Raw genomic sequence first — 56,170 nt, 5'->3', positions numbered from 1 at the left:
CCACACGCCCGTCGCGTTGATCACGACATGGCCGCGCACCTCGGTGGTGCGCCCGTCCTCGCTGTCGCGCACCTTCACCCCGACCACGCGATCGGCCTCCCGCAGGAAGTCCACGACCTGGGTGGAGGTGCGGATCACCGCGCCGTAGTGGGCGGCGGTACGCGCCACCGTCATGGTGTGGCGGGCGTCGTCGACCACGGTGTCGTAATAGGTGACGCCACCGATCAGCGCGTCGCGGCGGACGCCGGGAGCCAGGCGCAGCGCCCCGGAACGGGTCACATGATGTTGTCCCGGAACGGATTTCGCGCCACCCATGGTGTCGTAGAGCACCAGGCCGGACGCCACGTACGGGCGTTCCCAGCCGCGGTGGGTCAACGGATAGAGGAAGCGCAGCGGCTTGACCAGATGCGGCGCCAGCGTCTTCAGGCTGAGCTCACGCTCACGCAGCGCCTCCCGGACCAGGCCGAATTCCAGCTGTTCGAGATAACGCAGGCCGCCGTGGAACATCTTCGACGACCGGCTCGAGGTACCCGAGGCCAGATCTCGGGCCTCCACCAGGGCGACGTTCAGACCGCGGGTCGCGGCATCGAGGGCGATACCCGCCCCGACCACCCCGCCGCCGATCACGATGACGTCGAAATGATTGGCGCCCAGACTTTCCCAGGTCGCCTCGCGCTGCTCGGGGCCCAGCTCGCCGGTGTGCTGCCCGTGTGATTTCTCGTTCATCGCTCGACTTCCTCCGCACTGTAGGGTGGGATCGTCCTGCGTTACCCGTCGGTAATCGCTACCACCCTAGTCCACCTCCGGGCCCGCGGCGATGTGATGCGCGGCGCGTGGGAGGTTTAGTAGCCTGCACGGATGCGACGCTTCGTGGCCGCCATCGACCAGGGGACAACCTCGAGTCGGTGCATCGTCTTCGACCGCTCCGGCCGCATCGCCGGACTCGCCCAGCGCGAGCACGAACAGCTGTTCCCACGCCCGGGCTGGGTCGAGCACGATGCCGAAACCATCTGGCGCAACACCGAATTCGTCATCGGCGCCGCACTGGAAGACGCCGGCGCGAGCGCGGCCGATATCGCGGCGGCCGGAATCACCAATCAGCGGGAGACCACCCTGGTCTGGGATCGCACGACCGGTGCTCCGATACATCCGGCCATCGTCTGGCAGGACACCCGGACCGCGGCGCTGTGCGAGGACCTGGCCGGCACGGTCGGCACGAGTCGCTACGCCGACCGGACCGGCCTGCCGTTGAGCACGTATTTCTCCGGTCCCAAACTGCGTTGGATCCTCGACAACGTCGAGGGCGCGCGGGCCCGGGCGGAAGCGGGCGATCTGTGCTTCGGCACCATGGACAGCTGGATCCTGTGGAAGCTCACCGGCCACCACCTCACCGACGTCACCAACGCCTCGCGCACGATGTTGATGAATCTCGAAACGCTGCAATGGGATTCGCAGATCTGCGCGGAATTCCAGGTTCCGGTCTCGATGCTGCCACAGATCCGCAGTTCCTCGGAGGTCTACGCCGAGATCAGCACGGGTCCGCTGTCGGGAGTTCCGGTGGCCGGCATTCTCGGCGATCAACAGGCCGCCACCTTCGGCCAGGCCTGCCTGTCCCCAGGCGAGGCCAAGAACACCTACGGCACCGGCAACTTCATGCTGCTCAACACCGGCACCACGCCGGTGTTCAGCAAACACGGCCTGCTCACCACGGTGTGCTATCGGCTCGGCGACCAGCCCGCGGTGTACGCACTGGAGGGGTCGATCGCGGTGACCGGCTCGCTGGTGCAGTGGTTGCGCGACAACCTCGGCATCGTCGACTCCGCGGCTGCGATCGAACCGCTCGCCCGCAGCGTCGACGACAACGGCGGAACCTATATCGTGCCCGCGTTCTCCGGCCTCTTCGCCCCGCGCTGGCGCCCGGACGCACGGGGCGTCATCACCGGCCTGACCCGCTTCGTCACCAAGGCGCATCTGGCCCGAGCGGTGTTGGAGGCCACCGCCTTTCAGACCCGGGAGGTGATCGACGCGATGCGCGCCGATGCCGAGGCGGAGAATCTGGGCCTCGAACTGACCACCCTGAAGGTGGACGGCGGCATGGTGGCCAACGAACTGCTCATGCAGTTCCAGGCCGATATTCTCGACGTGCCGGTCGTCCGACCGGTGATCACCGAGACCACCGCGCTCGGTGCGGCCTATGCCGCCGGACTGGCCGTCGGCTACTGGTCCGGCACCGACGACATCCGCGCCAACTGGGCCGAGGACAAGGTGTGGCGACCGAGCATGCCCGACGACGAGCGCGAACGCCTCTACGCCGAATGGAACAAGGCCGTCGAACGCACCTACGGCTGGGCCGACTAGGCCCCGGGTCGGGCCGCCCGAGCCAGCCGGTCCACCGCTTCGCGCAGCACCTCCGCGTCGGAGGTGGTGAAGCACAAGCGCAACGACCCGCGATACGGCTCACTGACCGCGAACGCGGAACCGGGCACGTAGGCGACGCCGTGATCGATCGCCCGGGGCAGCAGTTCGACGGTATCGGTGCCGTCGGTGAAATCGACCCAGACGAACATGCCGCCCGCCGCGTCCGTGCTCACCACCCGGTCGCCGAAGCGGTGCCGCACCGCATCGACCAGCGCGGTGGCGCGCTCGCCGTAGATGCCGCGCACCTTGTCCAGGTGCGAGTTCAGCCAGGGCTCGTCGGCCAGCAGATCCGTGGCGATCTGCTGGGTCAGCGCGGAACCGCACAGATCGGCGCCCTGTTTCAGCAGCTCCACCCCACGGCAGACCGCATTCGGCGCCACCATCCAGCCCACGCGCAGGGTCGGGGCCAGAATCTTCGACGCACTCGACAGCCGGATCACGTTGGGTGAGTAGGACGCGACCGGTTCCGGCGCGGGACTGTCGAACGACAGTTCGCCGTACGGATCGTCCTCGACCACCCAGAAGCCGTACCGTTCCGCGAGCGCCGCCAACTCGCGTCGGCGCTGCGGGCTCAGCGTCACCCCGCGCGGATTGTGGAAGTTGCTCACCGTGTGCACCAGGGCCGGGCGTTCGCCGCGCGCCAGCAACTCGGCGAGCGCGTCGACGCGCATTCCGTCACGATCCAGCGGAATCGCCACGATCCGCGCGCCGGCCGCCCGGAACACCTGCAGGGCGCCGACATAGGCCGGATCCTCGACCACCACCAGGGCACCCGGATCGAGCAGTACCTCACCCAGCAGCGACAACGCCTGCTGCGAACCGTGCGTGACGAAGATCTCGGCGAGCGGCACGGCCCGGCCCAGCCGGGCCGACTCCCGCGTCGCCAGCACCTCGCGCAGCGGCCCCCAGCCCGCGGACTCGGTGTACTGCAGCCGGGCCCGGTCGGCGAGCGCGGACTCCGCCGCACGCGCGATCGCGTCGCGCGGCATCAACTGCTCGTCCGGCAGCCCACCCGCCAGGCTGACGATGTCCGGGCGGGAGGTCAGCTTCAGCAGATCCCGGATCGCCGAACTCTGCAGACCGTCCAACCGGCGGGACAGTGGTGGAGTATGCGGCGACATGGAAACCTCCGAACGACGGCGAACTACTCCACTTTCGCACAGCAACATCCACAATATGAACTCAGATTCTCATATTGTGAGATTTAGAACGATTGGATCAGCTGGATGAGGTTCCGGCCTCCCTGATTCACGGTCGTGATCACCTCCAGATACAGCGACTGCGTGCCGTCCGGGTGATGCTCGGTGACCTCGACGTTGAACTGGTTCGGCGCGGTGGTCGCGATCCGCAGGCAGTAGGTCGTGCCCTTCGGAATGTGCTCGTCGATGGTCTTCTGCAGCTCCTGCGGCGCCTGCACGTTGGCACCGGGCGCGATGAAGGTGTGCGCCTTCTCCGCATTCCGCTCGGTGTAGTAGGCGTGCTGGTAGCCGAAGATGGCGTTCGCCCCACTGGAGGTGTCGCCCGGGCCGTTGCCATAGGTCAGATTGCCGTCCGTGCGGGCCTGACAATTCCCGTTTCCCGCGCTCGTCGCCCCGCCGGCCTGTGCGCCGCCCTCGTCGTCACCGCCGCGGGTGGCGAACACGATCACCAGAACCAGCGCCACCAGCAGCACCACGGCCGCGCCGATACCGCCGATCAGGACTCCCTTGTTGCGATGGGTCTCCTCCGGCACCGGACTGCCCGCCGGCCGTGCCGGAACCAGCTTCTTCGCCAGATCGTCGTCGTCCCACAGCGAACCCGAACCCGCCTTCGGCTCCGGACCGCCACGCGGCACGGTGAGCTTTTTGGCCAGTTCGTCGTCGTCCCACAGCGAGCCGGTCGTCTCTCGGGGCGGGGTCGGCGGGAAGCCGGAATCGTCTGCGCGCCACCATGTTCCCTTGTCCGCCTCGGCGCCGGACTCGGGGTAGCGCACCGTTTCCGGGGCGCGCGGCGGCTCGGCGGCAGGCATCCGGCGCGTCTCCGGGGCCGGGGCCCGTACCGTATCCGGGGCCCGCGGCGCTTCCGGGGCCACGGGCCGGGTGGGTTCCGGGGCCACCGTCGAGTCCGGCGCCCGGAACTGTTCCGGCGGGGGCGGCACCGTGGGTGTCGCCGGCGCGTCGGCGGGCTGCCAGCCGAGCGTCGGTCGCTCGGGTTCACCTACCGGCGACCAACCGAGAGCGCTCGGCTCGCCGGTGGGCGGTCCGAAGTCGTTCAGCGGTGGTCCGAAACCGGAAACCGGAGGGCCGAATTCCGAGTCGCCCTCGTCCCGGCCCTTGTCGTCGCCGGAAGCCATCACCCGTTCCTTCCCCGAGACACACGCGTGGGGCGGTCGCGAACAACCGCCCCACGCGTCGATTCAGTCTGTATCAGTACTGGACCGTGCCACCCCACTGTGTCGTCGCCCCAGCGACATTCACCGTTTGCGGAGCGATATCGCCCTGCGGGAGTCTACCAATCTGAGCGGCGGCTTCCAGTGCTGCGGCGCCACCCGGCTGCTGCTTGATCCAGCCCTCGACGGCGGCCTTCGCGGCGTTCGCCTCGGTGGTGTCGACGTAGTTCTCCGACTTCAGATCGTCGAAGCCGGTGGCGTGGGTGTAGGACGTGATCTTGACCTTGTTCGCCTCGACGAACTCGACCGAGACACCGGCGTCGCCGACGCCGCCCGGGGTGCGGTAGCCCACGGTGCCGACATACCCGTCGAGGTTGCTGAAGTGGTGGGTGTTGGCGACATAGCCCGGCAGCAGTGCGCCGCCGTCGACGTTGGCACCGACCTCGGTGTGCGGACCGTTCATCTGGACGACGGGCGCGGCCGGCGCGGACTGCAGGCTCGGCGATGTCCAGCGCGCCTGCTGCGAGGAGTTGTCACCGCCCTGGTCGCCGCGCAGGGTGTCCAGCTGACCTTCCTGCTGCTGCGGCTTGTTCGGGGTGACCACCGACTGATCCGGGGACTGCTGGCCGGGCTTCAACTGGTCGGCCTGGCCGCCCGGGTTGTGCTGGTCGGGGACGATGACCGGCTGCGGCTGGTTGCCCTGGCCGGGCACCGGCAGCGGCGCGACGCGCGGGGTGGTGACACCCGGCTGGGTCGGCGAGGCCAGGTTCTGGTCCGGCTTCGGGGTATTCGGGTTCGGAGTGGTGACGCCCGGCTGCGGCGTGGTGACACCCGGCTGCGGCGTGGTGACACCCGGCTGATTCGGCGTGGTGACACCGGGCTGGTTCGGGTTGGTGACACCCGGCTGCGGCGTGCCGTTGCGCTGCGGTCCGTTCTGCTGGGGCCCGTTCTGCTGCGGCCCGTTCTGCTGGGTGCCGGGAGCGTCCTGGCTCTGCCCGTTCGGCGAACCGGTGTTCTCGTCCTGCGCGGGCGCCTCGTTGGTGGTGCCCGGCTGCGCCGGGGTGGTCGGCACACTCGGCTGATCCGCCGGTGCCGCAGCCGCCGTGCCCGACGAGAGGATGGTCGCCACGGCCGCCGCGGTGGCCAGTGGCAACGACGTCGTGGCCATCGCTCGCTGCGCTCGACTCGGCTTACGATGTTTCACTGTCTCGCAATCCCTTTCCCGAGCTCGGCCACTGCCATCGACCGACGAGTGCCGTGCGATGGGGCCGTCTCCATTGGTCCTCATCGATGTCCGGCCCGCACCCTGCTGCGACCCGCGAGAGCCGCTCGCGGATTCCCGGCCCGGGAAAGTGTTTCCCCCCGCACGTGAACCTGCCAACCGCCCACTGGTGACATCTCTGCGGGAAGTGAACCATACGAACGATATTCAGGCAACCGGGGTTACCCGACTGTGGGAAGCCGCACTCCGTGCGTCAAAACGCCAAGTGGTGCAGCCGAATTAGCGTCCGCGGAGCCCGAAGAACCGAGGCCGAATTCTCAGTCCAGGTCGTCGTGCCGCATCAGCTGGCGCGCCGCCTCGGTCACCGAACCGGACAGCGACGGATATACCGAGAAGGTCTGGGCCAGGTCGTTCACCGTCAGATTGTTCTGCACCGCGATCGCGATCGGCAGGATCAGCTCGGAGGCGATGGGCGCGACCACCACGCCGCCGATCACCACGCCGGTCGCCGGCCGGCAGAAGATCTTCACGAAACCGCGCCGCAGCCCGGACATCTTGGCGCGCGGGTTGGTGTTCAGCGGCAGCATCACCGTGCGAGCGGGCACCTCACCGTTGTCGATGGCGGTCTGGCTGACGCCGACGGTGGCGATCTCGGGCCGGGTGAACACCGCCGAGGCGACCGTCTTCAACCGGATCGGCTGCACCCCCTCGCCCAGGGCGTGATACATCGCGATCCGGCCCTGCATGGCGGCGACCGAGGCCAGCGGGAGCAGGCCGGTACAGTCACCCGCCGCGTAGATACCGGGAACGGATGTGCGCGACACCCGGTCGACGCGCAGGTAGCCGCCGCGATCGAGCTCGATGCCGATGCGTTCCAAACCCAGGTCCTGGGTGTTGGGGGTGGAACCGACGGTCATCAGGGCGTGCGAACCGGTGACGGTGCGCCCGTCCGACAGTTTCACCACCACGCCCTCGGCCGTGCGCTCGACGGCATCGGCGCGGGCCTGTTTGACCAGTTCGACGCCGCGTTCGGCGAGGGCATCCTCGAGTACCAGCGCGGCGTCGGCGTCTTCGCCCGGCATCATCCGGTCGCGGCTGGAGACCAGCTTCACCTGCACCCCCATCTCGGTGTACGCCGAGACGAACTCGGCGCCGGTGACGCCCGAGCCGACCACGACCAATGTTTCCGGCAGCTCCTTCAGGTCGTAGAGCTGACGCCAGGTGAGAATGCGCTCGCCGTCCGGTTCGGCGCCGGGCAGCACCCGCGGGCTGGCGCCGGTGGCGATCAGCACCACCTCCGCCTCCATCACCCGTTCGGTGCCGTCGGCGAGGGTGGCCCGGACCAGGTGGGTCGCCAACCCGGCGATCTGATCGATCAGTCGACCCCGGCCGTTGAGGATGGTCACGCCCGCGGCCTGCAGTTTGGACCGGATATCGGACGACTGCGCCTGCGCCAGCGCCTTCACCCGGGAGTTGACCTCGGACAGCCGCACCTGGGCCTGCGCGACGTGCAGTGTGATCCCGAGGTCACGCGCGCGGCGCAGATCGGTGCGCACACCGGTGGACGCGATGAAGGTCTTGGACGGAACGCAATCCCACAGCACACATGCGCCACCGATACCGTCGGAGTCGATCACCGTGACCGTGGCTCCGTGCTGGGCCGCCACCAACGCCGCTTCGTAGCCGGCGGGGCCGCCCCCGATGATTGCAATGCGGGTCATGTGTACCTCCGCTATCGAGTGCGTCCGGCCGGGATCTCCGGCACCGCAGACAACGTTATCGGTCCTGCTCCTCATCGTTTTGACCGCATCGGAGTGAGGTTGCGCGTGTCACCCTCCGGTAATTTTCCCGACATCCGGCGACTCACCGGACATCGGCGCGACCCGAACCGGGCCGGATCGGAACAAGCGGTCCGCACATTCGATACTCTTGCCTGGTGCCGATATACGCCGCCTACGGATCCAACATGGATCCGGAGCAGATGCTCAAGCGCTGTCCGCACTCCCCCGTCTACGGAACGGGCTGGTTGGAAGGGTGGCGCCTGACCTTCGCCGGCGACGACATCGGCTGGGAGGGACCGCTGGCGACGGTGGTGGAGGACCCCGGCTCGCGCGTGTTCGTGGTGCTGTACGACGTCTCCGCCGAGGACGAGCAGAGCCTCGACCGGTGGGAGGGTTCGGATTTCGGCATCCACAAGAAGATCCGGCTGCGGGTCTCCCCCAATTCGGGCACGGGTACCCAGCCGGTGCTGGCGTGGTTGTACGTCCTGGACGCCTACGAAGGCGGTCTGCCGTCCGCCCGCTACATCGGCGTGATCGCCGACGCCGCCGAAAAGGCCGGCGCGCCCGCCGATTACGTGCACGCGCTGCGCACCCGTAACAGCCGCAACGTAGGGCCGGGCACGTTCGGCTCGATGTAGCCCCCGACGAGTGATCGGCGACGAGTGATCGGCCCGCCGCGAATCGGGCGGGCCGACCGTTCATCGTGCCTGCAGGACCAGATTGGTCAGCACGCGCACCCCGGCGGCCAGGGCGCGTTCGTCGATGTCGAAGGTCGGCTGATGAATGTCGAGTTGCGGGCCTTCACCCGACCAGACACCCAGGCGGGCCATCGCACCCGGCACCTCCTCCAGGTACCAGGAGAAGTCCTCGCCGCCGCCGGACTGCGGAGTGTCCGACAGCGCATCGGGGCCCAGAGCGAGGATCGCATCCTCGAACATGCGGGTGCTGAACTCGTCGTTCACCACCGGGGGCACCCCGCGCTTGTAGTTCAGCTGGTACCGCACACCGGTCGGTGCGAGCAGCCCGTCGACGATTTCCCGCACCATCGGCTCGAGCAGCGACCAGGTGGCGTGATCGCCGGTGCGAACGGTGCCCGTGAGCATGCCGGTCTGCGGAATGGCGTTGGGCGCCTTCCCCGCCGACACTGCGCCCCACACCATCACGGTGCTGGTCCGCGGGTCGATGCGGCGACTGAGCAGGCCCGGCAGGCCGGTGATGACGGTGCCGATGGCGTAGACCAGATCGCTGGTCAGGTGCGGCCGCGAGGTATGACCGCCCGGTGAGTCCAGGACCAGTTCGACGGTGTCGGCCGCCGAGGTGATGGCCCCGACCCGCACGCCGATCCGCCCGACCTCGAGCCGCGGATCGCAATGCAGTGCGAACACCCGTGAGACGTCGTCCATCGCACCCGCGGCGACCATATCGATGGCACCTCCGGGCATAACCTCCTCGGCGTGCTGGAAGACCAGCCGGACGCCGACCGGCAAACTCTCCAGCTCGGCGAGGGCCAGCGCGGTGCCGAGCAGGATCGAGGTGTGCGCATCGTGGCCGCAGGCGTGGGACACGCCGGGCACGGTCGAGGCGAACGGACGGCCCGTGTATTCCTGCAGCGGTAGCGCATCCATATCCGCGCGCAGCGCGATCCGTGGCCCGGCGGGGCCGATATCGCAGATCAGCCCGGTTCCGGTGGGTAGCTTGCGGGGTTCGAGGCCCGCCTTGACCAACCAGGACTCGACGAATTCGGTGGTGGCGTGCTCGGCGCGGGACAGTTCCGGATGGGCGTGGATGTGGCGCCGCCAGCCGATCAGCTCGTCGCCGTGTTCGGCGAGCCAGGCTTCGACCACGGCCTGCCCGGCCGCCACCTCGGCCTGCCGACCGCTCGCCAGACCGGTATGGCGACAGGTGCCGACCTCGCGGCGCGTGCCGACCCCGGACTGACGCGCCGGCAGCCCCGGCTTGTGCCCCGCCGCGGTGACTCCGCGCGGACCGGCCGTCGAGTCGCCCTCCGCACCGGTCGCGGAATCGTCGCCGCGATCCGCGCTGTCGCCCTCGCGGCCCGCCGGTGCTGACCGGCCGATCGTGCTCACCGAATGTCCTCCTGTCGCTGAATACTGCGCTCCAACAACCTGTCTCTGTGTAGTTGATCGCCCGCAATGTGGATTGCGGTACGGGCCAGCGCCCGGGCCCCGTCGGTCACCGCCAGATCGGCCGACGGCGTCACGCAGGCCGCGGCGAATTCCCGCTGGTGGGTCACCGCGCCGTTGGACTCGATGCCGATCACCGGATGGATGCCGGGAATGACGTTGGTGACATTGCCCATATCGGTACTGCCCAGCGGCCGTGCTGCCTCGAGTTCCGGTGCGAGCGGCGTCCGTCCCAAACCGATGATCTGCTCGCGATAGGCACACAGTAGTGCGGAATCGGGCGTGAGCTCGGCATATGTCGGTGCCAGCGCCCGGACTTCATGGGTGCATCCGGTCGCCAGCGCTCCCGCCTCGAAGCAGGCCGAGGCGCGCTGTAGCAGATCGTCGAGGGATGCGGAATCGTCTGCCCGCAGGTAGTACAGCAGTTCCGCATGGCCGGGCACGATATTCGGGGCAACACCGCCCGACTCGACTATACCGTGCAGTTGCTGACCGGGCCGCAGGTGCTGACGCAGCAGACCCAGCGCGACCTGCGCGATGGTGGCGGCGTCCCCGGCGTTGCGACCGTACTCGGGGGCGGCACTGGCGTGCGCCTCCCGCCCGTGGAAGGTCACCGACAGATCGGCCAGCGCCAGCGACCGCGCGCCGACGATGTCCAGCGGGCCCGGGTGCACCATCAGTGCCATCGCGACGCCGTCGAACACCCCACGCTCGAGCATCAGCACCTTGCCGCCGCCGCTCTCCTCGGCCGGCGTGCCGAAGACCTTCACCGTGATCGCGCAGCGGTCGGCCACCTCGGCCAGTGCCAATCCGGCGCCGACCGCGGCGGCGGCGATGATGTTGTGCCCGCAGGCGTGGCCGATCTCCGGCAGGGCGTCGTATTCGGCGCAGATGCCCACGACGAGCTCACCGCTGCCGTAACTGGCGACGAAGGCCGTGTCCAGCTCGGCGACCGGGGTCTCGATCCGGAAGCCGCGCGCCCGCAGTGGGGCGAGGATCTTGGCGACGCTGCGGTGTTCGGCGAATGCCAGCTCCGGTTCGGCGTGGAGGGCGTGCGAGAGCGCGATCAACTCGGGCGCCGCGGCCGCGACCACGGCATCGGCGGCAGCGAGCAGGGCCGGATCCGCCGGTGCGATATCCGTGCCGGTGCGCTCGTTCCCGCTGCGTGGCATGGCACACAGTCTCGCACTGTGTGCCACGCGATGATCATCGGGTCGTCAGGAGCCGAAGGCGAGATTCTCCGGGGTGGTCGGAGTATTCAGCCCCGCCAGCGCCCGTCCGTGCAGCGCGCGCTTGATCACCGGCAGATTCGGCTTGCGGTTGCCGGCCAGCGCACCCGCGCGGGCGACGGCGGCCGCGAGCACCTGGTCGGCCTCGGCCGCCTCGTCGACGATGCCCGCGGCGATCGCATCGGCCGCGCCGTAACGCCGTCCGGTGGTCATCGCCTCCAGGGCGACCTGGTTGGTCAGCCGCTCGGTCACCAGCGCGTTCATCGCCACCGTGAACGGCATGCCCAGATGCACCTCGGGCAGGCACCAGTAACCGCGATCGGACCGCATCACCCGGAAGTCGTGGGAGGTGGCGAGCATGGCGCCGGCGCCGAAGGCGTGACCGTTCAGGGCCGCCACGGTCGGCATCCCGAAGGCGAGCAGCCGGCTGAAGATCGAATGCACCCGGTCCAGGTACCAGTGCATCTTGTCCATGTTGCCGAACAGCCAGTCGGTGTCCAGGCCGTTGCTGAAGAACTTTCCGGTGGCGACGGTGACCAGCGCCGCCGGCCCCTCGGCGGCCTCGACCTCGTCCAGCTTCGCGTGGACGGCATCGATCCAATCGGGATGGAAGCGGTTCTCGCTGTCGGTCTGTCCCTCGTTTCCGAGGTAGAGCACGAAGACGTCCCCGTCACGGTCCAAGTACGGCATAGGCAGAGAATATGCAGCTCCGAAACTCGGCCCGCATCACACCCCCGGCCAAGTTACCGACGAGTTCGCTCGTCGAGCGATCACCGGCGCGGCGGAACCGGCACCCGCATCAGATCCTCCGCGATCACCAGTTCGCCGTCGAAATACCGCTCCGCCTCCGCCCGATGTCCGGCCAGATCCGCGTAACGCTGCGAGAAGTGGGTGAGTACCAGCGTCCGCACCCCGGCCGCCTGCGCCACCCGGGCCGCCTGCGCCGCGGTGAGGTGCCCGAAGTCGTCGGCCAGCTCGGCCTCGGTCTCCAGAAAGGTCGACTCGATGACGAGCATATCCGCGTCCTGAGCCAATTCCTCGACGCCGGAACACATTCGGGTATCCATCACGAAGGCGAAGCGCTGCCCCGGACGCGCCGTCGACACCTGTTCGATCGTCACGGTCCGGCCGTCTGCCGACCGGACCACGCCCTCGCGCTGCAACCGGCCGACCACCGGTCCGGCCAGCCCGAATTCGGCCAGTCGCTCCGGCAGCAGCCGATGCCCGTCGGGTTCGATCAGCCGGTAGCCGAAGGTCTCCACCCGATGCGACAGCCGCACCGCTTCGAAGGCGAACGGCGCGTCCGGCAGCGCCACCGGGCCACTCGCCGCGACGGGATGCTCGCGCAGCCCGGCGAAGTCGGGTACCACCCCGCGCAGGTGGGTGAGCAGTTCCGCGCCCGCGGCGGGAAAGCAGATATCGACCGGATGCGCGATCTGGTCCAGGTTGAGCCGCGCCAGCACCCCCGGCAGTCCCAGACAGTGGTCGCCGTGGAAGTGGGTCAACCCGATACGCGTGATGGTGCCGGCCGACACACCGGCGAACAGCATCTGCCGCTGCGTGCCCTCCCCGGGATCGAACAGCAGTCCGTCGCCGTCCCACCGCAGCAGATATCCGTTGTGATTGCGCCGGCGGGTCGGCACCTGACTGGCCGTACCGAGGACCACGAGTTCACGCACGGCACCATCCTGCCCCGGTGCCCGTCGCCCCGCGCGGCGGCGGCACAGCGTGTCCGGCGCAGCGCTCCCGGGCCGCCCCGCGGCGCACTATCGTGGGCGCATGCTTGCCGAACAGGCCGCCGAGGCGATCGCCACACGCACGGGAGTACCGCACCACCGGGTCGCGGTGGTACTCGGATCGGGCTGGCAGTCCGCCGCCACCGAGATCGGCACGCCGCGGGCATCGATTCCGATGACCGAACTCCCCGGGTTCGAACCGCCGACGGCACAGGGCCATCAGGGCATCGTGCATTCGGTCGCGGTCGGCGAGGTGCCGGTGCTGTTGATGATGGGCCGCCAGCATCTCTACGAGGGTTACGAACCGCACCGGGTCGTCCACGCCGTGCACGCGGCGGCCGCGGCGGGCGCCGAGACGGTGATCCTGACCAATGCCGCCGGTGGCATCCGGCCGGGTCTGCGGGTCGGTGAGCCGGTACTGATCAGCGACCACCTGAACCTCACCGGCCGCACTCCCCTCACCGGCGCCGCGTTCGTGAACATGGTCGATGCCTGGGATCCCGAATTGCGCACGCTGGCAAGGGATATCGACCCGTCGCTCACCGAGGGTGTGTACGCGGGCCTGAACGGACCGCAATACGAAACTCCCGCCGAGATCCGCATGCTGGGCGGGATGGGTGCGGATCTGGTCGGTATGTCGACGGTGCTGGAGGCGATCGCCGCGCGCTCGCTGGGTCTGCGGCTGCTGGGCATTTCGCTGGTGACCAATCTGGCGGCCGGGGTGACCGGCGCGGCACTGTCGCATCAGGAGGTGCTGGCCGAAGGGCAAGCTGCCGCACCGAGATTGGGCAAACTGCTACGCGGCGTCCTGGAACGACTGTAGGCGGTCGCGATGTTGCGATTCGGTACGGCCGGACTGCGCGGACCCCTCCGGGAGGGGCCGGACGGAATGAACGTCGGGACCGTGGCGCGGGCGAGCGCCGGTGTGGCCGAATGGCTTCGGGGCCGCTGCCTCGGCGGCGGGCTGGTGGTCGTGGGCCGCGACGCCCGGCACGGCTCGGCCGAATTCGCCACGGTCACCGCGGAAGTATTTGCGGCGGCGGGCTTTTCGGTCCTCCTGCTACCCCGTCCGCTGCCGACGCCGATCGTGGCCTTCGCGGTGCGCGAAACGGGCGCGGTCGCGGGCGTGCAGATCACCGCCTCGCACAACCCGGCCTCCGACAACGGTTACAAGCTCTATCTCGACGGCGGCTCGCAACTGATTCCGCCCGCCGATGCCGAGATCGAACGCTGCATCGACGCGGTCACCGAACCGATCGCGCGCGCCGATCCGGCGCCCGGCGCCCCGGCGCCGTCGCTGCTGTCACTGCCCGAGGACGCCTCCGCCGCGGCGCTCGGCGAGGAACTCGTCCGGCGGTATCTGGCGCGGGCGGCGGCCGTGCCCGAGACGATCGGCGGGCCGGCCGAGGCGGCTCCGGCAAACCACCTCGCTACGGGCACCGCGCCCGGGCTACGCCGCGCCGATATCCGGATCGCCCTGACGCCCATGCACGGGGTCGGCGGGGAGACGGCCGTGGCGGCCCTGGCCGCCGCCGGATTTCCGGACGTCCATGTGGTGGACGAACAGTTCACGCCGGATCCGGACTTCCCCACGGTGGCGTTCCCGAATCCGGAGGAGCCCGGCGCCGCCGATCTGCTGCTCGCGCTTGCCGAACACGTCGACGCCGATCTCGCCGTCGCGCTCGACCCCGATGCGGACCGATGCGCGCTCGCGGTGCCCGGCCCGGACGGCTGGCGCCTGTTGCGCGGCGACGAAACCGGTGTGCTGCTGGCCGATTACGTGCTGCGCAACGCCGCACCGGATGCGTTGGTCGCCACCACCATCGTGTCGTCGCGGCTACTCGGTAAACTCGCGCCTGCCCGCGGCGCCCGCTACACCGAAACGCTGACGGGCTTCAAGTGGCTGGCTCGCGCCGGGACGGGCTTGGTATACGCCTACGAGGAGGCGATCGGGCACTGCGTCGATCCGGCCGCGGTGCGAGACAAGGACGGCATCACCGCCGCGATCGCGGCGGCCGATCTCACCGCGCGTCTGGCGGCGCGGGGCCGCTCCCCGCTCGACGTACTCGACGACTACGCCGTGGAGTTCGGCCTGCACGCCGGCGATCAGGTGTCGCTGCGGCTGGCCGATTCGTCGGCGGCGGCCGACGTCGTTGCCCGCCTGCGTGATACGCCGCCGGATGTCATCGCGGATGTGCCCGTCGTCTGCACCGATCTCGCCGTCGCGCGCGGCCGGATGCGCACCGACGCGCTGATCTTCGAGGGTGCCGCGCAGCGCATCGTCATCCGCCCCTCCGGGACGGAACCGAAGCTGAAGTGTTATCTGGAGGTCGTCGAACCGGTCGCCGATCGGGAGGCGTTGCCACAGGCACGAGCCCGTGCGGCGCAACGACTCTCGGCACTGCGCGCCTTCTGCGAAAAGCTCTGAGGGCCGGGGCGAGCCGACCCGCTCGGGCCTTCGGCGCACCGGCGGCGATCGGCTCGCCCCGGCCGCCGCGCTCGGTCGAACCCGCGGACGGATCAATCGTGGCGCGGCCCGAACTGCCGATCCCCCGCATCGCCCAATCCCGGAACGATGAAGGCGTCGGCATTGAGCCCGGAGTCCACCGCGGCGGTCACCAACCGAACCGGCAATCCCGACTCCTCCAGTGCGGCAACGCCTTCCGGTGCGGCTACGACGCAGATGGCGGTGATGTCGGTGGCGTCCCGCGCGCGCAGCAGCTCCAGCGTGTGCCGCATCGATCCGCCGGTGGCCAGCATCGGATCGAGGACGAAGACCGGCAGTCCGGACAGGTCCGTGGGCAGCGACTCCATGTACGGCACCGGCCGGTGGGTTCGTTCGTCGCGGGCGACGCCGACGAAACCCACCCGCGATTCGGGAATCAGGGCGCTGGCGGCATCGACCATCCCGAGCCCGGCGCGCAGTACCGGGACCAACAGCGGCGGCTGCGCCAGCCGCGTCCCGCGGGTCGTGGCGACCGGGGTGTCGACCTCGAAGGTGTGCGTGGGCGCCTCCCGCAATGCCTCGTAGACGAGGAATCCGGTGAGATCGGCCAGTGCGGCCCGGAAGCCCGCATTCGAGGTGCGGGCGTCGCGCATGGTTGTCAGCAGGGTGGCGGTCAGCGGGTGATCCACGATATGCGTGCGCATGAGGGAACGATAAGGTCTGCCGGGGTTGGAAATCGGAACCTGCGGCGGATTTCCGCAACGGGACGGGAACCGTTACGCGGGGGCATGCGTCGAAGTAGTCGGATGACGTAATCTGCCACCAGACCAGCACGATGGGGGATGTTGATGCACAAGATCTCGGTCGACACCGAGGGCGTCGCCGCCTACGGTGCCACAGCTGCGGGCCTGGCCGGGGAGATGGGAGTCGCCGCCGCGGGCGCCGCGGGCGCCGATCCGCTCCTGCTCGGGCCGATCTTCGGACTGGTGGGGGGCGATTTCGTTGCCGCCTACGCCGCGGCCCACGCCGGCCATGTCGCCGGAATCGGTGAATTGTCCGCCGTGCTGGGCAGTATGGGCGCCGCCGCGACGGGCGCTGCGGCCGCCTACTCCGACACCGATGCCGCTCATGCCGCCGCCCTGCGCGCGACGGAAGGCCCGGCCGCATGACGGGCGTCATCGATCTCGACGCACTCGCCAAACCGCTCATCGATCTGCTCACCAGCTTCGGCTCGGGCGTACTCCCCGCGGGCGGTCCCGCCGACGCCCTGCGGCAGGTATCCGTCCATCTCGACGGCATCCACCAGGCCGGCAGCTCGAGCATCAACCAGATGACCAACGCCTGGAACGGCGGTGGCGGTGACGCGGCCATGGACAAGGCGATGAAGGTCCAGACCTCCGCCGCCGCGATGTCCGACCGCGGAAACGACATGGCGGATGTGGTGACCCAGGCCGCCGCCTCGGTTCAGACCGGTCAGAAGGAACTCGACGGCATCGTGCAGTCGTTCGTCGCTTCGGTGACCGCACTCGGGCCCGCCGTGACCACTCCGCCCGGCCTGGTCACCGTCGTCAATTCCGCGATCGACCATTTCGGCCAGGCACTGGGCGTGGTCGGCCGGGTGCGGTCCGAACTCGACACCCACACCGCGTCGATGACCGAGCTGACCCCGCCGCCGCCCACCCCGCCGCCCGCGGGCGTACCGGTGGCGGCGGCCTCCGCCGCGGCCCCGGCGCTGAGTACCGGAGTGCAGACGGCGAGTTCCCTGCTCGGTGGCCTGGTCTCGAGCGGTGGCTCGATGATGAGCGGGATGGTCAGCCCGGCCTCGGCCGCCACATCGTCGACATCCCGGTCCGGCACGGGCACGACGTCGCCCGGCGCGGCGAAATCGGGCGACAAACCGGGCCGGCACGGCGGTGTGATGATCACCCTGCCGGACGGCAGCCAGGTCGAGGCGCCCAACCAGAAGGCCGCGACGGCCGTCAAGGCGGCTATCAGCGCCTGCGGCACCCCCTACGTGTGGGGTGGTAACACGCCGGGCGCCGGCCTGGACTGCAGCGGCCTCACCAAATGGGCCTACGGCCAGGCCGGAGTGGACCTCCCGCGACTGGCGTGTGATCAGAGCGCGGGCGCGACGCCGGTGAGCCCGGGTGACGTCATGCCGGGCGATCTGGCCATCTGGGACGGTCACGTCGCGATGGTTGTCGGTAACGGACAGATGGTCGAGGCCGGGGATCCGGTGCAGATCGACCCGATTCGAACGGAGAACATGGGAATGGCGTTCCACGGGTTCTACAGGCCGACTTCATGAGCCAGCCGCAGCAACAGCAGATCCCGAGCGTCACGGTCGCCGCCAGCACCAATCGCGCCGGCACCATCAGCGTGCGGGCCACCGATCAGGGTATTCCGGTGGAGATCAAATTCGAGCGCAGCGAATACCGTTACGGCGCACAGGCTTTGGCCGCCGAGATCCTGCGGCTGACCAAGCGGTCGGCGATCGTGGCGAAGGCCCGCCGCCGCGAGTTGCTGGCCGAATCCGGGATGCCGCCCGAGATCCTCGACAAGCTCGGCCTGCCGACCCGTCAGGCCGCCGTCGACGAACTCGACCGCATGGACGACGAGGACACCGGACCCACCAGCTGGATGAGGCCCGTATGAGTGGCCGAGCGCGCGGCACGATCGCTCGTACGGCAGCCGGATACAGCATGAGCACGGGGAAGGACGCACAGTGAGCGCCGAAATGGATGCCCTCGTCGCCGCCGCGACGGATAAGCTCGAGGCCCTCGAGGCCGCGCTCTACAACCTCAAGAATGTGCGCGGCACCTTCACCGCCGAGGACGGTTCGGTCAGCGTCGAGGTCGACAGTGACGGCGCCCTGGTCGGGTTGACCCTGTCCGAGGCCGTGACCTCCCGTTCCCCCGCCGAAGTGGGCCAACTGATCATCTGGGCGTGCCAGCAGGCGGCGCAGAACGCGGGCGAGCAGCGCTCACAGGTGGTCGCCACCCTGAATTCCGCCTTCACCGCACCCGAATCGGGAAACGTTGGGGGGCGGGCCGAATAGTGCCGCAGGCGAAGGCTCGATAGGCTTCCGGTCATGGCTTCTGGAGACATCGTCCCGATCGAGCTCGGGCTCACCGACGGCGATCTGGTCACCCTGTGGGCACCGCGCTGGCGAGACGGTGACGACGAGTGGGAGGCATTCCTCGGTCACGAGGACGAGCTCTACGGTTTCGACTCGCCCGCGGAGTTGGCCGCCTTCATCCGAACCAACGACGACAACGATCTGGTGGACCATCCGTCCTGGAAGGTCGTGGTCGGCTTGTCGGCGGCCGAACTGGAGCCGCAGGAGGAGCATGTCTTCGACCTGGTCGGCGTCCCCGAACTCGCGGCCGGTGAACCCGATCCGGAGACGATCGCCGAGTTGGAGGAGACCCTCGAGATGGTGCGCACCATCGGTGAGGTGTGCGAGCTCGAGGTGGTCACCAAGTTCTTCGGCTCGCATCCCGTCCTGGGTGCCCTCCCGGCCGGCGTGACCGCATTCGTCGGGCGTGACGGCGAGCAGCTGTGGGATCAGGTCGGCAACGCGATCGCCAAGGACTGGGACCAGGTGATCGACGCGATCGATTCGGTGGTGGTCTCCCCCGACGTCGATCCGGAGGCCCTGGCAGTGGCCGAGGCGGAGTTGCTGGCCGCCGAGGAGAACGTTGTCGACGCCGAGGATGTGGCCGATACCGACGACGACGATATCGAGCCGGTGGACCTCGACGACGACACCGATGAGGACGACGACGAGGACGAAGAAGAGGAGACCTTCTGGCACGAGGTCGGCATCGACCCGGTCAAGATCGTCACGTCCGAGGGCGAATTCTTCACGCTGCGTTGCTATCTCGCCGACGAACCGGTGTTCCTCGGCAAGGACGGGACCATCACGGTGTTTCCCTCCGAGCGCGCCCTGGCCCGCTACCTGGCCGACGATCACGACCACGACCTGGCCCGGGTCAGCACCTACGGTGAGGTGCAGACGGCCGCGGTGGACGGTTCGCTCGAGGTCGAGGTCACCGAGGAGAACATCTACGTACTGCCCGGACTGGCCGACGACCTGGGCCAGGGACCGAAGGCCGTCGACATCGACCAGCTCGATCTGGCGGTCGAATTGTTCACCGACGCAGCCGATTACGTCGGCGACGATTCCGTCGAGCAGGCGCTGGCGAAGTCGACGCCGCTCGGCTGGTACGTCTCCTACCTGCTGGAGCCGGATCCGACTCGGCTCGCCCCGAGCCCCCCGTTCACCGCGGAGGCCGAGGCATGGCGGGCCTTGGAGCAGGCGTTCGAGAGCCGATTGCAGAAGGGCTAGCCCGGACGGTCCTGCCGGACATCATCCGGCAGGACCATCACCGCTCACCCGATCAGCACCGCGTAGCCGGGCTTGATCACCTCGTCGATGATGCGCAGCCGGTCCGGGAACGGGATGAACGCCGATTTCATGGCGTTGATGGTGAACCGCTCCAGATCGCTCCAGCCGTAGCCGAAGGTTTCGACGAGTTTGAGCATTTCCCGGCTCATATCGGTATCGCTCATCAACCGGTTGTCGGTGTTGACCGTGACTCGGAAGCGCAGCCGGGCCAGCAGGTCGAACGGATGCTTGTCGAGCGCCGGTACGGCACCGGTCTGCACATTCGACGAGGGACACAGTTCCAGCGGAATCCGCTTGTCCCGAACGTAATTCGCCACCAGGCCGAGCCGCGGTTCGGCACTGTCGTTGTCGAAGATGTCGTCGGTGATGCGCACCCCGTGCCCGAGCCGATCGCAACCGCAGAAGGCCAGCGCCTCGTGGATGGACGGCAATCCGAACGCCTCGCCGGCGTGAATGGTGAACTGCGCGCAGTTGGCACGCATGTATTCGAAGGCATCCAAGTGCCGCGAGGGCGGATAGCCGGCCTCCGCGCCCGCGATATCGAAGCCGCCGACGCCGCGATCGCGGAACCGCACCGTCAATTCGGCGATCTCCCGGGAGCGGGCCGCGTGACGCATGGCCGTGAGCAGGCAGGTGACCCGGATCGGGGTGCCGGCTTCGGCGGCCAGCCGCTCCCCTTCCCGGAAGCCTTCCAGGGTGTGCTCGACCACCTCGTCGAGGGTCAGATCGCGCTCCAGATGCTGTTCCGGCGCGAACCGCACCTCCGCGTACACCACGCCGTCGGCGGCGAGGTCCAGGGCACATTCGCGGGCTACGCGGCGCAACCCCTCGGCGGTCTGCATCACCGCCACGGTATGGGCGAAGGTTTCCAGATAGCGCTCCAGCGACCCGCTGTCGGCGGCCTCGCGGAACCAGTGCGCCAACGCCTCGGCATTGTCGGCGGGCAGCTGGTCGTATCCGCATTCCTCGGCCAGTTCGAGCACGGTCGCGGGGCGCAGACCACCGTCGAGGTGGTCGTGCAGCACGGCCTTGGGGGCCTGGCGGATCGAGGCGAGAGTCAAAGGCATCGGTCCAGTCATGTAACGACGCTATCCGCATTCGCGACCGCGCGCAGGCAACTTCGGCGGCTGTGCATCGGACCGCCGGTCATTCGTTGCCCCGTCGTCGCCGCGGTGTTGCCGGATCCGGTCGGTACTTCGCGATCGGATAGGCGCCCACGACGGTCAGCGCACAGCCCGCCGAGCGCCGCACGCCGGACGGTGACCTCAGAGCCCGATCCGGCCGAGGATCAGCGGAGGCGCCGCCGGCGGGACCGGCCCGATGTCGAATCCCGCACGCAGCGTCGCGATCGCCGGGGATGCCGCCGCTTCGGAGTCGGTGTGCAGGGTGAACAGCGGCTGTCCCACGACAACCGAATCGCCCGGCTTGCAATGCATTTCGACCCCGGCGCCGAACCGGACCGGATCCCCTTGGCGAGCGCGGCCGGCCCCGAGTCGCCAGGCGGTGAGGCCGACGGCCATCGCATCCAGCCGGGTGAGCGTGCCCGATTCCTGCGCCACCAGGGTTTCGGTGTGCCGGGCCCGCGGCAGCGGCGCGTCGGGGTCGCCACCCTGCGCCCTGATCATTGCCCGCCAGTGATCCATGGCACGACCGTCGGCCAGCGCATCGGCGGGATCGACATCGCGAATGCCCGCCTGCGCCACCATCTCTCGCGCCAGCGCCACGGTCAGCTCGACGACATCTGCCGGGCCACCGCCGGCCAGCACCTCCACCGCTTCGGCGACCTCGAGCGCATTGCCGGCCGTGCGCCCGAGCGGGGTGTCCATCGCGGTCAGCAACGCCACGGTCCGGACCCCGGCATCGGCACCCAATTCGACCATGGCCGTAGCCAATTCGGTGGCGTCGTGGAGATTCTTCATGAACGCTCCGCTGCCGACCTTCACATCCAGGACCAGCGCCCCGGTTCCCTCCGCGATCTTCTTGCTCATGATCGAACTGGCGATCAGCGGAACGGATTCCACGGTGCCGGTCACATCGCGCAGCGCGTACAGTCGCTTGTCCGCCGGGGCCAGATCGGCGCCGGCCGCGCAGACGACCGCCCCGATCGCCGGATCGGCGAGGATTTCCCGCATCCGCTCCGGCGAGACATCGGCCCGCCAGCCCGGAATCGACTCCAGCTTGTCCAACGTCCCACCGGTATGGCCCAGTCCACGACCGGACAACTGCGGCACGGCCGCGCCGCAGGCCGCGACGAGCGGGGCGAGCGGCAGGGTGATCTTGTCCCCGACACCGCCGGTGGAGTGTTTGTCGACCGTCGGTCTCGGCAGATCGGTGAAGTCCAGCCGTTGCCCGGAGGCGATCATGGCCGCTGTCCACCGGGCGAGCTCGCGACGGTTCATGCCGCGCAACAGGATGGCCATCGCGAGCGCCGACATCTGCTCGTCGGCGACCTCGCCGCGGGTGAACGCGTCCACGACCCAATCGATCTGCGCGTCGTCGAGTTCTCCGCCGTCCCGTTTGGTAGCGATCACCGAGACCGCCGAATGCGTGGGGCTCATGGCCGAAAGCCTTCCAGATCGGCGGGACCGGCGAGTGGTGTCGAGGCCGGGCGAGAGTCCGTGCGGGGCGGATGATTCGGCGCGCAGGTGCGGAATCTCACATCACGGTCGGCCCGCGGCCAGATCGTCGGGGCCGAACGCGTCGGGCAGCAATCTCGCGAGGGCGATCGGTCCGTCGCGGTGATCCACCAGCAGATCGGGGCCGCCGTGCTCGTAGAGCACCTGTCGGCAGCGCCCGCAGGGCATCAGGATTTCCCCGTGCGAATCACAGACCGCGACCGCCAGCAAACGCCCGCCGCCGGATGAGCAAAGGTTACCGATGAGTACAGTTTCGGCGCAGAGGCCGAGGCCGTATGAGACATTTTCCACATTGCAACCGCTCACAATGGCGCCGTCGACGGTGAGAGCGGCGGCGCCGACCGGAAAGTTCGAATAGGGTGCATACGCATTCTGCATTACTCGAAATGCGTTGTGACGCAGGGAATCCCAATCAATTTCCGGCATATCGGACCTCCGCTCGAATGGCTGATATGACAGCGTAGAAATGAGTTCGCGGGGCTGTCGATCATTCAGGCAAGGCAAACCTAACTTTCCACTTCGAGGCTCAACGAGCGGCACGCCGAATTAGTTCCGCGAATCGCCGGGGATTAGAGTTCTCCACAGATCGGTCCAGGTTTGGCAGCGCACCGCCGGCCACCGCCTCCGGATGTCAGCGCCCGAGATGAGCTGGTGTTTCTCCAGATCGACATGCTCGGCGTACGCCGAAGCTGCGACCGGATCCGACTGCCGGCTCGCCGGCGTGTCCATCAACGACGTTGGAGGCACCGCACTCTATGACGACCACACTGGAAGCTCCGGCTCAGCCGAAGCGGAAGACCCTGTACCGCGGCGACCCGGGTATGTGGTCCTGGGCCCTGCACCGGATCACCGGTGTCACGATCTTCTTCTTCCTGTTCGTCCACGTGCTCGACACCGCGCTGGTGCGAGTCAGTCCGGATACCTACGACCGGGCGATCGAGACCTACAAGAACCCGGTCGTGGCCCTCATGGAGATGGGCCTGGTCGTCTGCGTGCTGTTCCACGCACTCAACGGTGTCCGCGTCATCCTGGTCGACTTCTGGTCCAAGGGCCCCAAGTACCAGCGGCTGATGCTGTGGATCGTGCTCGCCATCTGGATCGTCGTCTCGGCCGCCGGTGTCGGACGCCAGTTCTTCTACCTGCTGACGGAGCACTGATATGACCGCACCTGTTCTCGGCAAGTCCTACGACCGCCCCGCCAGCCTCGACTCCCCGCGTTCGCCGCGCCGTTCCTCCGGCAACAACTTCGAGAAGTACGCGTGGCTGTTCATGCGCTTCTCCGGTCTGCTGCTGATCGTGCTGGTGCTCGGCCACATGACGATCATGCTGATGCTCGACGGCGGCGTGAAGCGGCTGAACTTCGGCTTCGTGGCCGGTCGCTGGGCCAGCCCGTTCTGGCAGTGCTGGGATCTCGCCATGCTGTGGCTGGCGCAGCTGCACGGCGGCAACGGCCTGCGCACGGTCATCGACGACTACTCCCGCAAGGACTCCACCCGCTTCTGGCTGAAGACCCTGCTGGCCGTCGCCATGATCCTGATCATGGGCGTGGGCACCTACGTCATCTTCACCTTCGACCCCAACATCAGTTAGGAACGGCGACCTCGCATGAGTGAAACTCGACCGGTTCAGGAGCACCGCTACGACGTGGTCATCGTCGGTGCCGGCGGCGCGGGGATGCGTGCGGCGATCGAGGCCGGCCCCCGGGTGCGCACCGCCGTACTGACCAAGCTGTACCCGACCCGCAGCCACACCGGCGCCGCCCAGGGCGGTATGTGCGCGGCGCTGGCCAACGTCGAAGAAGACAACTGGGAGTGGCACACCTTCGACACCGTCAAGGGTGGTGACTACCTGGTCGACCAAGACGCCGCGGAGATCATGGCCAAGGAGGCCATCGACGCGGTGCTCGATCTGGAGAAGATGGGCCTGCCGTTCAACCGCACGCCCGAGGGCAAGATCGACCAGCGTCGCTTCGGCGGTCACACCCGTGACCACGGTAAGGCTCCCGTGCGGCGTGCGTGCTACGCCGCCGACCGCACCGGCCACATGATCCTGCAGACGCTCTACCAGAACTGCGTCAAGCACGACGTGGAGTTCTTCAACGAGTTCTACGTGCTGGATCTCGTGATGAGCGATACCGATCGCGGCCAGGTCGCCACCGGCGTCGTCGCCTACGAGCTGGCCACCGGTGAGATCCACGTCTTCCACGCCAAGGCGATCATCTTCGCCACCGGCGGTTCGGGCCGGATGTACAAGACCACCTCCAACGCGCACACGCTGACCGGTGACGGTATGGCGATCGTGTTCCGCAAGGGTCTGCCGCTGGAGGACATGGAATTCCACCAGTTCCATCCGACGGGCCTGGCCGGTCTGGGCATCCTGATCTCCGAGGCCGTCCGCGGTGAGGGCGGCATCCTGCGCAACGCCTCCGGTGAGCGCTTCATGGAGCGCTACGCCCCGACCATCAAGGACCTCGCGCCGCGTGACATCGTGGCCCGGTCGATGGTCAAGGAGGTCCTCGAGGGCCGCGGTGGCGGTCCGAACAAGGACTACGTCTTCATCGACGTCACCCACCTCGGCGAGGACGTGCTCGAGGAGAAGCTGCCCGACATCACCGAGTTCTCCCGCACCTACCTGGGTGTGGACCCGGTGAAGGAGCCGGTGCCGGTCATGCCGACCTGTCACTACGTGATGGGTGGCATCCCGACCCGGATCCGCGGTGAGGTGCTGCGCAACAACACCGACGTGGTCCCCGGCCTGTACGCCGCCGGCGAGTGCGCGTGTGTGTCGGTGCACGGCTCGAACCGTCTGGGCACCAACTCGCTGCTCGACATCAACGTGTTCGGCCGCCGCTCGGGTATCGCCGCCGCGGAGTACGCCGCGCGCACCGAATTCGTCGAGCTGCCGGAGAACCCGGCGCAGATGGTGCAGGACTGGCTGGCGCTGCTGCTGAGTGATCACGGCAACGAGCGGGTGGCCGACATCCGCAGCGAGCTGCAGGCCACCATGGATGCCAACGCCGCGGTGTTCCGCACCGAGGAGACCCTGAAGCAGGCGCTGACCGACATCCACGCGCTCAAGGAGCGCTACCAGCACATCACCGTGCAGGACAAGGGCAAGCGCTACAACAGCGATCTGCTCGAGGCCGTCGAGCTCGGCTTCCTGCTGGAGCTGGCCGAGGTCACCGTCGTGGGCGCGCTCAACCGCAAGGAATCGCGCGGCGGCCACGCCCGCGAGGACTACCCCGACCGCGACGACGTCAACTTCATGCGCCACACCATGGCGTACAAGCAGGTCGAGCCCGGTAAGCCGGCGGAGCTGATCGCCGATATCCGGCTCGACTTCAAGCCGGTCGTGCAGACCCGTTACGAGCCGATGGAGCGTAAGTACTGATGACTGCTGTAGCCGAAGCCCCCGCCGGGCAGAAGCCGGCCCCGGTGCCGGACGGGTCGACGATGGTGACCGTCAAGGTCGCCCGGTTCAATCCCGAGGACGACAAAGGCGCGCACTGGGATTCGTTCCAGGTGCCGGTGCTGCCGACCGACCGCTTCCTGAACGTGCTCATCTACATCAAGTCCTACCTGGACGGCACGCTCACCTTCCGGCGGTCCTGCGCCCACGGCGTCTGCGGTTCGGACGCCATGCGCATCAACGGTGTGAACCGGCTGGCGTGCAAGGTGCTGATGCGCGACATGCTGCCCAAGAACGGCAAGGAGCTCACCGTCACCGTCGAGCCGATCCGCGGTCTGCCCGTGGAGAAGGACCTCGTGGTGAACATGGAGCCGTTCTTCGACGCGTTCCGCGCGGTGAAGCCGTACCTGATCACCCACGGTAACGAGCCGACCCGGGAGCGGATCCAGTCGCAGACCGACCGTGCGCGCTTCGATGACACCACCAAGTGCATCCTGTGTGCCTGCTGCACCACCTCCTGCCCCGTGTACTGGAGCGACGGCAGCTACTTCGGCCCGGCCGCGATCGTGAACGCGCACCGCTTCATCTTCGACAGCCGCGACGAGGGCGCCCGCGAGCGTCTCGACATCCTCAACGACGTCGAGGGCGTCTGGCGCTGCCGCACCACCTTCAACTGCACCGATGCCTGCCCGCGCGGCATCGAAGTCACCAAGGCCATCCAGGAAGTCAAGCGAGCCCTGCTGTTCGCCCGCCCCTGAGCCGGCAGAGACCGAAAACCGAAGGCCGCCCGCATCTTTCGATGCGGGCGGCCTTTCGTATCCGGCGCCGGGTCAGAGCGCAGGCGCCCATCCACACGGCCGGTGGCGCCGAATAACGGTTGCATCAACCAGTATTGCTCGGCATAAGGGGGCGGACATATCGTGATAAATATGAAGACGATGATCGACTTGGATGACGAGGCCTTGACCCTGGCGGCGAAGGAGCTGGGCACCACCACCAAGAAGGACACCGTCAACGCGGCACTCCGGTTCGTCGCCGAACGTCGTCGGCGCGTCGAGGAGATTCTGAACGATCCCTACGGCTTCGGAGTCGGTCCCGATATCGGCGATTCGGAGGTCATGCGCGGGGCTCGGCGGTGATCGAACCGATCCCGCTGCGCCTGCACCTGATCGATACATCTGCATATGCCCGGCTGAGCGACCCCGGCGTCCGGACCGTCATCGCGGGTCTGCTCGCCGATCGTGCGGCCGCAACGTGCGTCACGCTCGATCTCGAAGCAGGCTATTCGGGTCGAAATCTGGCAGACGTCCAGAACATCGCGCACAGCCGCCGGGCACGATTCACCACCCTGCCGGTCACCGAGCCGATCGCCGAACGGGCTCGTGAGGTCCAGCTGTTGCTCGCCAGACAGGGGAAACATCGCGCAGCCGGCATCGTCGATCTACTCACCGCGGCAGTCGCCGAGTATCACGGAGCCACGATCCTGCACTACGACGAAGACTTCGAACACATCGCCTCGGTCACGCGTCAGCCACATGTCTGGGTCGTGCCGAAAGGAAGTATCGACTGACGATCGGGTGGTCGAACCTCGGGCGCGGCAACCGCGGGCCCGGCTCCAACTAGGCAATTTGCCCAGTTTGCTGCGGGTTTGTTGTCGAATCCCGATAGTGGTGCTTGCCTGGAGACATGTTCACCGAAGGTCGGTTGTATTCGCCGGTCACCACGGGGCGTGACGGCGATGTCACGGTGCATTTGAGTGATGAGCATCCGGGGGTGCACGATCCGGAGTATCGGGCGCGGCGCAACGCGATCGCGGCGCTGGCACTGGACTACCGGGCCGGTGAACCGTTGCCGCGGATCGACTACACCGACGACGAGGAGCAGGTGTGGCGGATCGTCTCCGCCGAGTTGCGGCGTAAACATCAGGAGTATGCCTGCGCCGAGGTGCTCGCCGCCGAACAACGGTTGGACCTCCCGACCGACCACATCCCACAGCTGGCCGAAGTGACCGCGAAGTTGGTGCCGCTCACCGGTTTTCGCTATGTTCCGGCCGCCGGGCTGGTACCGTTGCGAGAGTTCTTCGGCTCCTTCGCCAATCGAACCTTTCACTCCACCCAGTACATTCGTCACCATTCGGCCCCGCTGTACACGCCGGAACCGGACGCGATCCACGAAATCATCGGCCACGCCAACCAATTGGCGAGCCCACGTTTCGCCGCGATCTACGCCGAGGTCGGCGCGGCCGTACAGCGGCTGGAAACCGATGCGGCGCTGAAGTTCCTCGCCGATGTCTTCTGGTTCTCGATGGAGTTCGGCGTCGTGCGCGAGCGGGGCGAAATACGCTGCTACGGTGCGGGTTTGCTGTCGTCGTTCGGCGAGATCGAGGAGTTCCGGCACGCTCGGCTGCGGCCGCTGAACATCCATCAGATGGGTACGGCCACCTACGACATCACCCACTACCAACCGATCCTCTACTGCGCCGATTCCATCTCGCAGATCGAGGACGTGATCGGTGGGTTCTTCGCGGCGATGACCGACGATACGGCGGCCGCCGAACTAGCCGCGTCCTGAGCCGTCGCGATCCCCGCTATCCGTTCACCGACGGCCGGAGCCGGTGACCCGGCTGGGGCCGGTACTCAGTCGGTGGTCTTCGGTGCCGGCTCCAGCGGCATACCCGCCGCCAGGAAGTCGGCGATCCGGTCGACCTTCTCCAGGTCCAGGCCTTCTCGCCCGAATGCGGTCATCATGGCGCCGATCATGGCCCCGGAAAAGGTGCGGACCTCGAAGTCGTCCGCTTCGCGCCCGATCCGGCGCGCGAGCAGCCCGGCGATCAGATCGACGTTGCGTTCGGTCTCCTGCATGATCACGCTGCGCAGCTCGGGCTCGTTGTAGATCAACTTCATCCGATCCTGCTCGAACTGCCAATCCTGCGGGTCCAGCTGGTCGAAGGTCTCCTTCATCGCCTGGCGGAAAGCCTCCAGCGGGGCCAGCTCCGGTGGCTGGGATTCGATGGCGCGGATCATGATCGGATCGATGTCGTCGGCCAGTACCAGCTGTTCCTTGGACGGGAAGTAGCGGAAGAAGGTGCTGGGCGAGACGTCCGCCGCTTCGGCGATCTGCTCGATCGTGGTGGCCGAATATCCCTGCCGCTGAAACAGTTTCAACGCTTCCGTGCGGATGGTGCGGCGGGTGCGCTGCTTCTTGCGTTCACGCAGGCCCACCCGGGGCGACGCCGTCGCTCCCGAATGGGCCCGTGCGGGTGCCTTCGACTCAGCCGACATGTACCGATTGTCCCGCATCGGCGCCGGCATCCGCGGGACGCTCCCCGGGTCGGACGCGCAGCGCGGCGAGCAGTGCGGCGAGCACGCATGCCGCAGCGCACAGCCACAGCATGGCGCCCATCCCGGACACGAATGCGGACTGCACCTGGTCGAGCATGGCGCCGTCGCCGCTCGCCCGAGCCACCGCGACCCCCGCGTTGACGCCGTCGGACACCGGCTCGTGGTTGTACGAGCCCAGGTCCGAACGGTATTGCGTCGCGAGCACGGTGCCGAGGACCGCGACGCCGATGGTGCCGCCCGCTTGCCGCAAGGCTTGCAACAGCGCCGACCCGGAACCGGCTCGCTCGGGTCCGAGCTGCCCCATCGCCATCCCCATCGCGGCCGGCATGACCAGGCCCATCGCGAACCCGAGCAGGGTGGTCCACGCGGCGGTATAGCCATAGCCGCTGCTCACCCAGGTCATCGCACCCATGGCCAAGCCCGCGGCGAGCGCGAGGAAGCCACCGGTGAGCACGATCCGCGGTCCGAGCCTCGGCAGCAGCTTGTCGACGACGCGCGTCCCGACCACCAGTCCGCCGATCAGCGGGAGCAGCCGCAGTCCGCTGCCCAGCGAATCGACCCCGAGGACGGCCTGGAAGTACTGCGGCACGGTGAAGAACATGCCGAACATCGCGAAGTTCACCACAACGGAATAGGCTGTGCCCCAGCGGAATCCATGGTTGGCGAACAGTGCGATGTCGACCAGCGGATGCGCGAGCCGCCGCTGCCACCAGACGAAGCCGGCGAGCAGCGCGCCGCCCGCGACCACGGCCGCCCAGGCCGGCCCGTCACCCCAGCCCTGCTCACCGAATCGAATGAATCCGTAGGTGAAGCCGAGCATGCCCGTGGCCGACAGCACGACACCGGCGAGATCGATCCGGAACGCGGAATCGCTGCGCGTCTCCGGAACCAGCAGCGCGACCGCGACCAACCCGACCACGACCAGCGGGACGTTGATCAGAAAGACCGATCCCCACCAGAAGTGGTTCAGCAGCCAGCCGCCGACGATCGGCCCCAGCGGCAGCCCCAGCGCGGTCGAGCTGACCCAAATCGTCAGTGCCCGTTGCCGTTGCGCCTGATCCGGGAACAGGCCGGGCAGCACCGACATCGACAGCGGCATCATGGCCGCCGCGGCGATGCCCAGCACCGCGCGAGCCGCGACCAGCATTCCCGCCGAGGTCGCCAGCGCGCACCACAGCGATGCCCCACCGAAGACCACCAGGGCCGCGAGCAGGAATTTCTTGCGGCCGTACCGGTCGCCGAGGGCCCCGGCGGGCAGCATGACGGCCGCCAGCGCCAGCGTGTAGGCCGTGGTGAACCATTGCAGCGCAGCGGTATTCGCATGCAGATCGATGGCCATGGTGGGCAGCGCCACGACCAGCACCGTGGTGTCGAGTCCGATCGTGAGCATCGCCAGCCCGAGCGCGCCGAGCGCGAGCCAGCGCGCCTTCCCGCCCGCGGCGTCGCGCCGCCCCGGGTCGGTTGCGCCAGGAGCGAGCAGGTCGGTCGGCGACTCGGGTTCGGCCCGCCTGCCGTCTGCCACCGCGGGTGCGGGCGATTCGGGTGATCTCCGCAAGTTCATGACATGTCCATCCAGTTGGTTGTGACTATATTTTGATAGTAGCTCTCATTTTGTTGTCCATGTCAACACTTTCCGTCGATTCGGCACCTGCCGTAGTCGATGGCGGCGGCAACCGCGCAGGCGATCGCGGCATCCCTGCCCCCGGCGAACTTCGTCTGCACCACATCCGGGGCGACCGCGTTCACCCGGATCGTCGGGCTCGGCTGCCAGGCCGGCTCCCAAGGGGGTCGCGGCACCCGCCGCAGTGGAGGGATTCGCAGCACCGCGGCGGTGGGGTATCGGCGGCGCCGCCGCGGTGGGGAATCGACAGCACCGCCGCGGTGGGGCATTCGCGGCACTGCCGCGGTGCGCCGCATAAGCTGGACGTCGATGAACACCCGCATGACCCGTCGCGACCGCCTCCGCCGATCACGCTCTCTGGCGGCCGCCGCGCTGGCCGCCGGGCTGCTGGGCGCCACCACGATCACCGGTTTCGGCGTCGCCGCCGCGGCCCCGCCGCCCACCTCGACGCCCTTCACGACGCCGAACACCGACTCGTGCCCCAACAAGACGGCCCCGCCGCCGCCGATCGACACCTCCGAGGTCCCCGAGCCCGGTCACACGACGCCACCGCCGCTGCCCGTCCCCGCGGACCCGATCGGTGGCACCAAACTGGGCGCCTGCGGTGTCGTCGTCCCCGCGGGTGCGCCGCCCGTCCCCGCCGACATCTCGGCGACCGCATGGCTGGTCGCCGACCTCGACACCGGCCGGGTACTGGCCGCGAAGGACCCGCACGGCCGCTACCGCCCCGCGTCCACGATCAAAACACTGCTGGCCGCCGTCGCACTCCCGGTGCTCGATCCGAACCAGGTCGTGATCGGCACCCAGGACGACGCCAACGCCGACGGCACCCGCGTCGGCATCGGCCCCGGCGGCCGCTACACCAACGACCAACTGTTCCACGCGCTGCTGATGTGCTCCGGCAACGACGCCGCCCACGCCATCGCCACCCAGCTCGGCGGCGACGAAGCGACCGTCTCGAAGATGAACGCGATGGCAAAGCGGTTGCGGGCCTTGGATACTCGCGCCGCCACCCCCTCCGGCCTGGACGGCCCCGGCATGAGCACATCGGCCTACGATCTGGCGACGATCTTCCGGCACGACATGCAGAACCCCACCTTCGCCAAGATCATCCGCACCGAGCAGTACGACTTCCCCGGCTACCCCGCCAACCCCGCCGTCCCCGACGACAAGGACCACCCCGGCTTCCCCATCGCCAACGACAACCGCCTGCTCTACGACTACGACGGCGACCTCGGCGGCAAAACCGGCTACACCGACGACGCCCGCCAAACCTTCGTCACCGCCGCCGAACGCGGCGGCCACCGCCTCGTCGTCACCCTCCTCAAAGCCGACGTCCTCCCCATCCGCCCACCCGAACAGGCCGCCCGCCTCCTCGACTACGCCTTCGCCCTCCCCGCCGACGCGACCATCGGCTCCCTCCCCGACCAGAACGCCAAGGACGAGAACACCAACGTCGCCCTGGCCTCCCCACCCGCCCACGACACCCCGACGGCAGCTGCACCCTCAACCTCCCACGGCAGCGACAACCTGCGGACGATCGGGATCATCGCGGGCTTCGGCGTGGTGATCGTGCTGGGGTTGGTGGGGTGGTCACGGATGGGGCGCTCGCGACGGTAGGGATCCCCACCTCCGAGCGGCTACGTGGGTGGGTACCGGCGTAACCACTCCTTGTCGGTGAGCACGTCGCGGAGTTCGGTAGCAAGCTCCTGCGCAACGGTGTTCAGAGTGGGAAGAGAACCGATCGGGTCGACGAAGGCACCAGGAATGGCTTGAACTCCATATTCGGCACCGATCAGCATCCCGGCGGCCGCAGCGACGGGACCGCGGTGCGTCGCGTAGTTCAGAGCCAGCAGGAGTGCCTCGCGTACATAGTCGCTGGCCATCGCGCTGTAGAGCGCGATACCTAGTGTCTCGGCACCGTCCGCGCCACCATCTGGGAAGTACCGACGGAGATTGCCAACACCCGTTGGTGTCTGTTCATCCTGAACCAGGATCAGCGCACGGTTGACCATCATTTGAGTCTTTTCATGACTGGGCCTGCGCACCAACTCGTCGAACCCGGCCGAAAGGCAGTCCATGAATGGGCGGTCGCGAATCTGCTGGTGGAGTATGACAGCCAGCGTTCCGGCGGCCAGGTAATCATCCGGGTGAGGATGGGTGAGTGCCGCGATCGCAACCGCGAGATCGAAGGTCTCCGACAAGTCTTCCGACCACACTCCGGCAAGCGCGGCACGGACCAGAACCTCGCCGCCGCGTGCGCTGCTTCGGGGATTTTCAGGGGTCGACCGTACTCCGGTAGTGGCAAAGCTCAGCAAAGCGTCGATTATGGAGGCGTCAGGTTTTTTGTCTCGCCGAAACCCCGCATCCCAAACGACAACGCCATCCGGACCTTCGTGCCTGTCGGCATTCTGCGCATAGATACCACCATTAATGCGCCAATCATTTGTGCGTGCTTCGCTTGCGATATCACGTTGTATATAATGAAACCAACGCTGAAAGCCATGTTGAACAGCGGAAACAGGATCCACCGGTCTGCCTACCCGTCGCGCTCCGAGCGCGCGGACGAGACTTTCGGCCGTGTACGCCATCAATTGAGTAATACGGGTTGGTGACGCTACCGACGCGGGCACGTACTCGACGAGTTCTGGCCCAGCAGATCCAGCCGGATGCCAAGATCGAGTCCGCAGCGCACCGACATCAAAGGAATCCGCGAATGCATCGCCGGCGGCCGCGGCCAGCACCGCTCCCCGCAGCCGCTCGGAACCAGTAGGGTCCCGGACCTTACCTACAAGATCACGGGTGCGACCGCTGATCTCATCGGAACGATCACCGAATTGCACCTCGGCTTCGACCGGCGCCTCGATGTCAACGTAATGCTGGTTGTAATCGCTGTCTTCTACCGTCCGACTATCCGGCCGAAACTCTACTCGGCCCCGCCACTGTTTCGACCACTCGGCATGCCAATACTCGAGCTTGACTTCCCGCCGAAACTTCTCCGTCTTTCCCCAACCTTTGGGCGCAATTCGAGGATCCCTCACCCGCTATTCCTCCTGCATCTTCTTCACCCCGTGCCATGAAATCTTCACCCCTGGCTCCATGAAAACTCGCTTACCTGGCCACCACAGCTCACGGGACTCTCCCGGCCGAAGAGTCTCCGGCCTACCGAGCTCCGCAATTTCAGCTGGTCGAGGAAAATCGGCAGCGCCAACATAGAAGCGACGGAAAATCTCTTCGGCTTTTTCGAGGGTACGTCCGATTTCTTCGATCTTCCGCGCTCGCTCGGCATCGTATTGTTGCGCTTGATCCAGCTCCAGCTGCTGAAGATCATCGCGCATTCCGTTGATCTCCCTGTTCAATCGCCCGCGAATCGTCCGCACCGCATCGTGCTGGTTGGCAAAATCGAATCCCTGCCTCGCCCATGCATAACTACCCACGTCGATGTTGGCGCGCAATATGACCTCGTCCACACCAGACTGCCGGTACCACGCAAACATGGCGTTGTTGAATTCACCGGCACATCCCTGGCCGTGCAGATTCTTATCCAGCCGGAACATGGTGTGATCGGCGACTATTCGGCCCTCCATGGCGTAATAGGACCGATTGGCATACCCGACTTGATTTCCGCGCTCGTCGTAGATCTTCGTCTCGACATGCAGCGCATCCGATCCGCCGTAAACCCGCTCGACCCTCACACGCAGCCCGCCGTACTCACCGTCGATGGCCTGCCTCAGCAGCGGTAGCACCCTCGTCTGATCAACAGGCAGACCATCCGGTGGAAACAGATCACCCAAGTTCGGCTTGGGCTCCGCGGCGTGGCCGGGTCCGGTACCGCCGTGATCGCCTGCCAGCTCCGGCAACTCCGAACGGAGCTGCTCGCGATCGTCACCTGCCCGCGGGCCGAGCTCGGCGCGATCGCTCCCCGTCCGGTCGGCCGTTGGATGATGGTCCCGCTCTTCTAATACTGGGTGGTCCCGCGCCTCGGCCAGACTCCCTCGATTCGCTGCCGATGGTCGATCCACGCCGCTGCCAGGGTGTTCATGGTTCCCGGCGGCTGGTGCGTCCTGGTGCGCTTGTCGATCACCAAGAGGTAGTCCGTGCTCTGACGCAGGTCGGTTGTCGATTCGGGCCGGATCAGATACTCGACTGTGGTCGGATCGTCCCGAATAAGGGTCATGTGCACGCGCGTCCGCGGCGGGTAGATCTGCCCGCCAGGCATCCTGGCCCCGTCCCGCATTGCGGCTGTGTACATCTGGGCGACCGTGTCGACCGGCAGGCTCGGGAGTTCGGTGATCACTCCGGTCCGAGCGTCGAGCACCATCTTCGACAGGCCGATGTGACCACCCCGATCGATCTCCTGTTCGGACAGGATCGGGTAGATCACCCAGCCCAGTTCGAAGGGGAACATCCGGTACTTCCTGCTGGTTCCGAGCGCTTCGGCCAGGTACTGGCTCGCCTCCTCGGCTGTGTGAATCTGCCTGGGGGACATGTGGTCTCGCATCCTGATTGAGTGGAATGGCGTGCAGGCTGGCCGCATCCGCCACCAGATCGGGGAACGGTCGATCGGATGCCTGTCCTGTCAACGGATCCCACCAGACCGGGCCCTCGGCGTCGCGTGGGTACACCACGACGACGCCGTGTCCAGCTTCGATTACCGGCGACCCGTCGGTATGGTACTGCGGCAGCCCGGTTCGGGGGTCCCGCGCATGAAATCCGATCGCTACCGCCGCCGACGACCCCGGCCCGAGCGAATCGATAAGGTCGTGCAGCTCACTGAAACCGCTTGCCGCGTCGCGGCCGCCGAACGACTGCCACTCGGCGCCGAGCCAGTCCCCGATGCGGTCGGTAACTCCACGTTCGGGACTGCAATAGTCGACACGACCGTCTGGAAGTAGGTCCGGATGACGCGGGTGTGAAATCTGCGGATCGCCGTAGAACGACGACAGAGCGGCCATGATGTTGTCACCGCAGGAGTTTCGTCGACCGGGAACCTCCGGGCCGCCGTCGTTGATCAGCCTGCCCGCCTCGTGCGTGCGCGGGTCGAACCAGGTCGCGTAATGATCGCCTTCACGCAGTGAGTTGCGCACGTATTCCTGGTACGACGGGTCCTCGAGGGGAGCTAACTTGCCCGGCCCGATCTCCCGGGTATCCGGGAGTCCGCGCAAAGTCGCGCCGGTGTTCGCCTCTGCGATTCGGTCGCTGAGGCTCCGGATGTCGCTCGGCTCCAGCGCTACTCGTCCGTCGTGATCGGCGGGTAACCCCAGGTGTTCGCGGAGGCGGCCGGCCAGAGCTTCGATTGTGGAACCGGTTGACCAGACCCCCTGCTCCGTCCTTCCGCTGTGATCGACGGCTGCGTGGAGATCTGCCCGAGCCGGATCGGCGACGAATTCGATTTGCAGACGTGGCCGTTCCCCCCACGGCAGACGCTGGTGGGGTCCTGCGATCTCGCCTGCCGCGTCCCAAGCCGCTTGCGCGATATCGCGCATCTGCTGGTTCGAGACACCGAGGCCTTGGTCCAGATGGACACGCACAACCACGTCCGTTACCGGGCGGCCAGATTCGTCGGTCGAGCGACGCACTTCGAACAGCGGAGCGCTCTCGCTCCCACGGCCGGGGCCGTGTACCGGACGCTCCGTTTCCGGCGGGCGAGTTCCGCCTCGAAACACCGAATCCGGTTGCGGCACACGGTCGCCGCGTGGTTGTTGTTCGAAAGCTCGGGCAGCACCACTGCGATGCGACGGCTCGCCTGGGTGCGGCGAGCCTACGTGGGATCGCGCAGAACGCGGCGGTCCCGCAGGCGGATGGCTTCCCGGCCCCGAGGCAGGCGCCGAACCGCCAGGCCGGGGCGAATGCTCCGGCAGCCCGTGAGGACTCGACCGATCCGCACCTCGGATCGGCGGCGCTGAGTTCGATTCCGGTGCCCGCCAGTCGTGCGTCGGCAATGTCGGCCCCGGTGGTTCGGACTCCGGCGCGCGCCAGCTGTTGCCTACACTCTGCGAGCGCCGCACCTGCGGCTGCGGAACACTCCGGTCAGCGTCCCGGCGTACCTCGGGGTGTGCAGCAGCAGCGGAAACCTCTCCGTGCGTGGGCTGCGGAGGTTCGTAAGAAGCCGGATCCCATGAGCTGCCGGGCCGCTCACTGCCTTCGCTGTCGGCACCTCGTTGCCCGCGTCGCGAGAACAGGCCCGCGATATCGGGCGGCCGATCGCCGCCCCGGTGAGGCCCAGCGGGCTCCGCCCGCTCGCTCAGGCTTGTATCCCGCCCCCGTGCGGCCAGTTGCGGCCGTTCCCCTTCCGCACCAGGATGCGGCCGGCCACCTTTATCACCAGCGGGTCGTCCGGTGCGACGGTCGGGCCGTTCTTCTCGATCACCAACTCTCGGTTCAGGTCGGTCTCGCTGCTGCCGAACCGGTAGGTCACCTCGGTCTCGGTTTCCGCTGTCTTCCGGTAGAGCACGTACAGGGCCATCTTTTTCTCCGGAAGCCCGCTCCTTCTCGTCACCGCTCAGGAAGCGATCACTCCGTTGCTGGGCCACTGCTTCTCGCGTTTGGCCCGGAGCATGATCTGGCCCGCGGCCGCTCGGAAGATCACGTCCTCCGGTTGGTCCGTGCGGGGGGCGTTGTTCGCCTTGTCGATCGTCAGGGTGCGGTCCAGGGCTTCTCTCGTCTCCCCGAACCGGTACTCCACCTCGTCCGGCGTGTTCCTGATTTGGTTGTAGTAGATCAGTAGCGCCATCGTGTGATCCCCAGAATGTGTCGTACCGCTCGCCCGAGCGCGGGGCCGCGACCTCGGCCCAGTTGTGGTCAATATTGGCATGCGCATGCGCGTCCTGATACAGCGCGCCCGGGTGGTCGCGGTAGTAGTTGGCCTCCGCGAACTCGTGCTCCAGTAGTACGAGGTCCGCCGGATCAGGACGGCCCGACCGCACCCGGATCCAGGCCTCGGCGATGTCGGGGTCCGCGTCGTAGCGCCGGTGAACAACCTCACCGTCGTAGTCGCGTATCGGATGTTCCTCTCGGAACAGGTGATCCTTGATCCGGCGAATATCTTCTCGCGAAAAATGACTACCGTCGGCGCGCGGATGATCAGCGAGAACCCGAGCCATATGGTCGATATCGCTGTCGTCACTCCGGAAGCGTTCGTAGGCGTCCTCAGCCCATTCGAATGCGGCGAAATCGTCACGCGGCCTGATCACACCGCCGGCATTGACCTCCGGCGGGCTGTCGGGAACCCCTTCGTGCGAGGCGGCCTCGGCCGGTTTCGCGTTCGTAGGGCGATCGTCCACGGGACTGTGCACAGGCGGCGAAACGGCAACCGGGACGGGTTGCGCTTGCTGCGGGACGTCGGTGCTGATCGGGTCGGCGATGTGCTCGGGTCGCCCCGTCGGCCGACGATCGCTGTTCGAAAGATCTTGCCGGGAAGCATTTTCGGGAGCACCGTGCCGAGGTGTCGCGGGCGCGCTGTCCGGTCCGGAAGCTCGAGGAGCCGAATCCCTTCCCGAATCCGGTGGAGCAGAAGTCTCGGTCCGAGCTCCGCCATCCGAGACATGCTGCGGCTCAGCAGTATTGCGCGAGATCGGGCCATCCGCCGTGCGGCCAGGGGTGTCGGGTCGATGCTGACGCGGCGGCGCGCCCGAGGGCCGCTCGGCAACGGACGGTCGATGCGATGCCTCAGGAACGGGCCGGCCGGCGGCATCGGGCCGAGCCGCCTCGGTATGGACCGGCCGGGCTGGTGTGGGCTCCGGACGCGAAGCGGGCCCGGCGGCCGGTGACTCGGTAGTTCGGTGCACGGACGCATCGGCTGCCGGTGAGCGCGGAGGTTCCGCAGCCCGCTGAGGTGCGGCCGCGCGGTCCGCAGCCGGCCCCGGCGTATCCGGACGCGCCGGGACCTCGGATGCGGGACGTGCCGCGGGCACTGGTCGCTCGGCACCCGCAACGTTCGGGGCCTGGGAAGGAGAAGGCGCGGCACGATCCGAGGACCCCGCCGGTGCGGAGGTCGGCTGATGCGCCGCCCCGGGTTCGGAAGTCGTCTGCGACCCGGAGTTCGCGCGTGATTCGGACGAAGGCCTAGCGTCGCCGTTCTGGTGTGTGCTCGAATCAGGTTGGGCGGCAACGGATGTCTCATGTCCCGCAGCCACTGTGGCCGCGTGATCGGTTCCGGTTGCCGGCGGAGTTTCCGCCGGCAACGTACCCGAATCCTGATGGGTGATACCCGACGGATGGGTACCGTCGGCCGCCGCGGGAGTTCCCGGATCCGACGGTGACGGCCGCGGTGAGGGATCGGGCGAATGATCCGATCCGCCGGCGGCGGGCTTGTCCGGCGCCGACTCCGGATGCGGGCCCGCCGCCTCACCGCCGGGTGACGTGCCGTGCCCGCCGAATTCGGGCTTACTCGCCAGGCCGCCTCCGGCGCCCTCCAGCAAAGTGCCGGCGTCGATCGAATGATCCGGGTTGGTCGCGAGCTGAGCCGCGGCATTGCCCACGACGTTGGCCGGCACCTCCGCGACATTCTTGCCGACGAGTCCGGCTACCAGCCCGGGTTCGGCACCGCCGGCGAGCCGCCCCGCCAGATTTCCGCCGATGCCTTCGCTCATGGGTCCGGTCACACCACCGGCAACGGCCCCGGCCCCGGTAGCCCGAAGGAAGCCGGCCGGATCGAACCCGTCCTCGCGATGGCCGGCGGCCAGCTGAATGCCTTGTGCGGCAGCATCCGTGCCCGCTCCGATACCGGCACCGATCGCCGCCTGCGTAGCGACCTTGGCGCCCACGCGCATGGCGAGACGCTTGGCGACGAAAGCGGCACCCTTCGTGGTGATCTCGGCTAGTAGCTTCTGCACGGCCGCACGGACCGTCACCTTGACCGCGGCCGCGGCCGCGACCTCGCCCGCCTGGCCGGCACCTGGAACCCACGACCAGGCGGTCATAGCGACCATGACCATCGCCGAGATATAGATGGTCAGCTTGGTGTGTTCGATATCCGTGGCACCGTGTTCGAGCTGCTCGGCGAAGCTGTTGCAGGTGTTGATGAGACGTTGCAGTTCGCTGCCGTCACCACCTGAGATGTTCTGCCAGTAACTCGACATCGCGGAATGGGCCTTGCCGTCGATCGCATCGAGAGCGCCCACCATCGCCAGGTCGGCCGGCTGCTTCAGCTCCTCCAGTGCCTTGGCCATATCCGACCAGTGCCCGGCTGCGCGGCGCATGGCATCTTCGTCGCCGTCGGGCCAATGGCCGAAAAGGAAATCCGACAGGTAGGGGATCTGCGGAGGCCGCCACAGTGTCACGAGTTCGCTCCCCCGCTACACCTTGCGAATGCCGTCGGCACTGGCCTGATCCTGATTCTGGACGAGGTTCGCGGTGCCGGTGATCTTGTTTCCGGTCTCCCTCAGCGTGGCCGCCAAGGCCGCCAGCTCGTCGAGCGTCTGCTTGACGCTCCCGTCACCTTCCTGCGGATAGTTCTTTTCGAACTCCGTTCCCGGGCGATCTCCTCCCCAGCAGCGTCCTTCGGCTTCGAGTCCTCGACGCAACTTCTCCAACGCGGTTTCGACATCCTCGCCGAGCTGCTCGAACTTCGGCGCTATCGCCCGCAGCCGCTCCGGATCGGCAAAGAAGTCAACCACGTTCGCACTCCCTCATCGGCGTACTCCGTCCCCCTCTTCCGACGCACGCGCCGCCGGGCCGGTTCCACTCGCATCGCAACTGCACTCGGCTATTGCTCCCGAGTCGGAAACTCGGAAAACCGTTGGCGCAGCTCACGCATGCTCGGCATCCCCGGCAGGACCTCGTCCAGGCCGGCCATCCCGTCGATCACGGACTGCACCGGTTCGAGGATTTTCGCGCGCGCCTGCGTCACCGCCTCGACCCCGCCGCGAATCGCCGCGTTGATGTCCTCGGTCAACTGCCGAGGCGTACTGCGCCGAAATGCATCGTCGGCGATCTTGACTTCCGTCACTGTCCCGGACCCGTTCACCGTCACCTGCGCCAGGTCGTTCGGTGACGTGGCACGAACCGTCAATGCCGCCAGCTTGCTCTGAATGCCCTCCAATTCCCCCAGCTCACGGTCGAACTCGCTGTGGATGGCGTCGAGCGTTGCGCGCAGGCCGTCATTGGCGGCACGAATCTTCTCACGCTCCCAGTCGTCCATGCCGATCAGCCGACCCTCGAACCGTTCACCGCGATGTACCGCACCTTGCCCCCGTTTCGAAGCAGCCCGACAGTTGCTACGTGCGGACCCGAACCGCACCGCCCCGGCACGCTACCGCAGCCACGAGTCGGGTGGACCGTACCCCTCGGTCGTCGTAACGCTCTCGTGCGTCGTAGGTCATTTCGATTCGCCCGTGTCGATTTCGATCTTCACTCCTGCAGTGGACGGCCGAGCAGCCGCCGCCGGCGGCGAGTCGGTAACCGTGGCAACGTGACTGGGGCTAGTGGGCGCTGGACGAGCACTCTCCAGCGGGCCCACGGTCGCCAGTTCAGGGCCGGCAGTGGGCGGCTTCGGCGAGTTGCCATCCAGCGGACCGACCGTCGCCAGTTCCGGCCCCGGACCGTCCGGCCCGGCGGGGCCATCAGGTATCTCGCCCCCTGTTCCGGGAACCGTCGTCCACAACGGTTTCGGTGGAACGATCCCACTCGGCGGGCGTTCCGAATCCGGGGCGGACTTGCCACCGCCTCCCGGAGCATGGGGAATCCCGCTCATCGGCATACCGGGCGCGGCGGGGGCGTTCGTTCCCGTCCCCGAGGCTGCGTTGGGGTTCTCGGAACGTGGCTCGGCTGCGTGCCCCGGCAGCGAACCCGGCGTGGCGACACCCGAGGGCGCTGGAGTCAACGACTGCGCCGACGACCCAGCCGCGGAGGCGCCACCGGGGCCTGGACCGGACGGACGTGCACTACCCGGCGTCGAGCTCTTGTCGTCGGACGGCCCGGCCGCAGTGGGATCTGACGGCTCCGCCGGCCCGGGCTTCAAGAACGGCACCCCGTCCTTGATCCCCATCGAGTATTCCTGCGACTTCCCGTCGGGCCCAGTAACTTTGGCGGTAATGGTGCCGTTGGGCGACTGCGTCACGGTGAGGTTCCCGCCCAGTGCGCTGAGATTGGCGAGCTCTTTTGAACCGGGAAGGTTCTTGACGTCGGTCAGTTGGGAGCCGAGACCGGAAAGCTGAGAACCGAGACCGGAGATGTTGCCGCCCAACGACCCCAGTCCTTGCTGCGCGACGTTCTGGATCTGGCTGAGGCCTTGTTGCAGGGTCTGGGTCAGGCCTTGTTGGACGGTTTGACTTGCCTGGCTCGCGAGAGACGAGAGGATCTGCGCCGGATTGGCTTGTGTACCTGCGGGACTCGTTGTCGGTGTAGTCGGGGCCGCCGCTGCGGGCGTTGTCTGAGCCGGTCCGGGAACCGCCGGCCCCGGAACCGCAGGACCCGGCACGCCCGGCGTTGCCGGGCCCGGATTCGACGGAACCGGGTTGGAAGGGCCGGGGTCCTGTGGCTGCGGAGCCTTGCCTAGGTGCCCTGCGTTGTTCAGCGCATCGACAGCGACCTGCAGATATTGCTCCACCGCCTTATCGGTCTGGGCACAAAGCGTGGAGTAGGCCCGAAAATACCCCTCGGCGCTTTCACAGAATTGATTTGTCCAGATCTTGCAAATTTGTTGCGCTTTGTCGTCGAACTCGGTGACTTCAGCCCAACCGGGCTGGTCTTTATAGTTGCCGTGCGGGTCATAGCGCGGTAGTGCGCTTCTATCACCGAGAACTCCGGTGTCGGCAATCCACTGGATCTGTTTCCGCACGTTATCGCCGATACCGCGTCGGAGAGAATAGTTGATGATGACCGATACGTCGTCGTTTCCGGCATTCTCATCGTCGCTGTTGCGAGTGTTGATCCCCTGCCCTCTGCTCTCGCCGTTGGTCATGTCGACACCATTGATACGGTGGACCATATTCAGCTTCGCGAAGGCATCGGCTTTGCGCTGAAGGCACTGCTTGATTTCGTTGACCGTGGCGTAGACGGTCTGCGGGATCGCCGTCAGCTCATCCAGCGCATCATCGGACCAGGCGCCGAGCTTTCCGATTTTGTCCTGTACCGCGCCACCGGTCGGCCCCTGCCAATGCCCCGAAAGTCGTTGTGTGGCCAACTGCTGGTCGGTATGGGCTTGCGTGATCTTCGGCAATGCGGCTTCGATACGCTGTGCCGCTCCGAACAAATGGTCGAGATGCATGTCACGCTGTCTGAAATAGAACGTGTCCATCGCGTCTTTCGTATCGAGCCCGATACCCTGCGGGGCCTTCCGCCCCGTGATCGCGTAACGCGCTTGGACCAAGTGGAACCAGTCCAGTGTGTTCGTCTCGAGGATCTGCTTCGCGTCGGCGCCGGGATTGTAGGCGCCGGAGTCTCCGGAGAGGAATCTATCGACCGAGGTATCGGACGGGCCGTGTTTGCCATAACCCGCCCAATTGGCCGATGTTGCGTCGCCGGTGCCACCGATGGTTACCCATGCCGCAGCATTCCCCTCCCCGAGACCAGGTTTCGGCTCGACCACGATTACTTTTCACCCATCGTCAGGTCGCCTGCGCCGTCGAACGACACCTTGGCGAGATCACTCGAGACTTGCGAGTCGGAGTTCTGAACAGTGTCGGCTGCATGATTGAGCGCAGTCCCGAACGCTGCACACGCACTGGACCAGTCCTCGACCGCCTTCACCACATGATTGAAGCCATCGGCGATGTTCTGGGCCTGCTTACGGTACTCCGCCCCCAAGTCGTTGGGATCGAACATGTTCTTCCATGAACCCGCGGCCTCGGACAAACCGCGTGCCGCGGCCTCGAACGAATTCGCTTGTTGCCGAACCCCGTCCGGATTCATGCTGAGGTAGCCACTCACCGCAAACCTCCTACCCGTGGATAAGTACAGCCGGCCGGCACCCCCACTCCGGTCGGAAATTCGGATCAACACACTCAAACGAGCCAAGACTTCGGCGGACCATAGCCTTCCATTCGGGCCTCGTCTTCATCAGTCCAATCGGACGGCAACACGTAATCGTCACCGCGGCTTTCACTCGCTCGCCGCGCAGCAGACAACATCCGCTCACCGGCACTGGGCGCTTCAGCTACTTGCGCGCGGTGCTCTTCCTCCGCTGGCCACGCAGTGTGAGCTTCCGATTCATCAGGAGGTAGTCCAACCAGCTCCGCGACCCGCTCCATGGCATTTCTGGCCTGTGCATCTATTTCGTCGAGCTGAACTTCTGTGCCATGCAGGGCAGCGACGTGATCATCGGTAATCGCGTCGAGGCGGGCGCGCCAGTTCACTGCATCAACTTCCGGCTCGTCGACCGGGACCTATCGGCCCTGACACAGTCGGTACGAGTTCAGGAACAACATGCATGACCCCCTCCTGGTCTTCAGACTCGATGTCGAGAATGCCACCCTCCTGAGACGAGCGGCCTCACGATCATCGCAGATCGAATGACACTGACGCCAGGCAGACAGCAGCCGCAACCACTACGCCGCTCAGGTCAACCACGCCCCGGGACCGCATGAGTGTCTCGGATCCAGGTTGATTGCTTACTCGGCGTGGCCGGCAGATGCACCGGCCCGACACCTCCTGAACCGGTGACATCGCCATCGATCCTGCGCGGGCGGAAACCGGTCGATGCCGATAGACAGCTCGCGAAGGCCGGGGTTCCCGAAAACGCCCTCGCCGCAGCATCGCTCCCTCGATGCGGTTTCGATTACGCGGCTGTCGACGTTTCGACATGGAAGAGCGTATTTACGCCTCGCCCTGGCTTCCCATCAGAACACGGCGTCCTCACGTCGGAGGTATGACGTTGCAGCATCGAGAGCGAGCTCCGAGCAGTTGGTCGCGGAGGTCTCGCGGTACTACGCCCCGCAGTTTCGACCGAGGTGTGCGATATGGCTCGGAGCTCAGCAGTCGATGTCTCCCCGGGATGCTGCGGCGGTGAACGACGACCATTCGGCTGCGGTGAAGGTCAGTGCGGGTCCGGAGCGGTGCTTCGAATCACGAACGCCCACAGTGCCGTCCGATAGGAAGGCGACCTCGACGCAGTTCTCGGAGGCCCCGCTATGGATGCTCTTGAACCACTGCGCAGTCGATAAGTCATCCATTACGACACGTACTCCTTCGCCATCTGCCGGAGCAGGGAACGGCTGGCGACAGCGTCCAACACACTCCGTCGAAGATCTTCGTAGGCCCTATGGTAGCGCCGAACAGTGGTCGGTTTCGCAAGATACAAGCCCCCGGTGAAACATTCGGTGTAGACCACGGGCGGTTCCTCCGCGTTGCCGCTGCGGTCGGTACCGAACTCCAGTATGACGAAAGGCCCGATGGGCTCACCCAGCGGAAGCCCTGCCGCGAACGGCAAGATGTGGACGTTGATGTTCGGGCGGGTACTGACGTCGGCCAGATGTTTCAGTTGCGCCGCCATCGTCTTCGGACCACCAACCATGCAGCGCAGCACTGATTCTCGAAGTATCACGTCGAGCGTCGCAGGCCGATGCTTCCGAGTGATTCGCGTCTGTCGGCGCATCCTCAGCTGCACTCTCCGTGCGTGCTCTTCTGCCGAGTCGGCCGGATAGCCAGTGTGAAACAGCACGCTGGCATACGCCGGTGTCTGCAGCAAGCCGGGGACAAGCTCGGGCTCGTAAGTTGTGAGCCGTCGCGCGGATGCCTCGAGGCCAACGTAGAAGTCGAAGTTCGGAGGCAACAAGTCACCGTACTCGCACCACCAACTCAGCTCGTTGCCTTGGGCAGCAAGAGCTTTCATTGCTACGGTGTGGTCGTCATCGAAGCCGTACAAGCGGCATAGAGCTTCGATGTCCACCTCGCGCAGATGCGCCACCATCCCCCGCTCCATCCGCTGCAAGGTACTCGCACTCCGCTGAATCAGCGCGGCGGCCTGATGCAGCGTCAACCCGCACTCCTCGCGCCCGTTGCGCAGATACCGCCCGAGTTGCCGCCTCGGCAACGTGGACCCGCACTCCGACATGCCTGCCTCCCTCCAGGTTCGCATCGACCGCGCCAGCACATCACCGCGCAATCCCCCACTGCCCCACCACCACGGAATCTCATTCGATCCCCGCATAATCCCAGCAAGGATTGCATCTTTCGGCTCGACCAGAGGGCAGATCGGGCGATCGAGGGAACCGCCGAGGCCCACCGAGCGTCCAGTAAGGTAAGCGGGACGTATGAGGGAGGGACGCCGATGGACGTGGGGCAGTCGACCGCCGACGCGCTGTGGCAGCAGGCGGTGGATGGGACATTCAAGATGGAGCCGGATGCCGCTCGGCGATGCGCGGAGATCTACGTCAGGTTCGTTGAGACCACGGTCAATCCGCAGCTGACCTCTGCACGCGAACTGGCACGTATTAGTGGTTTCGGCGATTTCCGATCCGCCGAGGAGCTCCGGGTCGGGTTTGCGGGGAAAGCCTCCAGCTTGTTAGACGCCCTGACCAGCATGAGAGCGGCGGCGATCACAATGGCTGCCGCTCATTTACGAGCTGCACGGTTGATAGACGACGCTGAAGCAGCAAATGCGGCGGCGATCAAGACAGCTATAACCGGGAGCGGAAAATGACCTTGATTCGATCATTGATTCTCGCCATAGCTTCGGCCTCACTTGCGATCACCGTGGCCGGGTGCTCCGATAAAGCTGGCGATTCGAACTTGCGTGCCACCGATTCACATGCCGGTGCACAGTCTTCTTCTGGACCTGCACAGACACGACCGACACTTACCGATCCGAAAATTCAGCCTCCCTCCCAGCACAATCAATACACCGGAGCGCGCCCGGATATCGTCTTCGATCCGTGTACCTGGATAAGCGACGACACCATTCGCAAGTCCGGCTTCGACCCCAGCACCCGGAAACGCGGGCCCGACCAGATCGCGGAACGCAGCTTCCTCACGTGCGCGTTCACCGACGGTAACCCTCTCGATGGCCTGGTTCTACAAGTGAACTCGAGCAACGCTACTTGGGACGAAGACATGGCCAAAGTCCGTGACTACAGCGAGCCCTTGACAATCAACGGCCGCGAGGCAATGTGGGTTCGCAACCCCGGTATCAAACAGGATTGCCAAATCGACATCCGCACCAAGGTTGGATTCGTGCAGGTCGCCGTTTCCTCGAACTCGCTCCAAGACACCGGGCGCCCGTGCGGCAACCTGGAGAACATCGCGTCGAACATCGAGACCGAAATCGGTAAGGACAACTGACCGTGGGTAGCCCGAACCAACCCGGCCCGCTTGCTACCTGGGGCCTGATCGCCGGGGTCAATCCCGATGTAGCCATTCCTCGGGATGCCGCGAGCAAGGCGCAGACAGGTGCGCAACACCTCCAGCAGCAGCTGCACCACCAAGGCACGGATCCTTCCTATATCAAGGACCTGGAACAGTGGGATTCACTCTCGCACCAGGACATCCGAAAGATGGTCGACAGCATCAACCCGGGCACAATGCACACGTTTGCGAAGAGTTGGACGGATATATCCGCCGCCTTGAGCGGCGGCCTGTTCGGTCTGAACCTCGCCATCCAGAAGGAGATATCGAACGGCTTCCACGGTCAATTCGCCGGATCCGCCGCTGAAGCCGCTAAAAAATTCGTCCAGCAGGCTTCCGACGTCCACGAGGTCATCCTGGCGGTGGGCGCGCGCATCAACGCCGCCGCCCATGGAGGCGAGGCCGCCAGGCTGGCCGTTCCGCCGATCAACGGCTCGACGACTCCACAGGTCGTCGGTGCAAACGCATTGATCGCAGGGCTCGGCGCCCAACCACCTGGTCCGACAGTCGACAAAGCCAAGGCCGACGAAGAATTACGCCAGCTGGCGATCGCGGCCATGCGCAACAACTACGACCCCACCTACCGGCCCGCCGGTGACGGCGTCCCAACCTTCGTCCCGGTGGATGCACCGGGTGGCGTCGGCCCGAGCAATCCGAACAACGGCCCGTTCAACAGCGGGACCGGGGTGAACAGCTCCGGTAACCCAACCGGCACGAATTCGCCCGGCGGTGAAACCGATTCGGGCGGTGTCGGCGACAAGGCCGAGGATGCGGCGCAACAGACCGATCCGGCCGGCACATCGCAGTCCGGACAGGATTCGAGCCGAACGGGTAGTCAGAGCACCTCGAATCCGGCTGCGTCGTCATCCGCGGGCGGTGATACTCGCCCGTCCGGCCTGGGTTCCACCACTGCCGCGGGATACGGAGGTGGTGGCCCGGGTTCGGGTTTCGGTTCCTCCGGAACATACGGCGGTGCGGGTGGTGCGCAATCCGGCGGGCCGGGGCGGAGTATTCCCGGTGTGGCCGGAGTCGGAAACCCCGCTGCCGCAGCGGCTCTCGGCGCCCGGCCGGGCCAGCCCGGACTCGGCGGCATGCCCGGGATGCCCGGTCTGGGCGGTGCCGGCAAGAAGGACGAGTCCGAGCGTGAACACAAGACGCCCGACTACTTGGTCATGGATCGCGAAGAGGAACTACTGGGTCCCCGCGAGCGGACTCTGCCCGGCGCCATCGGTGCCGATATTCCCTCGGCGCAGGTTCGTCCGGACGATGAGGGACGCCGCCCGTGAAATGGGAGTTCACCCCGGACGAATTCATGCACGTCTGGAAAGAGACCGACAAGGATCGGTACCCCTACCCGATACAGCTGCGGTCGTCGGCGCAGTGGCAGAGCGAAGCCGAGCGGATGAGCTGGGAATTCCGGGCGCGGATGCCGAAGGGGTTCGATCCGGACCTGTCCGCCGCGTTGCGGGTGGTGGCCAACCCGGCAATCTCGTTGCTGCTCACGGGAACTCGCAAGCGGCCCGTGCGCATCTATGCCGCAATCGACACCACTGTCGGGGTGGCACTGGTCCAAAGGCCGGGCCCGGCAGATGAATACGGTGGAAATGTGGTCGTCGAAGCGGGCTCGCCCGCGATCGTGCCGAAGGTGTTCGCCGCTGTCCTCGGCAATCTTCCGGCGGGCCGGCACGCCGGCTTGATCGAAAGCCTCGATCGCATCCGCACCGATCTCGATTCGTGGACCGGCACAAAGGAAACCACGACGGCCCGGATGAAGAAGCTGCTCGGCGCTCCGCGCGCAGGTTCGGGGCATATCGAGGTCAAATGCGGCCTCCAGGATCCGCGTCCCTATCCGCCGCAATACCTCAGCTGGTTCGATGTCGAAGGCGACGGTCGATACACCTATCGCCAGCAGTACAACGACTTTCGCATCGACCCATCGTCCACCGAAACGATCTGCCGCGAGATCACCCGCATGATGCGAGTGCAGGAGGAGTTCTCGCGCATCGACTGAACGCCCGACTCACGAACCCGCCTGCGGAGCGGGTGCCGTCGCATACTTCGCGTGCGCCGGTACCGACGACGCACCCCCGCGCGGCGTGACCGGTGATGCCGCGTCGCAACGATCGCGACGCGGCCGCGCCTACACCAGTTCCGGCACCCGCAGATGCGCCAATGCCAGTTCGAATTCGCGCACGTCGATCGCCTCCACACCGACCTGGCGGGCGGCGTCGACCCGCAGGGCCGCGGACTGCTCACGGTTGCGCTGCATCGCCTCGGCGCTGTCGAAGGTGCCGCAGGAGACGGCCCGGCCGGAGGCGCGGCTGACCAGCAGGCTCGCGCTGCAGAAACCGTCGAGCTGTTCCATCCCGGGCAGGATGTAGTTGCGGTAGGCGTCGATCGACATGTCGAGGCGGCTCGGATCGGTCTTGACCCAGGTCGCGCGCACGCAGGCGCCGGGCATCGAACGGTGGTCGCGGTGGACGACGGCGATCTCCCATTCCGCCACCTGGGCGGAGGTGCCGCCGAAGACCGTCACCGCCCGGTCGCGCGCGGCCATGAACCCGCTCTCGCTGTCGTGCATGGCCGCCTCGGACTCCCATCCGGTGGTGGCTATACAACGGCCGAAGGTGCGATCCACAAGGAGGGACAAACCGGTACAGCCGGGGGTTTCTGCCAACACCGGCATGACTTCGTCCCGCATATGCGCAATCCCGGCGTCGATAGCGGAGGGTTGCGCCTGAATCGTGGTAGACCGTGCGAACACGATCCACCCCCTCTCTGCTCGGGGCAGCGCCCGGCGGCGCCACCGGTGCTGTTCACACTCCTCCGTCGCACGCGTCGTGGCAATAGTGCTCATGCCGACCGAGAGGACGGCGCGGGGATAAGAACGGCCATTCACCGGACACTCGACGAGCCGGCATCGCGACCGTGTTCTCACCGTTTACGCCGGACGGCGAACAAACCGCCCAGCACCGCCCCCACCCCGAACAACGCCAGGCCCGTGCTCGCCGTCATCCCCGCGTTCATCCGCGGCTCGATCACCGCCGGTCCCGGCGCCGGGATCTCCGCCTCGACCTCGTTCTCCCTGGCCGTGGCGGCCCAGGCTGTGGCGAACAGGATGATTCGGGCGGTGATGTAGGCGAAGACCATGAGGCCGATGATCGAGCCGAAGGCGACGCCGGCGGGGCTGGTGAGGACCTTCTGCAGGTAGAACGAGGCCACCTGTTTCCAGATCTCGAAGGCGATCGCGGCGATGAAGGCCGCTCGCACCGCGCTGGCGAAGGTCACCGGTTGCCGGGGCAGCCGGGCGATGATCCAGACGAAGACCGCCCAGGAGGCGAGCACCGCGAGCACCAGGGTGAGCAGTCGCAGCAGCCAGGACACGCCGGGCACCTTGTCGAGGCCGACACTTTCCAGCAGCTGCCGGGCCAGCCCGCTCGACGACAGCGCCGACAATCCCAGCGACACGACCATCGCGACGCCGAGCCCGGCCAGCGCCAGCAGATCGGAGAGTTTCGTCTTCAGCCAATTCCCTTGTTGCGCAGGCTGTTCCCACTGTTCGGTGAGGGCGGCGCGCAGGTTCGCCATCCAGCCCAGCCCACCGTAGGCGGCGCCGAGCAGACCGATGATGCCCACGCTGGTGCGCGAGTTGATGGCCTGGTCGATCAGATCGTTGATCTGGCCGCCGAAGGAGCCCGGGATGTTCTGCACGATCTTGTCGCGCAGTTCGTCGAGCAGGCTCGGATCGCTGGCGAGGACGAATCCGGCGATCGCGAACGCCACCATCAGCAGCGGAAACAGCGACAGCACCGTGAAATACGTGATGCCGGCGGCGAAGTAGTCACCACGCTGGCGCTGGTAGCTACCGCCGGCCCGAATCACATGGTCCAGCCACGGCCTCGCCTGAACCTCGCGTTCTATCCGCGCCTTGACCTTGTCGAGCACCTGTCCTCCCGAACCTGTTCAACCGCGGCCGAACACGTCGAGGCGGCCCCGCGTGGTCGGCTCATCAACCGGGCCTCACGCGGGTGCACGTCAGCGGTGCAGGAAACCCACTCGGTCGTACACCTGCGCGAGGGTCTTGCCGGCGATCTCGCGCGCCCGCTCGGCTCCGGTGGCGAGGATGCGATCGAGTTCGCCCTGATCGTCCAGATACTCTTGCACTTTCGCCTGCAGTGGTGTCACAAATTCCACCAGCGCGTCGGCCACATCGGCCTTGAGCTCGCCATATCCCTTGCCCTCGAAGCCTTTTTCGAGAGTGACGATGGGCGTGTCGGTGAGCGCGGAGAGAATGACCAGCAGGTTGCTGACGCCCGGCTTTGTCTCCGGGTCGTAGCGAATCTCACGTTCGGTGTCGGTGACGGCCGAGCGGATCTTCTTCGCCGACACCTTCGGATCGTCGAGCAGATTGATCAGGCCCGCGTCGCTGGCGGCGGACTTGCTCATCTTCGAGGTCGGATCCTGCAGGTCGTAGATCTTCGCCGTATTGGTGACGATATGCGGTTCCGGTACGACGAAGGTCTTCTTGAAGCGAGTGTTGAAGCGCTGCGCCAGGTTTCGCGTCAGCTCCAGGTGCTGGCGCTGATCCTCGCCGACCGGGACGAGCTGTGGGCGGTACAGCAGGATGTCGGCGGCCATCAGGATCGGATAGGTGAACAGGCCGACCGTGGCGTTGTCGGAGCCCTGTTTGGCCGACTTGTCCTTGAACTGCGTCATCCGGCTGGCCTCGCCGAATCCGGTGATGCAGCTCAGCACCCAGGTCAGTTCGGCGTGCTCGGGCACCTGGCTCTGCACGAACAGGGTCGAGCGCTTCGGGTCGATCCCCATCGCGAGCAGTTGCGCGACGCCGCGGATGGTGCGGCTGCGCAACTGCTTGGGGTCCTGCGACACCGTGATGGCGTGCATATCCGGGATGAAGTAGAGGGCGTCGTAGTCGTCCTGCAGCGGCGCCCAATATTGCAGCGCACCAAGGTAGTTACCGAGGTGGAAGGAGTCGCTGGTCGGCTGGATTCCGGACAGGACCCGCTGCTTGCGGTCGCTGGGGGCAGGACTGGACATGGTCCGATCTTCGCATGGTCGGCCAAGCGGTTTTCCCCGAGGGAGCGAGGATGCGCGCGGGTCCGCCACCGCACCTGTCCGGGTGGCGAAACACCGCTGCTCAGACGGCGTGCCGCTGGGCGAAGTTCCGGGGATCCACCCCCGGCATGCTGGACCTGCCACTGGCGACCAGGTCCTTTTCGCGCCGGGTGATCAGGCGATACACCGGCGCGCTCGGGCCGGACAGCGTGTCGCGCAGGACCGGCGGGGTGAGCGGCGGCCGCAGGTGGGCGGTGCGCACGGCCTGGGCGAGCCCACGGTAGGCGAGCTCCTCCCGCAGGCCCCATCGGATGTCGTACATCCGCCGAATCCGCGGCGGCAGTGAGCCCTGCACCAGCAGATGCGCGCCGCTGCTGGCCTGCTGGAACGGGCGCGGCAGCGGATGCGGCACTTCCTTGCCCGCCAGATATGACCCGACCAACCGCGCCTCCTCGGTCAGGTAGAGCTCGTCGGAGGCGAGATAGTCGTCGAAGAAGCGCCGGAAGGCGGGGTAGTCGGCGGGTGCGGCCGAACGCGGCATCCCGAACAGTTCACCCCAGCGCACATAGTCCTGGTACAGATCCTCGCGCTCCCCGGGTGTCAGCTTCCGCACCAGGACGTCGTGCATGACCTCGGCGGAATCGGCGGTGAAGGCCATGGTCATGAACATCAGGCGCGGGTCCAGCGCGGAGTAGCGCGAACCGGCGGGATGATGCGGACCGGCATCCTCGGGCAGCGCCCCTTCGACCGGGACATGGCGTTTGTGGGTGAAGGCCAGCGCGCGGTCGGCTTCCTCCCTGTCACCGAGGAAGACGGCCTCGAACAGCCGTCCGGTGAGCGCGAGCCGGGTGTACGGGGTGGCGCGATGCGCGGTGTTCTCGGCGGTTCCGACGAACAGCAGCGGGTGAACCGCGCCGATCACCAGGGCGCGCAGGCCGTAGGTCAGGCCGACCGCTCGCTTGCGCATCACGCGGCGAATCATCGAATCGTCGGCGAAATATCCGGGACCAGGCATCGTCGCCCTCCTCACTGAATCTGGCAATAGCATCCGCCAGAATGAGATTTCTGGCAAGACTTAATGCCAAAATTGTCGCCGTGCCACAATCGGACCGTGACGGCGCAGCGGACCTACGGCGGTGTGTCGGCCGCCGAACGACGCGCGGGCCGGCGGGCCGCGCTGCTCGGCGCGGCGCTCGAGATCATCGGTACCCAGGGCGTGGACAAGCTGACGGTTGCCGGACTGTGCGCCCAGGCCGGGCTGAACGAGCGCTACTACTACGAGCAGTTCACCGGCCGCGACGCCGTCCTCACCGCTCTGTTCGACAGCATCGCCGAGGAGCTGGCCGCTGCCATCCTGCGGGCCCTGCACGAGCTCACCGCCGAAACGAGCGGTGCGGAGCCGGCGGCGGGCGACGATCTGCCCTCGGACGAAGGGCGCGCCCCCGCCTCACCGCGCCCACCCGACACCCGGACGATGGCGCATGCGGCGGTCGCGGCCGGTATCCACGTGCTGACCGACGACCCCCGCAAGGCCCAGGTCGCCCTGGCCCTGAGCGCATCCACCCCGGAGTTGCGTGCGCGAACGCTGCAGACCATCGCCTCGTTCGCGAATCTCGTTGCGGACCGAGGGATCGACTTCTACGACCTGGGCGCCCCGACACCCGATCCGGTGATCGGATTCCGGGCCACGTATCTGGTGGGTGGACTGGTCCAGACGTTGACGAGCTGGTTGCAGGGTCAGATCGACATGACACGCGACCAGCTCATCGATGAAACCACCGATGTGTTCGTCCTGCTCGGCGAGGATCTGGCCCGCCGGCTGCGCCGAACGCCCGTCAGGCCGGGTCGGCGAGGGTGAGCGCCACCGTCGGCAACACCGCCGGCGGACGCTGCAACACCACCCGGAACACCGTGCCCCGGGCCGCCCAGGTGTGCGCGGCGGCCGTCATGGCGTCGGTGAACCACTCCAGATCCTCGCGTTGATCGGCGAGTAGCTGACCCGAATCCCGAATCAAAGCAACATATCCCGGCGCCTCCCCGACGAAGTCGTCCAGATCGCGCAGACATTCGTCGAAGGCGTCGCGGTTGTTGCCGAAGTAGTAGGGGAATTGGAACGCGGCCGCGAACTCGTCGAACACGCCGGCCGTGGTGCGCATCTTGGCGCCGCGCAACTCGCGCACGACGTAGTCCGCGGGCGCTTGATACCGCACCCCGCTGAACGGGCCCGCGGCGACGTCCAGTCCACCGAGGACCGGCGCGGCCGACTCGGCCCGTGCGTCCGGGGCGCGATGTCGATCCGCAACCGACGCTCCCGCCTGTGGTGCGGCCAGGAACCGGGCGAGCGAGATCGTCGCACCCATCAGCGCATCCTCGTGAAGGTCTCGTAATGGTCGCCGGTGTAGTAGGCCGATCCGTCGCTGCCGGTGACGATGCGTTCGGCATCGCGGGTCTGGCCGCGTTGCTTGGGATTGACGTCCCATTCCTGGTAGGTGATCGGTTTACCGCTCGAATCGGTTTTCGGCAGCGTCCCGGCCCGATTCATCCACTGGTCGCCGCCCTTGGTGCCGGGAGCGTTGGCCGAACCGGGCCAGCGTCCGGCATCGATTTCGACGAGGGTGCGATAGGCGCGGTCGGGAACGCCGGGCGCCCGGGTGGCCGACGCGGCCGGGGTCGCGCCGGAATTGCCGGGGCCGGGCTTCGCCGTCTGGGTGGACGGCGTCGTCGTCTTGCCGGCCTGTGCGGTCGCCGCCACCGAACTCGCGATGTCGTGCGTGGTCGAACCGCCGCGCAGGCCCAGGACCCCGGCCACGATCGCCGCGATCACCAGCCCACCCAGAACCAGCAGAATACGAATTCTCTTGTCGGACATGTTCATCGGTGCCTGTTCATCGGTGCTGTCGGACGTGCGAAGGTCCCGTCCGCGCTGACGGGGTCAACCGGCGGCGGAATCGGTCCACCACCGGGTCGGTCGGAGGGTTCAGCGGTACTGCACGGTGACCGGAGCGTGGTCCGACCAGCGCAGTGCGTATTCGGGCGCGCGCTCGACGACGGCCTGCTTCGCGCGGCCGGCGATCGCGCCGCGCGCCAGGTGGTAGTCGATTCGCCACCCGGCGTCGTTGTCGAAGGCGCGCCCGCGATAGGACCACCAGCTGTACGGCCCGGGCACCCCTGGATGCAACTGCCGGACCACGTCGACGTAGCCGGCTGCCAGCATCTCGTCGATCCAGGCCCGTTCCCCGGGCAGGAAGCCGGCGTTCTTGACGTTGCCCTTCCAATTCTTGATGTCGAGTTCGGTGTGCGCGACGTTCCAGTCACCGCAGATCACGAAATCGCGGGTCTGCGCCTTCATGTGCGCACCGAGTTCGCCGAGGAAGCGGTATTTCTCGTCCTGCATCGGGGTGTCGGCCTCGCCGGTGTGCACGTACACGCTGGCCACCGTCAGATCGTCGAAATCGGCTTCCACGTAGCGGCCGGCACCGTCGAATTCGGTGCTGCCGAATCCGATTCGCACCCGCGACGGTGCCCGACGGGACAGGATGCCCACCCCGGCGCGACCCTTCGCACCCGGTTCGGCATGGGCGAGAAACCACCCGGCGTCGAGGACCGGCGCCAGCGCCTTGCGGGTCTGCTCATCGGTTGCCCGAGTCTCCTGCAGGCAGATGATGTCGGCCTCGGTGACGACGAGCCATTCGAGCATTCCCTTCCCGGTCTTGCCGGTAGCTGCGCGTATGCCGTTGACGTTGACGGAACTGATGATGCTGGCCACCCGACGACCGTACAATGCGGGAATCAACCCGTCCTCGCGGACATCGCGGCCACGCCGAACAGGCCGCCGCCGATTCGGAAGGGGTGACGACGATGACGTCCGGCACCACCCAACCCGCCACCTCCCTTGCGCCGATGAAAGCCCTGCACACCGGGTCGGGCGACCCCCTGCTGCTGTTGCACGGATTTTTGATGTCGCCGCATTGCTGGGAAGGCGTCGCGTCCAGATTGTCCGCTACGTGCGAGGTGTTCGCTCCGGCCTTCGCCGGGCACTGGGGCGGCTCCGA

Annotated in this window: 59 protein-coding genes and 2 pseudogenes (1 of these 61 cut by a window edge); 24 read left to right on the top strand and 37 right to left on the bottom strand. The window is 67.0% G+C overall.

Features of this window, described 5'->3' with window-relative positions; genetic code table 11:
* Positions 1-726 carry the beginning of a glycerol-3-phosphate dehydrogenase gene (gene glpD, locus ON37_RS05150; RefSeq protein WP_040717241.1) on the bottom strand. The gene continues 1,023 nt to the left of window position 1, outside the view, so the window shows 726 of its 1,749 coding nt (coding positions 1-726); the start codon lies at positions 724-726; its stop codon lies off the left edge, out of view.
* Positions 727-858: 132 nt separating this feature from the next.
* Between glpD and glpK the strand changes: the two genes are divergently transcribed.
* Entirely contained in the window at positions 859-2,358 is a 1,500-nt protein-coding gene (glpK, locus tag ON37_RS05145) for a glycerol kinase GlpK (protein WP_040717239.1), read from the top strand.
* Here glpK and ON37_RS05140 read toward each other — a convergent pair.
* The 4 genes from ON37_RS05140 to ON37_RS05125 form a co-directional block, all read right to left on the bottom strand.
* A complete protein-coding gene (locus ON37_RS05140) occupies positions 2,355-3,539 on the bottom strand; it encodes an aminotransferase-like domain-containing protein (protein ID WP_040717237.1) in 1,185 nt (394 codons plus the stop codon). The genes glpK and ON37_RS05140 overlap by 4 nt on opposite strands.
* An 83-nt stretch (positions 3,540-3,622) precedes the next feature.
* The gene (locus ON37_RS30790; protein ID WP_051031222.1) at positions 3,623-4,750 is read right to left on the bottom strand and encodes a DUF8176 domain-containing protein; all 1,128 of its coding nucleotides are present in this window, start codon (positions 4,748-4,750) and stop codon (positions 3,623-3,625) included.
* A 73-nt stretch (positions 4,751-4,823) separates the two neighbouring features.
* A complete protein-coding gene (locus tag ON37_RS05130) occupies positions 4,824-5,954 on the bottom strand; it encodes a chromosomal replication initiator protein DnaA (protein ID WP_210741552.1) in 1,131 nt (376 codons plus the stop codon).
* A 371-nt stretch (positions 5,955-6,325) separates the two neighbouring features.
* A complete protein-coding gene (locus ON37_RS05125; RefSeq protein ID WP_040717234.1) occupies positions 6,326-7,729 on the bottom strand; it encodes an NAD(P)H-quinone dehydrogenase in 1,404 nt (467 codons plus the stop codon).
* A gap of 215 nt (positions 7,730-7,944) precedes the next feature.
* On the opposite strand from ON37_RS05125, the gene ON37_RS05120 reads away from it, so the two are divergent.
* Entirely contained in the window at positions 7,945-8,427 is a 483-nt protein-coding gene (locus ON37_RS05120; RefSeq protein WP_039776727.1) for a gamma-glutamylcyclotransferase family protein, read from the top strand.
* Positions 8,428-8,487: 60 nt separating this feature from the next.
* On the opposite strand, the gene ON37_RS05115 is transcribed toward ON37_RS05120, so the two are convergent.
* The 4 genes from ON37_RS05115 to ON37_RS05100 form a co-directional block, all read right to left on the bottom strand.
* Positions 8,488-9,633 carry a M20 family metallopeptidase gene (locus tag ON37_RS05115; protein WP_373281983.1) on the bottom strand — a complete coding sequence of 382 codons (1,146 nt, stop codon included), beginning with the start codon at positions 9,631-9,633 and terminating at the stop codon, positions 8,488-8,490.
* A gap of 239 nt (positions 9,634-9,872) precedes the next feature.
* Entirely contained in the window at positions 9,873-11,105 is a 1,233-nt protein-coding gene (locus ON37_RS05110) for a M20 family metallopeptidase (RefSeq protein ID WP_174362069.1), read from the bottom strand.
* A 45-nt stretch (positions 11,106-11,150) separates the two neighbouring features.
* The gene (locus ON37_RS05105) at positions 11,151-11,852 is read right to left on the bottom strand and encodes an enoyl-CoA hydratase-related protein (RefSeq protein WP_040717227.1); all 702 of its coding nucleotides are present in this window, start codon (positions 11,850-11,852) and stop codon (positions 11,151-11,153) included.
* Between the two features lie 80 nt (positions 11,853-11,932).
* Positions 11,933-12,841, bottom strand: coding sequence for a ribonuclease Z (locus ON37_RS05100; protein ID WP_040717225.1), 909 nt, complete (start codon positions 12,839-12,841; stop codon positions 11,933-11,935).
* 100 nt (positions 12,842-12,941) lie between these two features.
* Between ON37_RS05100 and ON37_RS05095 the strand changes: the two genes are divergently transcribed.
* Both ON37_RS05095 and ON37_RS05090 read left to right on the top strand, forming a co-directional pair.
* On the top strand, positions 12,942-13,721 hold the full coding sequence (locus ON37_RS05095; RefSeq protein ID WP_040717223.1) for a purine-nucleoside phosphorylase: 780 nt from the start codon (positions 12,942-12,944) through the stop codon (positions 13,719-13,721).
* Between the two features lie 9 nt (positions 13,722-13,730).
* A complete protein-coding gene (locus ON37_RS05090; RefSeq protein ID WP_051031220.1) occupies positions 13,731-15,326 on the top strand; it encodes a phospho-sugar mutase in 1,596 nt (531 codons plus the stop codon).
* A 92-nt stretch (positions 15,327-15,418) separates the two neighbouring features.
* On the opposite strand, the gene upp is transcribed toward ON37_RS05090, so the two are convergent.
* Positions 15,419-16,048: a uracil phosphoribosyltransferase gene (gene upp, locus ON37_RS05085; protein ID WP_040717220.1), complete on the bottom strand. Its 630-nt coding sequence runs from the start codon at positions 16,046-16,048 to the stop codon at positions 15,419-15,421.
* 144 nt (positions 16,049-16,192) lie between these two features.
* On the opposite strand from upp, the gene ON37_RS05080 reads away from it, so the two are divergent.
* The 5 genes from ON37_RS05080 (at position 16,193) to ON37_RS05060 (ending at position 19,695) form a co-directional block, all read left to right on the top strand.
* Positions 16,193-16,513: a type VII secretion target gene (locus tag ON37_RS05080; RefSeq protein ID WP_040717412.1), complete on the top strand. Its 321-nt coding sequence runs from the start codon at positions 16,193-16,195 to the stop codon at positions 16,511-16,513.
* Positions 16,510-17,652 carry an NlpC/P60 family protein gene (locus ON37_RS05075; RefSeq protein ID WP_040717218.1) on the top strand — a complete coding sequence of 381 codons (1,143 nt, stop codon included), beginning with the start codon at positions 16,510-16,512 and terminating at the stop codon, positions 17,650-17,652. Before ON37_RS05080 ends, ON37_RS05075 begins: the two co-directional genes overlap by 4 nt.
* On the top strand, positions 17,649-17,999 hold the full coding sequence (locus ON37_RS05070) for a hypothetical protein (protein ID WP_040717216.1): 351 nt from the start codon (positions 17,649-17,651) through the stop codon (positions 17,997-17,999). The genes ON37_RS05075 and ON37_RS05070 overlap by 4 nt, the downstream gene beginning before the upstream one ends.
* 70 nt (positions 18,000-18,069) lie before the next feature.
* Positions 18,070-18,402: a YbaB/EbfC family nucleoid-associated protein gene (locus ON37_RS05065; protein WP_040717214.1), complete on the top strand. Its 333-nt coding sequence runs from the start codon at positions 18,070-18,072 to the stop codon at positions 18,400-18,402.
* A gap of 33 nt (positions 18,403-18,435) precedes the next feature.
* Positions 18,436-19,695: a SatS C-terminal domain-containing protein gene (locus tag ON37_RS05060; RefSeq protein ID WP_040717211.1), complete on the top strand. Its 1,260-nt coding sequence runs from the start codon at positions 18,436-18,438 to the stop codon at positions 19,693-19,695.
* Between the two features lie 44 nt (positions 19,696-19,739).
* Here the strand turns inward: ON37_RS05060 and ON37_RS05055 are convergent, their stop codons facing one another.
* The 3 genes from ON37_RS05055 to ON37_RS05045 form a co-directional block, all read right to left on the bottom strand.
* Positions 19,740-20,834, bottom strand: a complete 1,095-nt coding sequence (locus ON37_RS05055) for an adenosine deaminase (RefSeq protein WP_040717209.1) — start codon at positions 20,832-20,834, stop codon at positions 19,740-19,742.
* Positions 20,835-21,020: 186 nt separating this feature from the next.
* Positions 21,021-22,313 carry a thymidine phosphorylase gene (locus tag ON37_RS05050; RefSeq protein ID WP_040717208.1) on the bottom strand — a complete coding sequence of 431 codons (1,293 nt, stop codon included), beginning with the start codon at positions 22,311-22,313 and terminating at the stop codon, positions 21,021-21,023.
* A 102-nt stretch (positions 22,314-22,415) separates the two neighbouring features.
* On the bottom strand, positions 22,416-22,817 hold the full coding sequence (locus tag ON37_RS05045; protein ID WP_040717206.1) for a cytidine deaminase: 402 nt from the start codon (positions 22,815-22,817) through the stop codon (positions 22,416-22,418).
* 329 nt (positions 22,818-23,146) lie between these two features.
* Here ON37_RS05045 and sdhC point away from each other — a divergent pair, with 329 nt between their 5' ends.
* The 7 genes from sdhC to ON37_RS05005 all read left to right on the top strand — a co-directional run bounded on the left by sdhC (position 23,147) and on the right by ON37_RS05005 (position 28,370).
* The gene (sdhC, locus tag ON37_RS05035; RefSeq protein WP_083892732.1) at positions 23,147-23,548 is read left to right on the top strand and encodes a succinate dehydrogenase, cytochrome b556 subunit; all 402 of its coding nucleotides are present in this window, start codon (positions 23,147-23,149) and stop codon (positions 23,546-23,548) included.
* A 1-nt stretch (position 23,549) separates the two neighbouring features.
* Positions 23,550-23,981, top strand: a complete 432-nt coding sequence (locus ON37_RS05030) for a succinate dehydrogenase hydrophobic membrane anchor subunit (RefSeq protein ID WP_040717202.1) — start codon at positions 23,550-23,552, stop codon at positions 23,979-23,981.
* Positions 23,982-23,996: 15 nt separating this feature from the next.
* Complete coding sequence (sdhA, locus tag ON37_RS05025; RefSeq protein ID WP_040717200.1) at positions 23,997-25,781, top strand: succinate dehydrogenase flavoprotein subunit; 1,785 nt, start codon at positions 23,997-23,999, stop codon at positions 25,779-25,781.
* Positions 25,781-26,557 carry a succinate dehydrogenase iron-sulfur subunit gene (locus ON37_RS05020; RefSeq protein ID WP_040717198.1) on the top strand — a complete coding sequence of 259 codons (777 nt, stop codon included), beginning with the start codon at positions 25,781-25,783 and terminating at the stop codon, positions 26,555-26,557. The genes sdhA and ON37_RS05020 overlap by 1 nt, the downstream gene beginning before the upstream one ends.
* 171 nt (positions 26,558-26,728) lie before the next feature.
* Positions 26,729-26,938, top strand: coding sequence for a type II toxin-antitoxin system VapB family antitoxin (locus tag ON37_RS34550; RefSeq protein WP_040717196.1), 210 nt, complete (start codon positions 26,729-26,731; stop codon positions 26,936-26,938).
* Positions 26,935-27,369, top strand: a complete 435-nt coding sequence (locus ON37_RS05010) for a PIN domain nuclease (RefSeq protein ID WP_051031219.1) — start codon at positions 26,935-26,937, stop codon at positions 27,367-27,369. Before ON37_RS34550 ends, ON37_RS05010 begins: the two co-directional genes overlap by 4 nt.
* A gap of 116 nt (positions 27,370-27,485) precedes the next feature.
* Positions 27,486-28,370 carry a phenylalanine 4-monooxygenase gene (locus ON37_RS05005; RefSeq protein WP_040717194.1) on the top strand — a complete coding sequence of 295 codons (885 nt, stop codon included), beginning with the start codon at positions 27,486-27,488 and terminating at the stop codon, positions 28,368-28,370.
* Between the two features lie 65 nt (positions 28,371-28,435).
* Here ON37_RS05005 and ON37_RS05000 read toward each other — a convergent pair whose 3' ends face one another.
* The 3 genes from ON37_RS05000 to ON37_RS33410 form a co-directional block, all read right to left on the bottom strand.
* Positions 28,436-29,080: an acyl-CoA-like ligand-binding transcription factor gene (locus ON37_RS05000; RefSeq protein ID WP_245553053.1), complete on the bottom strand. Its 645-nt coding sequence runs from the start codon at positions 29,078-29,080 to the stop codon at positions 28,436-28,438.
* Positions 29,070-30,530, bottom strand: coding sequence for an MFS transporter (locus ON37_RS04995; protein ID WP_083892742.1), 1,461 nt, complete (start codon positions 30,528-30,530; stop codon positions 29,070-29,072). The genes ON37_RS05000 and ON37_RS04995 overlap by 11 nt, the downstream gene beginning before the upstream one ends.
* Positions 30,531-30,763: 233 nt before the next feature.
* Positions 30,764-30,937 carry a hypothetical protein gene (locus ON37_RS33410; protein WP_169332984.1) on the bottom strand — a complete coding sequence of 58 codons (174 nt, stop codon included), beginning with the start codon at positions 30,935-30,937 and terminating at the stop codon, positions 30,764-30,766.
* 145 nt (positions 30,938-31,082) lie between these two features.
* Between ON37_RS33410 and ON37_RS04985 the strand changes: the two genes are divergently transcribed.
* Positions 31,083-32,381, top strand: a complete 1,299-nt coding sequence (locus ON37_RS04985; RefSeq protein WP_040717190.1) for a D-alanyl-D-alanine carboxypeptidase family protein — start codon at positions 31,083-31,085, stop codon at positions 32,379-32,381.
* Between the two features lie 20 nt (positions 32,382-32,401).
* On the opposite strand, the gene ON37_RS31505 is transcribed toward ON37_RS04985, so the two are convergent.
* The 6 genes and pseudogenes from ON37_RS31505 to ON37_RS32720 all read right to left on the bottom strand — a co-directional run bounded on the left by ON37_RS31505 (position 32,402) and on the right by ON37_RS32720 (position 37,494).
* Positions 32,402-33,802, bottom strand: coding sequence for an ADP-ribosylglycohydrolase family protein (locus ON37_RS31505; RefSeq protein ID WP_083892731.1), 1,401 nt, complete (start codon positions 33,800-33,802; stop codon positions 32,402-32,404).
* Between the two features lie 3 nt (positions 33,803-33,805).
* Positions 33,806-34,783 carry a hypothetical protein gene (locus ON37_RS33990; protein WP_245553051.1) on the bottom strand — a complete coding sequence of 326 codons (978 nt, stop codon included), beginning with the start codon at positions 34,781-34,783 and terminating at the stop codon, positions 33,806-33,808.
* On the bottom strand, positions 34,720-35,250 hold the full coding sequence (locus ON37_RS33985; RefSeq protein WP_245553049.1) for an SUKH-4 family immunity protein: 531 nt from the start codon (positions 35,248-35,250) through the stop codon (positions 34,720-34,722). Before ON37_RS33985 ends, ON37_RS33990 begins: the two co-directional genes overlap by 64 nt.
* Before the next feature lie 97 nt (positions 35,251-35,347).
* Positions 35,348-35,719: pseudogene (locus tag ON37_RS34805) on the bottom strand (toxin glutamine deamidase domain-containing protein); the annotation flags it as partial.
* A gap of 1,286 nt (positions 35,720-37,005) precedes the next feature.
* Positions 37,006-37,227: a hypothetical protein gene (locus tag ON37_RS32725; protein WP_040717181.1), complete on the bottom strand. Its 222-nt coding sequence runs from the start codon at positions 37,225-37,227 to the stop codon at positions 37,006-37,008.
* Between the two features lie 36 nt (positions 37,228-37,263).
* Complete coding sequence (locus tag ON37_RS32720; protein ID WP_040717180.1) at positions 37,264-37,494, bottom strand: hypothetical protein; 231 nt, start codon at positions 37,492-37,494, stop codon at positions 37,264-37,266.
* Between the two features lie 1,633 nt (positions 37,495-39,127).
* Here ON37_RS32720 and ON37_RS32715 point away from each other — a divergent pair.
* Complete coding sequence (locus ON37_RS32715; protein ID WP_157171354.1) at positions 39,128-39,583, top strand: hypothetical protein; 456 nt, start codon at positions 39,128-39,130, stop codon at positions 39,581-39,583.
* 84 nt (positions 39,584-39,667) lie between these two features.
* Here the strand turns inward: ON37_RS32715 and ON37_RS34800 are convergent.
* The 8 genes and pseudogenes from ON37_RS34800 to ON37_RS04915 form a co-directional block, all read right to left on the bottom strand.
* Positions 39,668-39,931: pseudogene (locus tag ON37_RS34800) on the bottom strand (WXG100-like domain-containing protein); the annotation flags it as partial.
* Between the two features lie 126 nt (positions 39,932-40,057).
* The gene (locus tag ON37_RS30780) at positions 40,058-40,378 is read right to left on the bottom strand and encodes a WXG100 family type VII secretion target (RefSeq protein WP_051031216.1); all 321 of its coding nucleotides are present in this window, start codon (positions 40,376-40,378) and stop codon (positions 40,058-40,060) included.
* Positions 40,379-40,467: 89 nt separating this feature from the next.
* A complete protein-coding gene (locus ON37_RS30775) occupies positions 40,468-40,902 on the bottom strand; it encodes a YbaB/EbfC family nucleoid-associated protein (RefSeq protein ID WP_051031215.1) in 435 nt (144 codons plus the stop codon).
* Positions 40,903-41,079: 177 nt separating this feature from the next.
* Complete coding sequence (locus ON37_RS04930; RefSeq protein WP_040717176.1) at positions 41,080-43,290, bottom strand: hypothetical protein; 2,211 nt, start codon at positions 43,288-43,290, stop codon at positions 41,080-41,082.
* Positions 43,291-43,292: 2 nt separating this feature from the next.
* Positions 43,293-43,631, bottom strand: a complete 339-nt coding sequence (locus ON37_RS04925; protein WP_040717173.1) for a hypothetical protein — start codon at positions 43,629-43,631, stop codon at positions 43,293-43,295.
* Positions 43,632-43,705: 74 nt separating this feature from the next.
* Complete coding sequence (locus ON37_RS32710) at positions 43,706-44,056, bottom strand: hypothetical protein (RefSeq protein WP_157171353.1); 351 nt, start codon at positions 44,054-44,056, stop codon at positions 43,706-43,708.
* 615 nt (positions 44,057-44,671) lie between these two features.
* Positions 44,672-44,872 carry a DUF397 domain-containing protein gene (locus tag ON37_RS04920; protein ID WP_040717171.1) on the bottom strand — a complete coding sequence of 67 codons (201 nt, stop codon included), beginning with the start codon at positions 44,870-44,872 and terminating at the stop codon, positions 44,672-44,674.
* Positions 44,872-45,753 (bottom strand): helix-turn-helix domain-containing protein, encoded by an 882-nt coding sequence (locus ON37_RS04915; RefSeq protein WP_040717169.1) that lies wholly within the window; start codon positions 45,751-45,753, stop codon positions 44,872-44,874. The genes ON37_RS04920 and ON37_RS04915 overlap by 1 nt, the downstream gene beginning before the upstream one ends.
* Positions 45,754-45,969: 216 nt before the next feature.
* Between ON37_RS04915 and ON37_RS04910 the strand changes: the two genes are divergently transcribed.
* From ON37_RS04910 to ON37_RS04895, 4 genes are read left to right on the top strand one after another with little or no spacing between them, the layout of a single operon-like run.
* Entirely contained in the window at positions 45,970-46,341 is a 372-nt protein-coding gene (locus ON37_RS04910; RefSeq protein WP_040717167.1) for a hypothetical protein, read from the top strand.
* The gene (locus ON37_RS31495) at positions 46,338-46,979 is read left to right on the top strand and encodes a DUF3558 domain-containing protein (protein ID WP_083892730.1); all 642 of its coding nucleotides are present in this window, start codon (positions 46,338-46,340) and stop codon (positions 46,977-46,979) included. Before ON37_RS04910 ends, ON37_RS31495 begins: the two co-directional genes overlap by 4 nt.
* A 2-nt stretch (positions 46,980-46,981) precedes the next feature.
* Positions 46,982-48,328, top strand: coding sequence for a hypothetical protein (locus ON37_RS30770; protein WP_051031214.1), 1,347 nt, complete (start codon positions 46,982-46,984; stop codon positions 48,326-48,328).
* Positions 48,325-49,053: an ESX secretion-associated protein EspG gene (locus ON37_RS04895; protein WP_040717163.1), complete on the top strand. Its 729-nt coding sequence runs from the start codon at positions 48,325-48,327 to the stop codon at positions 49,051-49,053. The genes ON37_RS30770 and ON37_RS04895 overlap by 4 nt, the downstream gene beginning before the upstream one ends.
* A 129-nt stretch (positions 49,054-49,182) precedes the next feature.
* Here the strand turns inward: ON37_RS04895 and ON37_RS04890 are convergent, their stop codons facing one another.
* The 4 genes from ON37_RS04890 to ON37_RS04875 form a co-directional block, all read right to left on the bottom strand.
* The gene (locus tag ON37_RS04890) at positions 49,183-49,806 is read right to left on the bottom strand and encodes an antibiotic biosynthesis monooxygenase (RefSeq protein ID WP_040717161.1); all 624 of its coding nucleotides are present in this window, start codon (positions 49,804-49,806) and stop codon (positions 49,183-49,185) included.
* A 170-nt stretch (positions 49,807-49,976) separates the two neighbouring features.
* On the bottom strand, positions 49,977-50,987 hold the full coding sequence (yhjD, locus tag ON37_RS04885; protein WP_040717160.1) for an inner membrane protein YhjD: 1,011 nt from the start codon (positions 50,985-50,987) through the stop codon (positions 49,977-49,979).
* Between the two features lie 90 nt (positions 50,988-51,077).
* Positions 51,078-52,100, bottom strand: a complete 1,023-nt coding sequence (trpS, locus tag ON37_RS04880) for a tryptophan--tRNA ligase (RefSeq protein WP_040717159.1) — start codon at positions 52,098-52,100, stop codon at positions 51,078-51,080.
* 100 nt (positions 52,101-52,200) lie between these two features.
* Positions 52,201-53,133 carry an oxygenase MpaB family protein gene (locus ON37_RS04875; protein WP_040717157.1) on the bottom strand — a complete coding sequence of 311 codons (933 nt, stop codon included), beginning with the start codon at positions 53,131-53,133 and terminating at the stop codon, positions 52,201-52,203.
* 96 nt (positions 53,134-53,229) lie between these two features.
* Between ON37_RS04875 and ON37_RS04870 the strand changes: the two genes are divergently transcribed.
* On the top strand, positions 53,230-53,976 hold the full coding sequence (locus tag ON37_RS04870; RefSeq protein ID WP_040717155.1) for a TetR/AcrR family transcriptional regulator: 747 nt from the start codon (positions 53,230-53,232) through the stop codon (positions 53,974-53,976).
* On the opposite strand, the gene ON37_RS04865 is transcribed toward ON37_RS04870, so the two are convergent.
* The 3 genes from ON37_RS04865 to ON37_RS04855 form a co-directional block, all read right to left on the bottom strand.
* A complete protein-coding gene (locus ON37_RS04865) occupies positions 53,954-54,478 on the bottom strand; it encodes a barstar family protein (RefSeq protein WP_040717154.1) in 525 nt (174 codons plus the stop codon). The genes ON37_RS04870 and ON37_RS04865 overlap by 23 nt on opposite strands.
* Positions 54,478-54,987 (bottom strand): guanyl-specific ribonuclease, encoded by a 510-nt coding sequence (locus tag ON37_RS04860; RefSeq protein ID WP_306306457.1) that lies wholly within the window; start codon positions 54,985-54,987, stop codon positions 54,478-54,480. The genes ON37_RS04865 and ON37_RS04860 overlap by 1 nt, the downstream gene beginning before the upstream one ends.
* Positions 54,988-55,095: 108 nt before the next feature.
* Entirely contained in the window at positions 55,096-55,884 is a 789-nt protein-coding gene (locus ON37_RS04855) for an exodeoxyribonuclease III (protein WP_085997229.1), read from the bottom strand.
* 92 nt (positions 55,885-55,976) lie between these two features.
* Here ON37_RS04855 and ON37_RS33770 point away from each other — a divergent pair.
* On the top strand, positions 55,977-56,170 hold a 194-nt coding region (locus tag ON37_RS33770), incomplete at its 3' end, for an alpha/beta fold hydrolase (protein ID WP_040717150.1).

It is taken from the genome of Nocardia veterana NBRC 100344 (genome assembly GCF_000308855.1).
Classification (GTDB): domain Bacteria; phylum Actinomycetota; class Actinomycetes; order Mycobacteriales; family Mycobacteriaceae; genus Nocardia; species Nocardia veterana.
Note: the sequence above shows the minus strand (reverse complement) of the source record. Positions and strands in the feature narration are given on the sequence as shown.

Coding starts and splice junctions, on each gene's coding strand:
- glpK (WP_040717239.1), top strand. CDS start 859: ATGCGACGCTTCGTGGCCGCCATCGACCAGGGGACAACCTCGAGTCGG.
- ON37_RS05140 (WP_040717237.1), bottom strand. CDS start 3,539: ATGTCGCCGCATACTCCACCACTGTCCCGCCGGTTGGACGGTCTGCAG.
- ON37_RS30790 (WP_051031222.1), bottom strand. CDS start 4,750: ATGGCTTCCGGCGACGACAAGGGCCGGGACGAGGGCGACTCGGAATTC.
- ON37_RS05130 (WP_210741552.1), bottom strand. CDS start 5,954: ATGGCCACGACGTCGTTGCCACTGGCCACCGCGGCGGCCGTGGCGACC.
- ON37_RS05125 (WP_040717234.1), bottom strand. CDS start 7,729: ATGACCCGCATTGCAATCATCGGGGGCGGCCCCGCCGGCTACGAAGCG.
- ON37_RS05110 (WP_174362069.1), bottom strand. CDS start 11,105: ATGCCACGCAGCGGGAACGAGCGCACCGGCACGGATATCGCACCGGCG.
- ON37_RS05105 (WP_040717227.1), bottom strand. CDS start 11,852: ATGCCGTACTTGGACCGTGACGGGGACGTCTTCGTGCTCTACCTCGGA.
- ON37_RS05095 (WP_040717223.1), top strand. CDS start 12,942: ATGCTTGCCGAACAGGCCGCCGAGGCGATCGCCACACGCACGGGAGTA.
- ON37_RS05090 (WP_051031220.1), top strand. CDS start 13,731: ATGTTGCGATTCGGTACGGCCGGACTGCGCGGACCCCTCCGGGAGGGG.
- upp (WP_040717220.1), bottom strand. CDS start 16,048: ATGCGCACGCATATCGTGGATCACCCGCTGACCGCCACCCTGCTGACA.
- ON37_RS05080 (WP_040717412.1), top strand. CDS start 16,193: ATGCACAAGATCTCGGTCGACACCGAGGGCGTCGCCGCCTACGGTGCC.
- ON37_RS05075 (WP_040717218.1), top strand. CDS start 16,510: ATGACGGGCGTCATCGATCTCGACGCACTCGCCAAACCGCTCATCGAT.
- ON37_RS05070 (WP_040717216.1), top strand. CDS start 17,649: ATGAGCCAGCCGCAGCAACAGCAGATCCCGAGCGTCACGGTCGCCGCC.
- ON37_RS05060 (WP_040717211.1), top strand. CDS start 18,436: ATGGCTTCTGGAGACATCGTCCCGATCGAGCTCGGGCTCACCGACGGC.
- ON37_RS05055 (WP_040717209.1), bottom strand. CDS start 20,834: ATGACTGGACCGATGCCTTTGACTCTCGCCTCGATCCGCCAGGCCCCC.
- ON37_RS05050 (WP_040717208.1), bottom strand. CDS start 22,313: ATGAGCCCCACGCATTCGGCGGTCTCGGTGATCGCTACCAAACGGGAC.
- ON37_RS05045 (WP_040717206.1), bottom strand. CDS start 22,817: ATGCCGGAAATTGATTGGGATTCCCTGCGTCACAACGCATTTCGAGTA.
- sdhC (WP_083892732.1), top strand. CDS start 23,147: ATGACGACCACACTGGAAGCTCCGGCTCAGCCGAAGCGGAAGACCCTG.
- ON37_RS05030 (WP_040717202.1), top strand. CDS start 23,550: ATGACCGCACCTGTTCTCGGCAAGTCCTACGACCGCCCCGCCAGCCTC.
- sdhA (WP_040717200.1), top strand. CDS start 23,997: ATGAGTGAAACTCGACCGGTTCAGGAGCACCGCTACGACGTGGTCATC.
- ON37_RS05020 (WP_040717198.1), top strand. CDS start 25,781: ATGACTGCTGTAGCCGAAGCCCCCGCCGGGCAGAAGCCGGCCCCGGTG.
- ON37_RS34550 (WP_040717196.1), top strand. CDS start 26,729: ATGAAGACGATGATCGACTTGGATGACGAGGCCTTGACCCTGGCGGCG.
- ON37_RS05005 (WP_040717194.1), top strand. CDS start 27,486: ATGTTCACCGAAGGTCGGTTGTATTCGCCGGTCACCACGGGGCGTGAC.
- ON37_RS05000 (WP_245553053.1), bottom strand. CDS start 29,080: ATGTCGGCTGAGTCGAAGGCACCCGCACGGGCCCATTCGGGAGCGACG.
- ON37_RS04995 (WP_083892742.1), bottom strand. CDS start 30,530: ATGCTCACGATCGGACTCGACACCACGGTGCTGGTCGTGGCGCTGCCC.
- ON37_RS04985 (WP_040717190.1), top strand. CDS start 31,083: ATGACCCGTCGCGACCGCCTCCGCCGATCACGCTCTCTGGCGGCCGCC.
- ON37_RS33985 (WP_245553049.1), bottom strand. CDS start 35,250: ATGTCCCCCAGGCAGATTCACACAGCCGAGGAGGCGAGCCAGTACCTG.
- ON37_RS32725 (WP_040717181.1), bottom strand. CDS start 37,227: ATGGCCCTGTACGTGCTCTACCGGAAGACAGCGGAAACCGAGACCGAG.
- ON37_RS32720 (WP_040717180.1), bottom strand. CDS start 37,494: ATGGCGCTACTGATCTACTACAACCAAATCAGGAACACGCCGGACGAG.
- ON37_RS30775 (WP_051031215.1), bottom strand. CDS start 40,902: ATGGACGACTGGGAGCGTGAGAAGATTCGTGCCGCCAATGACGGCCTG.
- ON37_RS04920 (WP_040717171.1), bottom strand. CDS start 44,872: ATGGATGACTTATCGACTGCGCAGTGGTTCAAGAGCATCCATAGCGGG.
- ON37_RS04915 (WP_040717169.1), bottom strand. CDS start 45,753: ATGTCGGAGTGCGGGTCCACGTTGCCGAGGCGGCAACTCGGGCGGTAT.
- ON37_RS04910 (WP_040717167.1), top strand. CDS start 45,970: ATGGACGTGGGGCAGTCGACCGCCGACGCGCTGTGGCAGCAGGCGGTG.
- ON37_RS31495 (WP_083892730.1), top strand. CDS start 46,338: ATGACCTTGATTCGATCATTGATTCTCGCCATAGCTTCGGCCTCACTT.
- trpS (WP_040717159.1), bottom strand. CDS start 52,100: ATGTCCAGTCCTGCCCCCAGCGACCGCAAGCAGCGGGTCCTGTCCGGA.
- ON37_RS04875 (WP_040717157.1), bottom strand. CDS start 53,133: ATGCCTGGTCCCGGATATTTCGCCGACGATTCGATGATTCGCCGCGTG.
- ON37_RS04865 (WP_040717154.1), bottom strand. CDS start 54,478: ATGGGTGCGACGATCTCGCTCGCCCGGTTCCTGGCCGCACCACAGGCG.
- ON37_RS04860 (WP_306306457.1), bottom strand. CDS start 54,987: ATGTCCGACAAGAGAATTCGTATTCTGCTGGTTCTGGGTGGGCTGGTG.